Source organism: Affinundibacterium danionis (assembly GCF_042432465.1).
GTDB lineage: Bacteria > Pseudomonadota > Gammaproteobacteria > Burkholderiales > Burkholderiaceae_D > Undibacterium > Undibacterium danionis.
This window is the reverse complement of record NZ_JBHLXJ010000018.1, coordinates 57,672-115,342: the sequence shown is the minus strand read 5'-3', so window position 1 is coordinate 115,342 and position 57,671 is coordinate 57,672. Positions and strand designations below refer to the sequence as shown.

At 46.3% G+C, this 57,671-nt stretch carries 42 protein-coding genes (2 of these 42 cut by a window edge); 23 read left to right on the top strand and 19 right to left on the bottom strand.

Annotated features, from left to right (window positions below):
• The 7 genes from dut to ACFFJH_RS16610 all read right to left on the bottom strand — a co-directional run.
• Positions 1-201: the 5' end (the start) of a dUTP diphosphatase gene (gene dut / locus ACFFJH_RS16640; protein WP_390214067.1), read on the bottom strand. It extends 249 nt beyond the left edge of the window; only the first 201 of its 450 coding nucleotides appear in the window; it begins with the start codon at positions 199-201; its stop codon lies off the left edge, out of view.
• A gap of 53 nt (positions 202-254) precedes the next feature.
• The gene (locus ACFFJH_RS16635) at positions 255-740 is read right to left on the bottom strand and encodes a hypothetical protein (RefSeq protein ID WP_390214066.1); all 486 of its coding nucleotides are present in this window, start codon (positions 738-740) and stop codon (positions 255-257) included.
• On the bottom strand, positions 727-1,944 hold the full coding sequence (gene coaBC / locus ACFFJH_RS16630; protein ID WP_390214065.1) for a bifunctional phosphopantothenoylcysteine decarboxylase/phosphopantothenate--cysteine ligase CoaBC: 1,218 nt from the start codon (positions 1,942-1,944) through the stop codon (positions 727-729). The genes ACFFJH_RS16635 and coaBC overlap by 14 nt, the downstream gene beginning before the upstream one ends.
• A 166-nt stretch (positions 1,945-2,110) precedes the next feature.
• Complete coding sequence (gene lspA / locus ACFFJH_RS16625; protein ID WP_390214064.1) at positions 2,111-2,629, bottom strand: signal peptidase II; 519 nt, start codon at positions 2,627-2,629, stop codon at positions 2,111-2,113.
• 173 nt (positions 2,630-2,802) lie between these two features.
• Entirely contained in the window at positions 2,803-5,691 is a 2,889-nt protein-coding gene (gene ileS / locus ACFFJH_RS16620; RefSeq protein WP_390214063.1) for an isoleucine--tRNA ligase, read from the bottom strand.
• 72 nt (positions 5,692-5,763) lie between these two features.
• A complete protein-coding gene (locus ACFFJH_RS16615; RefSeq protein WP_390214062.1) occupies positions 5,764-6,732 on the bottom strand; it encodes a bifunctional riboflavin kinase/FAD synthetase in 969 nt (322 codons plus the stop codon).
• Between the two features lie 261 nt (positions 6,733-6,993).
• Positions 6,994-9,339 carry an HzsA-related protein gene (locus ACFFJH_RS16610; RefSeq protein ID WP_390214061.1) on the bottom strand — a complete coding sequence of 782 codons (2,346 nt, stop codon included), beginning with the start codon at positions 9,337-9,339 and terminating at the stop codon, positions 6,994-6,996.
• Positions 9,340-9,605: 266 nt separating this feature from the next.
• Between ACFFJH_RS16610 and ACFFJH_RS16605 the strand changes: the two genes are divergently transcribed.
• Positions 9,606-11,252 (top strand): hypothetical protein, encoded by a 1,647-nt coding sequence (locus ACFFJH_RS16605; RefSeq protein ID WP_390214060.1) that lies wholly within the window; start codon positions 9,606-9,608, stop codon positions 11,250-11,252.
• Positions 11,253-11,439: 187 nt separating this feature from the next.
• Positions 11,440-12,882 carry an HD-GYP domain-containing protein gene (locus ACFFJH_RS16600; protein ID WP_390214059.1) on the top strand — a complete coding sequence of 481 codons (1,443 nt, stop codon included), beginning with the start codon at positions 11,440-11,442 and terminating at the stop codon, positions 12,880-12,882.
• Between the two features lie 115 nt (positions 12,883-12,997).
• On the opposite strand, the gene ACFFJH_RS16595 is transcribed toward ACFFJH_RS16600, so the two are convergent.
• Positions 12,998-14,866 carry a vWA domain-containing protein gene (locus ACFFJH_RS16595; protein ID WP_390214058.1) on the bottom strand — a complete coding sequence of 623 codons (1,869 nt, stop codon included), beginning with the start codon at positions 14,864-14,866 and terminating at the stop codon, positions 12,998-13,000.
• Between the two features lie 86 nt (positions 14,867-14,952).
• Positions 14,953-15,651 (bottom strand): energy transducer TonB, encoded by a 699-nt coding sequence (locus tag ACFFJH_RS16590; RefSeq protein ID WP_390214057.1) that lies wholly within the window; start codon positions 15,649-15,651, stop codon positions 14,953-14,955.
• A 351-nt stretch (positions 15,652-16,002) separates the two neighbouring features.
• Between ACFFJH_RS16590 and ACFFJH_RS16585 the strand changes: the two genes are divergently transcribed.
• The gene (locus tag ACFFJH_RS16585) at positions 16,003-16,683 is read left to right on the top strand and encodes a response regulator transcription factor (protein WP_390214056.1); all 681 of its coding nucleotides are present in this window, start codon (positions 16,003-16,005) and stop codon (positions 16,681-16,683) included.
• A gap of 7 nt (positions 16,684-16,690) precedes the next feature.
• Positions 16,691-18,214: a sensor histidine kinase gene (locus ACFFJH_RS16580; RefSeq protein ID WP_390214055.1), complete on the top strand. Its 1,524-nt coding sequence runs from the start codon at positions 16,691-16,693 to the stop codon at positions 18,212-18,214.
• A 51-nt stretch (positions 18,215-18,265) separates the two neighbouring features.
• Here ACFFJH_RS16580 and ACFFJH_RS16575 read toward each other — a convergent pair whose 3' ends face one another.
• Complete coding sequence (locus ACFFJH_RS16575) at positions 18,266-19,003, bottom strand: polysaccharide deacetylase family protein (RefSeq protein WP_390214054.1); 738 nt, start codon at positions 19,001-19,003, stop codon at positions 18,266-18,268.
• Between the two features lie 221 nt (positions 19,004-19,224).
• On the opposite strand from ACFFJH_RS16575, the gene ACFFJH_RS16570 reads away from it, so the two are divergent.
• Positions 19,225-19,614, top strand: a complete 390-nt coding sequence (locus tag ACFFJH_RS16570) for a GFA family protein (RefSeq protein ID WP_390214053.1) — start codon at positions 19,225-19,227, stop codon at positions 19,612-19,614.
• A 39-nt stretch (positions 19,615-19,653) separates the two neighbouring features.
• The gene (locus ACFFJH_RS16565) at positions 19,654-20,091 is read left to right on the top strand and encodes a hypothetical protein (protein ID WP_390214052.1); all 438 of its coding nucleotides are present in this window, start codon (positions 19,654-19,656) and stop codon (positions 20,089-20,091) included.
• Positions 20,092-20,174: 83 nt separating this feature from the next.
• On the opposite strand, the gene ACFFJH_RS16560 is transcribed toward ACFFJH_RS16565, so the two are convergent.
• Positions 20,175-21,083, bottom strand: coding sequence for an aspartyl protease family protein (locus ACFFJH_RS16560; RefSeq protein WP_390214051.1), 909 nt, complete (start codon positions 21,081-21,083; stop codon positions 20,175-20,177).
• Positions 21,084-21,407: 324 nt separating this feature from the next.
• On the opposite strand from ACFFJH_RS16560, the gene ACFFJH_RS16555 reads away from it, so the two are divergent.
• Positions 21,408-22,250 carry a YwqG family protein gene (locus ACFFJH_RS16555; protein WP_390214050.1) on the top strand — a complete coding sequence of 281 codons (843 nt, stop codon included), beginning with the start codon at positions 21,408-21,410 and terminating at the stop codon, positions 22,248-22,250.
• 38 nt (positions 22,251-22,288) lie between these two features.
• Positions 22,289-22,591, top strand: coding sequence for a hypothetical protein (locus ACFFJH_RS16550; RefSeq protein WP_390214049.1), 303 nt, complete (start codon positions 22,289-22,291; stop codon positions 22,589-22,591).
• Between the two features lie 25 nt (positions 22,592-22,616).
• Here the strand turns inward: ACFFJH_RS16550 and ACFFJH_RS16545 are convergent, their stop codons facing one another.
• From ACFFJH_RS16545 to ACFFJH_RS16535, 3 genes are all read right to left on the bottom strand, one after another.
• Positions 22,617-24,200 carry a SpoVR family protein gene (locus tag ACFFJH_RS16545; RefSeq protein ID WP_390214048.1) on the bottom strand — a complete coding sequence of 528 codons (1,584 nt, stop codon included), beginning with the start codon at positions 24,198-24,200 and terminating at the stop codon, positions 22,617-22,619.
• Positions 24,201-24,218: 18 nt separating this feature from the next.
• Positions 24,219-25,487 carry a YeaH/YhbH family protein gene (locus ACFFJH_RS16540; protein ID WP_390214047.1) on the bottom strand — a complete coding sequence of 423 codons (1,269 nt, stop codon included), beginning with the start codon at positions 25,485-25,487 and terminating at the stop codon, positions 24,219-24,221.
• Between the two features lie 232 nt (positions 25,488-25,719).
• Positions 25,720-27,642: a PrkA family serine protein kinase gene (locus tag ACFFJH_RS16535; RefSeq protein ID WP_390214046.1), complete on the bottom strand. Its 1,923-nt coding sequence runs from the start codon at positions 27,640-27,642 to the stop codon at positions 25,720-25,722.
• Between the two features lie 583 nt (positions 27,643-28,225).
• On the opposite strand from ACFFJH_RS16535, the gene ACFFJH_RS16530 reads away from it, so the two are divergent.
• The 15 genes from ACFFJH_RS16530 to ACFFJH_RS16460 all read left to right on the top strand — a co-directional run bounded on the left by ACFFJH_RS16530 (position 28,226) and on the right by ACFFJH_RS16460 (position 50,733).
• A complete protein-coding gene (locus ACFFJH_RS16530; protein ID WP_390214045.1) occupies positions 28,226-30,451 on the top strand; it encodes a carboxy terminal-processing peptidase in 2,226 nt (741 codons plus the stop codon).
• A gap of 230 nt (positions 30,452-30,681) precedes the next feature.
• Positions 30,682-31,347, top strand: a complete 666-nt coding sequence (locus tag ACFFJH_RS16525) for a c-type cytochrome (protein ID WP_390214348.1) — start codon at positions 30,682-30,684, stop codon at positions 31,345-31,347.
• On the top strand, positions 31,344-32,699 hold the full coding sequence (locus ACFFJH_RS16520; RefSeq protein ID WP_390214044.1) for a c-type cytochrome: 1,356 nt from the start codon (positions 31,344-31,346) through the stop codon (positions 32,697-32,699). Before ACFFJH_RS16525 ends, ACFFJH_RS16520 begins: the two co-directional genes overlap by 4 nt.
• Positions 32,700-32,890: 191 nt before the next feature.
• A complete protein-coding gene (locus ACFFJH_RS16515) occupies positions 32,891-35,611 on the top strand; it encodes a M1 family metallopeptidase (RefSeq protein WP_390214043.1) in 2,721 nt (906 codons plus the stop codon).
• 516 nt (positions 35,612-36,127) lie between these two features.
• On the top strand, positions 36,128-37,378 hold the full coding sequence (locus ACFFJH_RS16510; protein WP_390214042.1) for an efflux RND transporter periplasmic adaptor subunit: 1,251 nt from the start codon (positions 36,128-36,130) through the stop codon (positions 37,376-37,378).
• Between the two features lie 33 nt (positions 37,379-37,411).
• On the top strand, positions 37,412-38,074 hold the full coding sequence (locus tag ACFFJH_RS16505) for an ABC transporter ATP-binding protein (RefSeq protein WP_390214041.1): 663 nt from the start codon (positions 37,412-37,414) through the stop codon (positions 38,072-38,074).
• An 8-nt stretch (positions 38,075-38,082) separates the two neighbouring features.
• Positions 38,083-39,333 (top strand): ABC transporter permease, encoded by a 1,251-nt coding sequence (locus ACFFJH_RS16500; protein ID WP_390214040.1) that lies wholly within the window; start codon positions 38,083-38,085, stop codon positions 39,331-39,333.
• The gene (locus tag ACFFJH_RS16495; RefSeq protein WP_390214039.1) at positions 39,333-40,532 is read left to right on the top strand and encodes an ABC transporter permease; all 1,200 of its coding nucleotides are present in this window, start codon (positions 39,333-39,335) and stop codon (positions 40,530-40,532) included. The genes ACFFJH_RS16500 and ACFFJH_RS16495 overlap by 1 nt, the downstream gene beginning before the upstream one ends.
• Positions 40,533-40,559: 27 nt before the next feature.
• Positions 40,560-41,945, top strand: a complete 1,386-nt coding sequence (locus tag ACFFJH_RS16490) for a sigma-54-dependent transcriptional regulator (RefSeq protein ID WP_390214038.1) — start codon at positions 40,560-40,562, stop codon at positions 41,943-41,945.
• A 14-nt stretch (positions 41,946-41,959) separates the two neighbouring features.
• On the top strand, positions 41,960-43,321 hold the full coding sequence (locus ACFFJH_RS16485; RefSeq protein WP_390214037.1) for a sensor histidine kinase: 1,362 nt from the start codon (positions 41,960-41,962) through the stop codon (positions 43,319-43,321).
• Between the two features lie 410 nt (positions 43,322-43,731).
• Positions 43,732-44,286: a hypothetical protein gene (locus ACFFJH_RS16480; RefSeq protein WP_390214036.1), complete on the top strand. Its 555-nt coding sequence runs from the start codon at positions 43,732-43,734 to the stop codon at positions 44,284-44,286.
• Between the two features lie 120 nt (positions 44,287-44,406).
• Entirely contained in the window at positions 44,407-45,846 is a 1,440-nt protein-coding gene (locus tag ACFFJH_RS16475; RefSeq protein WP_390214035.1) for a M20/M25/M40 family metallo-hydrolase, read from the top strand.
• Between the two features lie 207 nt (positions 45,847-46,053).
• Positions 46,054-46,437 (top strand): BlaI/MecI/CopY family transcriptional regulator, encoded by a 384-nt coding sequence (locus ACFFJH_RS16470; protein WP_390214034.1) that lies wholly within the window; start codon positions 46,054-46,056, stop codon positions 46,435-46,437.
• Positions 46,434-48,332 (top strand): M56 family metallopeptidase, encoded by a 1,899-nt coding sequence (locus ACFFJH_RS16465; protein WP_390214033.1) that lies wholly within the window; start codon positions 46,434-46,436, stop codon positions 48,330-48,332. Before ACFFJH_RS16470 ends, ACFFJH_RS16465 begins: the two co-directional genes overlap by 4 nt.
• A 112-nt stretch (positions 48,333-48,444) precedes the next feature.
• Positions 48,445-50,733: a TonB-dependent receptor plug domain-containing protein gene (locus ACFFJH_RS16460; RefSeq protein ID WP_390214032.1), complete on the top strand. Its 2,289-nt coding sequence runs from the start codon at positions 48,445-48,447 to the stop codon at positions 50,731-50,733.
• A gap of 55 nt (positions 50,734-50,788) precedes the next feature.
• On the opposite strand, the gene ACFFJH_RS16455 is transcribed toward ACFFJH_RS16460, so the two are convergent.
• The 5 genes from ACFFJH_RS16455 to ACFFJH_RS16435 form a co-directional block, all read right to left on the bottom strand.
• On the bottom strand, positions 50,789-51,946 hold the full coding sequence (locus ACFFJH_RS16455) for an acetyltransferase domain-containing protein (protein WP_390214031.1): 1,158 nt from the start codon (positions 51,944-51,946) through the stop codon (positions 50,789-50,791).
• 175 nt (positions 51,947-52,121) lie between these two features.
• Positions 52,122-54,284 (bottom strand): TonB-dependent siderophore receptor, encoded by a 2,163-nt coding sequence (locus ACFFJH_RS16450; RefSeq protein WP_390214030.1) that lies wholly within the window; start codon positions 54,282-54,284, stop codon positions 52,122-52,124.
• A 675-nt stretch (positions 54,285-54,959) separates the two neighbouring features.
• Positions 54,960-56,093: an ABC transporter permease gene (locus ACFFJH_RS16445; RefSeq protein WP_390214029.1), complete on the bottom strand. Its 1,134-nt coding sequence runs from the start codon at positions 56,091-56,093 to the stop codon at positions 54,960-54,962.
• A complete protein-coding gene (locus tag ACFFJH_RS16440) occupies positions 56,090-57,043 on the bottom strand; it encodes an ABC transporter ATP-binding protein (RefSeq protein ID WP_390214347.1) in 954 nt (317 codons plus the stop codon). Before ACFFJH_RS16440 ends, ACFFJH_RS16445 begins: the two co-directional genes overlap by 4 nt.
• Positions 57,037-57,671 carry the 3' portion of an HlyD family secretion protein gene (locus ACFFJH_RS16435; RefSeq protein WP_390214028.1) on the bottom strand. It continues 445 nt past the right edge of the window, so 635 of the gene's 1,080 nt are visible here — the last part of the coding sequence; the start codon falls outside the window, past its right edge; the stop codon is at positions 57,037-57,039. Before ACFFJH_RS16435 ends, ACFFJH_RS16440 begins: the two co-directional genes overlap by 7 nt.

Here is a 57,671-nt window from a genome sequence, read left to right as displayed (position 1 = left end):
TGGCAAGATCATGGCGGCGTAATCTGGGTCGCCAATATGGATCGCTAAGCCGGTTGGGATCAAAACAGTTTCGCTAGGTTGAATCGTGATGGCTTCGTCTATGCAGGCACGCAGATCAAGGCCAGCGCTGCCTGGTGTTCCGTAGGCAGGGAGTTGGTCTTTCATGCGTGGGTCTAGGATTTTTAGGTCAATGTTTTTCATGTTTTATCCAGTGGCACTCTTTTAAAACTGCAAAAATTAGTCGGTTTTTTATTTCACCAAAATTTCCAAAAAGGGCGATGTTCTGTAGTATTGCTCAGAGGTCTCAAGTCGTCCAAGTTCTTGACTTCCTTACTTTTTGGTACTTGATTCTCTACAAATGTCGGTGATTTTTTGTTGAGAATCTCGTCAATTTCCGATAAATCGAGATTCTCGTTACTTAGCGTTTCGGTTGTGATAAACACGATGGGATCATCACTTGGGAAACAAAGATCCCCAACGCGGAAAAGCTTTTTGTGGGTTGGAGGCGATTTCGAGTAATGGTCGTATCCACCACCTTTAATCAAGTAGATGAAATCGGTAAGAGCTTCTTTTGAACTGCCGACGACCCTTAGTTCTTCGAAAATACCATTTCCGAGCCCCACGATGATAGAGAAAACAGCGTTATGATTTTCCAGATCCAATGCAATCGGAGTCGGTTCCTCATTTGGTTCGTAGATGGCATGTAATTCGAGCGTTCGAGACATCTTATTCGATTCCATGCGCGCCCCGAAGTTCTCCACTGATGTGGTCGATCAACTGCTTCGCTAAACTCTGCTTATCCGCCTTAGCCAAAGCCTGATGCCCCTTCGCATCAAACAACACCAACTCATTCTCATCTTTACCAAAAGTGTGATGACCAATGTTGCCGACTAAGAGTGGGATGTTTTTCTTGATACGTTTAGCTGCGCCGTATTCGAGCAGATTTTCTGATTCCGCTGCGAAGCCAACGCAGTAGGGCGCTTTGGGTAGTGCGGCGACGCTGGCGAGGATGTCTGGGTTTTGCGCAAACTGTAGTTGTGGCGTATCGCTGTCGCTGGTCTTCTTGATTTTTTGATCGCTGGCATTTGCTACGCGCCAATCGGCTACCGCTGCTACGGCGATAAAAATATCTTGCGTATTGACCTGCGCCATCACCGCGTCGTGCATTTGCTGGGCGGTTTGGACTTGTTGGCGTTGTACGCCATACGGTGCGTCTAAGGCTGTGGGGCCAGAGACGAGTGTGACGTGTGCACCTGCTTCCCAAGCTGCTTGGGCGATGGCATAGCCCATTTTCCCCGAGGATAAATTGGTGATGCCACGTACGGGGTCGATAGGTTCGAAAGTGGGCCCTGCGGTGATCAGTACACGTTTCCCTGCCAGTGTTTTGCTTTGAAACGCCGCTTCGAGTTCGGCCAAAATTTGCGCTGGCTCTAACATGCGACCCATGCCGACTTCGCCGCAGGCTTGTTCACCAGCAGCGGGGCCGAAGACTTGTATGCCGTCTTGTTTGACTCGCGCCACATTGCGTTGCGTCGCTGGGTTGCTCCACATTTCTACGTTCATTGCAGGTGCGATGAATAAAGGAAGGTGGGCAGGGCGGGCGATGCACAGTGTTGAGAGCAAATCATCGCAGGCGCCATGCGCTAGTTTGTAGATGAAATTGGTGCTGCAAGGCGCGATCAAAATCGCATCGGCATCGCGCGTCAGATCAATGTGCGGCATGTTGTTAGCAATGCGTGCATCCCACTGATCGGTATAAACGGTATTGCCCGACAAGGCTTGCATCGTCACTGGCGTGATGAATTGTGTCGCGCTCTGCGTCATGATGACTTGCGCCGTCGCGCCGAGTTTGCCTAGCGAGCGACAAAGGTCGGCGACCTTGTAACAGGCTACGCCACCAGTTAAACCTAGGACGATTTTTTTACCAGCGAGTCTTGATGTCATGATGTGACCTTATATTCAAATCTCTAAAACCTCTCAACACAGAGACACGGAGATACAGAGAAGAGCAAGAGAAAAACTAAGATTTTAAAAATGATAAAACTTGTTTCCTCTGTTTTATTTTTCCTCTGCACCTCTGTGCCTCTGTGTTGAGAGGTTCTAAAACTTATTACTTCTTCACTCTTCGCAGTTCATCCAAAATAAACAAAGCCGCACCTAAACAAATCGCGCTATCAGCCAAGTTAAATGCCGCGAAGTGGTACATCTCTTTGTAATGAAAATCGAGGAAATCGATGACGTGGCCATACATCACTCGGTCGATGACGTTACCAATTGCACCGCCCATGATCAAAGATAAAGCCCAGCAAAACAATTTTTCTGTGGCGTTTTTTCTCAACAAATAAGTAATCACAATCGATGCGATGACACCAATTGCCGTGAACATATAACGCTGCCAGCCGCCCTCGGTTGCTAAGAAACTGAAGGCAGCACCTTTGTTGTAAGCCAAGGTCAAATTGAAGAAGGAAGTAACGGTGTACGTTTCGGCATATTGAAATGAGCGCTCAATTGTGATTTTAGTGATCTGGTCGAGCAGAATGACAATCGCCGAAATGCCAAGCCAAATCGCCCAATTACCACCAGAGGATTTGGGTTTGCTTGAGGAGGTATTGGTTTTTTTAGTCGCCATATTTTTTTGATTTCATTTTTAACTCCCGTCTCTCGCAAGCGGGAGAGGGGGCTTGTTCGTTCGTAGGGCGGGTGCAACCCGCGCCGCTCAGGTGCTCATTGGCTTGGCGGCGCGGGTTGCACCCGCCCTACATTTTTTGTTGTCGCTCCTGCCTACGCAGGAATGACATCGTTTTAAGCAAACTTACGTTTTTCACCCGCACCAAACAAATTGCTATTGCAACGACCGCACAAAGTTGGATGTTCAGCATTCACACCCACATCTGCACGATAGTGCCAGCAGCGTTCGCATTTTTGATACTTGGATGCGTTGACTACTACCGTTTCTTCAGCTTCACTTGCCACTTGTTCGACGCTTGCTGCGGAAGTGATTAAGGCAAATTTCAAATCATCTTCGAGGCTACTCAAAACATTGAATTTATCGCCACTGGCTTTGATCAAGACTTCTGCCTGCAAAGAAGAACCGATCGCGCCAGAAACACGCACTTCTTCTAATTGCTTAGTCACGTCAGCGCGCACGGCACGCAAACTTGCGTATTTCGCTTCCAAGGCTTCGCTATTGGCGATGGCTGGCAGCTCGTAGTAAGTTTGTGTGAAGATAGTTTCGTCGCTGCCTTTGAACGCCTCTGTGCTCGCAAAACTTTGCCATGCTTCTTCCGCTGTGAACGACAAGGTTGGTGCCATTAAACGCAACAAGCTTTGTGTGATGTGCCAGATGGCGGTTTGCGCAGAGCGACGTGCAAACGATGTTGTGCCGCTGGTGTACAAACGATCTTTCAAAATGTCGAGGTAGAAGCCGCCCAAATCTTCAGAGCAGAAGGATTGCAATTTGCTGATCACAGGGTGGAACTCGAAGGCATCGTAGTGCGCCAAGATTTCTTTCTGCAGAGCTGCTGTGTGCGCGATTGCATATTGATCGATCTCGAGCAAATCACTAGTGGCTACAGCGTCTTTGCTGAAGTCGAAGTCTGAGGTGTTCGCCAATAAGAAACGCAAGGTATTACGGATACGACGATAGGCTTCCGTTACGCGCTTCAAGATTTCGTCGGAGATCGAGAGTTCGCCGGAGTAATCGGTTGATGCCACCCACAAACGCAAGATGTCAGCACCTAAAGTATCAAATACTTTTTGTGGCGCGATTACATTGCCTTTGGACTTAGACATTTTTTTGCCTTCGCCATCCACTACGAAACCGTGTGTGAGCAAAGCTTTGTAAGGCGCGTGGCCGTCGAGCATGGATGCTGTCAACAACGAAGAGTGGAACCAGCCACGATGCTGATCGGAGCCTTCGAGGTAGAGATCAGCAGGGTAGGCAGATTGTTCTTTGTGTGAGCCGCGCAAGACCGTGAAATGCGTTGCACCGGAATCGAACCACACGTCTAGCGTGTCGCGATTTTTTTCATACATCGCTGCTTCATCGCCGATCAATTCTTCGACCGTGATGTTTTGCCAGGCTTCGATACCTTCTTTTTCGACACGCTTCGCAATCACTTCTAACAACTCTGGTGTGCGTGGATGGATTTGTCCAGTCTCTTTGTGCAAGAGGAAAGCCATCGGTACGCCCCATTGACGTTGGCGCGACAAAGTCCAATCAGGACGATTCGCGATCATGCCATGCAAACGTGCTTTACCCCAGGATGGGTAGAAGGCAGTTTGATCGATCGCCGCCAAAGCAGTTTCACGCAAACTAGCGCCGCCTGCTTTAGGCGCGTTATCCATGCTGGCAAACCATTGTGATGTCGCACGATAGATAATCGGCGTTTTATGACGCCAGCAGTGCATGTAGCTGTGGTCAAACATTTTGAGTGAGAACAAGGTGCCTGCTTCACGTAGTTTGTCGCAAATAGGCTTGGAGGCTTCCCAGATGGTCATGCCTGCGAAGAACGGTAACCATGATGCATAGCGGCCATCACCCATGACTGGGTTGAGCATGGCGTCGTCTTTCATGCCATGCGCTTTGCAAGACAAAAAGTCTTCGATACCGTATGACGGTGCAGAGTGGACCACGCCCGTACCGGTTTCAGTGCTGACGTAATCGCCCAAGTACACGGGAGACGTGCGATCAAAGCCTTCATGCGTAGATGCTAAAGGATGTTTGAATTGCACCAGTGATAAAGCTTCACCCAAGCAGCTTGCGATGATTTCTGGCTGCAAATTCCAATTTGTGAACGCAGCTTCCACCAAATCTTTCGCCATCAAAATCAAGCAAGGTTCACCATCACGCTCGGTTTTCACCAAGGCGTAAGTGATTTCTGGATGCATGTTCAAGGCTTGGTTGGAAGGGATGGTCCACGGGGTCGTGGTCCAGATCACGCAATAACCTTTGTCGAGTGGCAGTTTGTCTAAGCCGAAAGCTTTGGCTATTTTGGCGTTTTCTTCGCCGCCCACAAATGGGAAGCCAACGTCGATCGATGGATCGCGTTTGTTTTCGTATTCCACTTCAGCTTCCGCTAAGGCAGAGCCGCAATCAAAACACCAGTTCACTGGTTTCAAACCGCGATACACATAGCCTTTGTCAAATAATTGGCCGAGCGCACGGATTTCGTCCGCTTCGTTACCGAAAGCCATCGTCTTGTATGGATTATCCCATTCACCCAATACACCCAAACGGATGAAGTCGGCTTTTTGACGTTCGATTTGTTCTTCTGCATACGCACGTGCCTTGGCTTGCACTTCGGCGACGGGTAAATTCTTGCCGTGCAGTTTTTCAATTTGGATTTCGATCGGCATACCGTGGCAATCCCAGCCCGGCACGTAAGGCGCATCAAAGCCACCCAAGGTGCGCGCTTTGATGATCATGTCTTTCAAGATTTTGTTAACGGCGTGACCGATGTGGATGTCACCATTCGCATACGGAGGACCATCGTGCAAAATGAATTTTGGACGACCTTTGGCTGCTTTGCGTACGCGTTCGTAAATTTTCTTTTCTTGCCAGTTCTTCACCCATTGTGGTTCGCGCTTAGCGAGATCGCCACGCATAGGGAAGGGAGTTTCCGTCATATTGACTGGGTACTTACTTGCCGGCTTACCAGCTTCTTTTTTTGCTTGCTTATCGTTAGACATAGTCGTTTCGCTTCAATTTGAAATCTAAAATCGGTATAAAAATGTTGGATGGGAGAGGACGCTAGGCGTCCTTCAAATTCGGTCTGTAGCGGAGCCGTTGCGTTGCTTGAAATAGCTACGCGCTTGATCGGCATCGCGGTTGATCGCGGCAGTTAAGGTCGCTAAGTCGACATATTTTTCTTCGTCGCGCAGCTTTTGTAAAAACTCGACGTGGATGACCTTGCCATAAGCGTCGACTTGTTGATCGAGAATGTGTGTTTCGAGTAATACCCGACCGCTATCATCCACCGTGGGGCGGACACCCATGCTGGCGACCGCAGGCAAAGGCTGTTCACTCAAACCATGTACTTGCACCACAAAAATGCCCATCACGGCTGGTTTGTGATGGGCGATGCGTAAATTCAAAGTTGGAAATCCTAATGTGCGGCCTAGCTTTTGACCATGCACAACGTGACCAGAAATTTGGTAAGGACGTCCGAGTAAATGTTGTGCTTCATTGAAATTACCTGCCGCCAAGGCAGCTCGTACAGCCGAGGATGAGATGCGTTTACCTTCGCGTTCTACGGTGCTTAAGGTCTGCACTTCAAAACCATAATGTTGTCCGGCTTTTATCAATGTGTTGATGTCGCCAGCCCGTTTGGCACCAAAACGAAAATCATCGCCAACCATCACCAGCTTGACGTGCATGCCTTCGACTAAGACTTTTTGTATAAATTCTTCTGGACTTAGTGCGGCAAAGTGAGCATTGAAATGTTCAACGATGACGCGATCGACGCCCGCCAAATCCAGTGCCGATAAATTATCACGTAAATTGGCGATACGAGTGGGGGCCTTTGATAAGTCGCCCATCATGTGAGCAAAGAAAGCGCGTGGATGTGGTTCAAAACTCATCACCGCTGCTTCGATATTTAGACGCGTGGCGGCTGCGCGCAAGTCGGACAAGAGGGCTTGATGTCCGAGATGTACGCCGTCAAAATTACCAATCGCGAGAGCGCAAGGTGCGCGCGCTGCAGCATTGGGGAGTCCACGGAAAACCTTCATAGGTCAAAAAATCTTATGTAAATTCTTGTGTAAATTGAAAGCCAAGTTGCCTGTCTTGTAGGCGTTTTTGTAAGTGATGACCAGAAAGCCATTAGCTAGACAGTAAATAGGATAACAAAAACCTTTGATTATAAAGGCTTTTCACTCTGAATTTAGCGGTTTTTGCATCGCAATAATTCGCTTATTCATTTGTTGATCTGCACAGACTTACTTTATTGGCGTTGATTTCTTTAAAATGATTGTAGTTGACTGAATTTAAGCCTATTTATCGCGATTTTTCCATGAATTAAGAAATTCTTTGAATGCTAAAGCTTGGTTCATAGGCGCTGGGAAATTTGCTTGATTACGGGTGTTCACGCCATGGCAAGAGGCACAAACCCGAATTTCACCGGCTTTAAAGCTAATCCAGTTACGCTCTCTGACGACGGGATTGCCTTGCGGGTCTGTGGTTTGCCAGCTCAAAGCCCGGCCTGATGGAACCAGTACCGCAGTGGAGCCATCTTGGGCGATTTTGACTGCACCGGTGATAGACGCTCTGTTAGACGCTTTGTTGTCGTTATGTCTTTGATTTAGAGTGTGCAGATTTTCCAAGGGGCGTGCTAGATTGCGACGACCTGGACGGTCAGGGTAGGCGCGTAATTGTTCGGCTTGCACAATTTGAAAATGGCTAATTTGATATAGTTTGCCTTTGGAATTTTTGGCCGATAGCGTTTTGACGCCACCAGGAACTTCCAGATTGAATGGCTGCTGCAAATCAGCGCGATCGCGGCTAGTTTGATCACGCGTAATGATTAAGGCAAGTTGGTTTTTTTGTAGCCAATCACGTAAACTCTGTTCGTCCACTTGAGCTTCTGCGAGTACGGCTTGTTCGGGCGTGTCTAATGGCGCCGACTTATTGGTAGGCGCTTGGCGGGGACGAACTTCAACCGCTTCTAATTCCCATAAATTACCGTCGAAGCTTTGCATTTTTTTGCCATCCCACCACGACACTTTCTTTTTTATGCCTTTGGTCAAATAAGCGCCAGGTTTGTATAAATTATTTGTTGAGTCTAGGCTAAGAAATCGTAGGCGTAAATTATTTAAGCTGGTCTCTGGCTCAGGAGGTAGTTGATTTGAGGTGTGGCTGGATATTAAGCCACCATTCGCCAGTGGTAGGGGATTGCGATAACGACCATCTGCGAGATTGTCGCTTTTGTTGATGGGTGTCACTGCGATGACTTGCATTTGTTCTGGATTCAAACGAGGGTCGCCTTGGACTTTGACGATGCTATCAGTGGCAAAAGAACCCGATTCTCTGGCGTTAATTCCGAAGAACGTGCCTGCCTGTAGTGGATCTTCTTGTAGTTGAAATAGTCCACCTTCACGTCGTAAAGCTAGTCGATTTTGGTGTAAGTTTTGGTCAGTCTTATTGCTCAAATTGGCGTCTTGCAGAAAACTGGGTGTCAAAAAACCATAGCTTAATTCATGCAGGCCGACATGATTTAAGGTTTCTTCGGCGCTACCGTCTTGGTTAATTTGCCAAATCGTGAAAAAGTTGCTGCGGAATGCGCTGACTTCACCATACACACTTTGGCTGCCAACGCGTGATTCAGGAAAGAATTCATCACGGCTATCGAGCTTCCTCGCATTGTTTGATTCATCTGCATAATTAAATGAGCGAAAAGGCAGGGCAACCTGATTGCGCACCGCGTCGCGATCTCGATCTGCTAATTGATCTTGTTGCAGATGATCCCAACGAGTAAAAATGAGGCGACCATAGCTATCGATCAAGGGATTGAATGCGCCGCTCGGTGTGGGGCTTAGTAGTTGCAATTTACCTTGATGCAGTTTCCAAACACCGGTCGTGCTCGCGGTGGCTTCGTATTCGTCTAATTGCGGATAGAGATGCGCTTCACCATTGCGTGGTCGATCTGAAGTAAAAATAATACTGTCGTCGCTAGCGTAGATCGGCGATAAATTGTTATAACGTGTATCTTGTGCTGCGACTTTTTGTATGCGTGCTTTTTGTCCTTTTTCTAACCCACTGATTTCGTAGATTTGCCAGCGTGATTGGTCTACCGCTTCACCCTTGAGAGGTGCGCTCAGTAGTAGGCTAAACAGCGCTTTTTTTCCACTCCAATGTACCGCAGGTTCACGCACCGCAATAGCATTTTTTCCTTGCAGACCATCCATTCCGAGTCCGGCCTCTTTAGTCAAATTTCTGGCGCTACCATCAGGATAATGCAACATTAAATCGCCACCGCGCGGTACTTGATCGGGGCGTGTCATGTGATTGGCAAAGGCAGATAGGCGACCATTTTTGTCGCTAGAAAGCGGCACTTGAGTGACAAATAAAATTGGATAGGCGCGTGTATCTGGTGTAGCTCGCTCGAGTATTTCTGGTGCTAAATTTTGTGCTAAGCCAGAATGAGCAGTCACTTCAGCTTTTGAATTGGGTAGGGTATGTGCCGATTCAGTCTCAGTTGGTGTGCGCTGACAGGCATTGAGCAAACATAGGCACAATATGCTTAGCAGCAAGCGATCACATGGCACACTTTTTAATCTGGTGAATGGTAAATTGGGGACGCTGTGCAATGGAATTTTGAAACAAGCAAGAGTCTTAGGCATAAGAGTAGGGCGCTGACGATTGAGCATACATGTGAGTCTTCAATATGAGCCTTCAATACAAGTCTTGAATATGTACTTTGAATTATCGCAGACCCACGATACTTCGCACTCGAATCTTTATAGGATTGTGGCGCTTTGGGACGAATGCACTTGAATTTTTTGAAAACTTGAGTCAATCTTGATTGTCTTTAAAGACAAACAAAAAAAATAATAAAAATTACCCTAACAAGAACGTAAATTGCAGCATCTCAAATTGAGGAGACAAAATGTCAGAGCTAGATTTAGGAATGAAAAGTAAAAAGAAGCAGCTGCGACCTTATGCTTTAAGTATCGCTTCACTCTTGTTGCTTGGTCTTATTATGGCTGCCTGCGGCGGTGGATCGACTAGTAGTGTGCCGCCAATTAACAACAGTGGAACAGGTACTGGTACTAATCCTGGCTCCGGCACTGGTAATCCTAATGTCGTTGGTCCGCCATGGATGAGTTTTGGTGGTAATGCACAACATGAAGCGCTCTCAGGTGTCGCTACTCAAGCTTTTTCTCGTATTGTGTGGCAGACGCCGGTCGACATGGCCCCGCAATATAATGCACAAGGCTACCTTTTAGTCCATTATGGATCGCCTGTAATCACGGCAAAGAATACGGTTATCTTGCCAGTGAAAACGAGCACAAATCCTACGTACCGAATTGAAGCTCGATCGGCCGATAATGGTGCTTTGATTTGGTCTGAAAATACCGATTATGTGATGCCAGCATTTCGTTGGACTCCGAGTTATAACGCGACATTGAGTGCCAATAATCGCGTCCTCGCTCCAGGCGCTGGCGGCAAGATTTTATATCGAGATGATGCGGATGCCGCGGCGGGAAACTTTAAGTCTTTGGTGTTTTATGGCGATACTATGTACACCGTCAACAAAGCTGCATTAGACAAGGCTGTTACGATTAATACCCCGATTACCAGCGATGCGCAAAATAATATTTACTTTGGTTTTATTGCGACGCCAGGTAATCCTGCTGGATTAAGTAGTGGTATAGCGCGCATTGGTGCTGATGGCAAAGGGACGTGGGTCAGTGTTGCAAGCGCGGCTGGTACTGCGGCTGTTGCAAAAGCCGCGACCAATAGTGCGATTGCAGTTTCGAAAGACCAAAAGACCATTTATGTTGTAGCCAACGACAATATCGCTACCGGGGTGAGACAGACCGGCTATTTGCTAGCGCTCGATAGCACTAGTCTCGCGTTGAAATCCAAGGTTCAATTAATTGATCCAAATGAAAAGGGCCCAGCCAATATTTCCGACGACAGTACCGCATCACCTTTGGTTGCGCCCGATGGTGATGTGTATATCGGCGTTTTAGAACAAACTTATGGGACGCACAATGCGCGTGGTTGGTTATTACACTTCAACGCCGATTTGTCGCAAACTAAAACACCAGGTTCATTTGGTTGGGATATCACGCCATCGTTAGTGCCAGCGAATTTGGTGGCGAGTTACAAAGGAAGTTCGCCTTATTTATTAATGGTGAAATATAACAATTATGAAAGGGCGGGCTCAGGTAATGGTTTGAATGAAATTGCGATTATCGATCCGTTCGCAGAGCAAGTGGATAGAATGTCGCCTGTAAAAACGATGAAGGAAGTTTTAACGCTATTAGGACCAACGCCAGATCCGGCGGTTCCTGGTGGATTCATCGAATGGTGTGTCAATACCGCAGCAGTCGATCCGTTCACGAAATCGGTGATCGTGAATAGTGAAGACGGTATCTTGTATCGCTGGGATTTGACCACGAATAAACTGAGTGAAAAAATACGTTTAACCAGTGGTCTAGGTGAATCTTATACGCCAACGGCAATAGGTGCCGACGGTAAGGTGTACGCAATTAATAATGCGGTGTTATTTGCGATTGGAAAATAGAATATGTAGTTGATAATGCCACTCATCAAAATATTGCAAAACATAAAACCCCAAAACACAATAATTGCCGGGTAGATTGGTTTCTGTCCGGCAAATTTTTTTAATTTGATGTATTCTTGTTTGAGTCTTCATTCCGATCTTCTATAGTGTCAGGATGATCAGAATTAACGCAAGAGGTAATAGTCAAATGTCGATCAATAACGCTACCGAGTTCGGTTCGCAACTTGGTCAAAGGTCAGCTCCGAATGTGACGCCGAATCCGACAAGGATTCCAACACGGAATGCAGAGCAACTCGCCGGTATCAAATTATCCGAACTAATCAGCGCACTGAGTCACGCCTTGGATATTACTGAAGGTCAGCCCGAAGGACATTGCATACGTTGCTGTTGGATAGGTATGCACATAGGTCGCGAGATCAATTTACCCGAAAATCAATTGTGGGATTTGTATTACACCTTGTTGTTAAAAGACCTTGGTTGTAGTAGCAATGCGGCGCGTATTTGCGAACTTTATCTGACTGATGATTTGCAATTTAAACGTGATTTCAAAACCGTCGGTGATAGCTTGCCGCAGGTTTTACATTTTGTTTTGAAACACACAGGTCTTAAGGCGGGTCTCGCTGAGCGTTTTCGTAGCGTACTGACGATCTTGCGCGATGGCAGCGATATCGCGCATGAATTGATCGCCACCCGTTGTCAACGCGGTGCCGAGATTGCCCGATTGTTGCGCTTTTCTGAAGATGTTGCGCTCGGCATTTATAGTCTCGATGAACATTTTAATGGACATGGAAAACCGGAAGGTTTGCGCGGCGAAGCGATTCCTATTTTTGCCCGTATCGCTTTGTTGGCGCAAGTGATTGATGTGTTTCAAATCGCCGATGGTCCAGAGGCCGCCTTGGCTGAAATACGTGAACGATCTGGTGTTTGGTTTGATCCGATTTTGACTGATGCTTTTGAACGTGTCGCAAAAAATCCCGAATTTTGGCATGCACTGAATGCGAAAGATATTGGTAGCAAGGTGTTGACTTTGGAACCTCGCGCGCACGAAGTGCCAGTTGATGATGATTATTTGGATGATATTGCAGCCGCATTTGGGCAGGTAGTTGATTCTAAAAGTCCCTACACCAGCGGTCATAGCGAACGCGTTGCCTTGTACACAGATATGATTGCCGAAGCCTTAGAACTCAGTCCAGAAAGGCGACGTTGGTTAAAACGTGGTGCCTTGTTGCACGATGTAGGCAAACTGGGCGTCAGTAATAGTGTCTTGGATAAAGCTGGAAAACTCGACATTTCGGAGTGGGATGAAGTGAAGTTACATGCGAGCTATACCGAAACCATTTTGTCGCGGATTTCGGTATTTTCTGAATTGGCAAAAGTGGCGGCTTCACATCACGAAAAATTAGATGGCACTGGTTATCCACGCGGATTGAAGGGTGACGAGATTGCTTTAGAAACGCGCATTATCACTACCGCCGATATCTTCGATGCGATTACCGCAGAGCGTCCGTATCGTGGTGCTATTCCCATTCCTAAAACCTTGGAAATGATGGCGGAGAATTTGCATACGGCGATTGATGTCCGTTGCTTTGAGGCTTTGAAAGTGGCAATTGCTAAGTTAGATCATGTTTAGTATCTAGTTTGCGTAAGTCCTGTATAGATAGAAAAATCCAGTGAGCGTTCTTGTAGAGGCTCACTGGATTTTTCTTATTTGTAGCTGCCTAGTTGTATTAGTTCAGACTTTTGTATTATTCGTTAGCCTGACCATCCGAATTTAAATTCTCCCGCGCCCCCTGAGCGTGATGTAAGGCAGAAGACAATTCAACCAATCTCACGAATTCTGCGCGATGACCGAAGCGGTCATTGGCTCGTGCTGAATTGGCCAATGCCAGAATCTCTTTAGGTCCAAAATTCTCTATCAGACTACTACCGCGCAGCCATTGCGCCCAAGCAGCAACCGCAGTCGCGAAACGAAAATCCTGATCTGCGGCGAGGATGTTCGGCGACAGGCTCGCTTGCTGTATCGGTGTTTCTATCAATTGACTTTGTGAACTTCCAGGGGTTTTGTAGCGGAGTTTTAACCACCCGAGTTCTTGCTTGCTGTTGCCCTGAATCGCTTTGTCGGCTTGATAGCGCAAAGGATCAACATTGCCCTTGCTTCCTTGTGACACGATTTCATACAGTGCGGTCACCGTATGACCAGAGCCGATATCGCCGGCATCTACTTTGTCGTCATTGAATTGTTCACGAGCCAGCGCACGTAATTCATAGCCTATCAAACGATATTCTTTAACGAGGGCAGGATTGAATTCCAATTGTAGTTTTAAATCTTGGGCGATGGTCGCTAAGCTTGAGGTGTATTCATTGACTAGCACTTTATGCGCTTCTTGCAGACTGTCTAAATAGTGATAACTGCCATCGCCATTGTCAGCCAGTTTTTTCATCAATGCTTCGTTGTAATTGCTATCGCCTACGCCTAAGGTGCTTAAACTAATACCTGCTTTACGTTCGCGTTCAACCAGAGACTTTAAATCTCTATCGTTGGTGATACCAATATTCAAATCGCCATCGGTCGCCAACAAGACGCGATTAATACTGTCTTTGCTATCTTTAATTTTCGCTGCATGCGCTTGTGCGTAAGCGAGTTTGATACCGGCTTCGCCATTGGTGCCACCTCCCGCCGACAATTGATCAATCGCCAAATTGATTTTGTCTTTCTGATTCCCCGGTGTCGGCGTCAGTACGACTTGTGTGCCGTTCGCATAAGTGACCAAGCTGACACGATCTTGCGCTCTTAATTGTGCCGTTAAAAGTTTTAAAGCACTTTTGACTAAAGGCAAGCGATCTGGCGGTGACATAGAGCCAGACACATCGACTAAGAACACCAAATTCGCGGCTGGTAGACTTTCTTTAGCGATGTCTTTGCCTTTAATAGCAATGCGCAGCAATTGGCGTTTTGCATTCCAAGGCGAAACCGTCAATTGCGTGTTGACGCTGAATGGATGAGCGTCATTCTTATTTGGCAGCGCATAGTCGTAAGAAAAATAATTGACTAACTCTTCCGCTCTTACCGCGTCGGGATGAGGTAATTGACCTTGCTGTATAAAACGTCGTACGTTGGCATAACTACCCGTGTCCACATCCGCACTAAATGTAGAGACGGGATCTTCGGTAACACGCTTCCAACTGTTTTCTTGATAGCTTTGATATTTGGCTGTGTCTTGTGCGCTAGTTTGCACGCTGATCTTAGGCGCTTCACGTAGCGCTGGGGCGTAGCTCTCCGTTTTGCTTGATGTCACCATCAGCTCTGATGGTGGAATATAAACAGCTGGCGGAGCCGCCGGTGATGGCGACGGAGTCATGATCTGCATGGTTCTATATTCGGGCGCTTGTTGTCTCCCTGCCGATTTGCGTAATTCCTGTTGAGGAATTGGGGGCATTTCGTCTACTGTTTGCATCACTAGATTAGCTCTGTGATTCGCGTCTGCTTTCGCTTTAGCATCGTTATTCGATTCAAGTTGGTTAGAGGCGCTGCAGGCCGCCAAAATACTAGATATACCGAGTATTAAAAGGGTATTACGTTGAATTAATCGTGGATGATTTTTGATGTTTTTCATGTTAGCTCCTTTTGGATTGAGAGGCTGATGTGACCGATGGGGCTGATAAGGTTGATATGGCGATATTTAATAGCGCAAGATAAAACTCAATTAAGCGTCCAAACGTATTGCAACTTGGCCCAAGATTTTTCTGGTACTCCGTCGATAGAGCCAGGTTTGAATTTGCATAAACTCAGGCCTTGAATAGCTGCTTTGTCGAGTGCGCGTGAGCCGCTGGATTTTTCTACTTTGCTTTCTAATACGCGCCCATCAAGACCAATCAACATTGCCAGATTCACTGTGCCTTCCTCAGCATTGCGTATTGAGCTGGCGGGGTACTCTGGTTTCTCGCAGGCTGTCGAATCTACCTGCGCGGCGATATGCACAGGTGCACGCGCGGTGGCAACTTCGGCTTTAGCCGAACCGCCAGTCGTTACTTTCGTGGGTTCGAAATCCCTATGCTCAAGCTTGTCATCTTGCTTGACCGTAATGGTCGGCGTGTCATTTTTTGCAATCTCAATGATAGGCGGCTGAATCACAGGAATCGTCGGAATGGTTTTAGGTGGTTCTTTCAGCTTCAGCGGTTCTTCAATTTTTAAGGGAGGGGTTACCTTGACATAGTCGATGATGGTCGGCTGGCGTATGTCAATGACATTGCTCGCTTGCAGACCAAAAACCAGTGCAACTGCATGTAAGGCACCCGCAATCAACAAAGACGACATTTTTTTTCTTGGTGTTTGTTCAAAGCGTGATTGTCCAAACTGTGCATACTCAAGTTGCGCTTGAGCAAAGTTGTAAGTAGCCATGATGAACTCCTGATTTTGTGAATTGTAAAAAATAGTTTTTACCGCCATTGCTAGTTTTACGACGTGCTTTGGAATCTTTGTTGCTCATCGTTGGAAATATAATATGCTAGTTAATAGCAAAAATAAAGGATATTTTTAGAATTTTCTTTGCTTTTAATTGGTCAATAAAACGCTATTTGTAGCTTATTGCTTTCAAATCAAAGACTTAACACTAGGAAAATAATGGAAAAATTTTGCTAGTAACTAGCAAAAAAATTCGAAAAAACTCAAATAAATTACTATTTACTAGTAAAATGACTTCCATAAATGCGCATGCTGAGGTATGCCAGTAAATAGAATCAGGAGAAAAATATGTCAAATCAGGTATCGGTCAGCAATCTTTACAAAAGCTCAGATAAAACGATTCGGGTTCTGTTGGCGGATGATCATCCCATCGTGATGACGGGGTTTGCCATGTCATTGGCGGCAGAAGGCATGGATGTCGTGGGGCAGGCAAAAACACCGCAAGAAGCCGTTGAGCAATATGTCGCCATGCAACCCGATGTGGTCGTGCTGGATATTCGCTTTGGTGCAGAAATGACAGGCTTAGATGCCGCTAAACATATATTGGAAAAGCAGCCAGAAGCGCAAATTGTATTTTTGAGCCAGTTCGATCAAGATGCCTTGATTAAAGAGACGTATCGTTTGGGTGCGAAGGCCTTTGTGACCAAAGACTGTGATCCCGCCGATTTGGCCGTTGCAGTACAAAGAGCGAGTCAGGGCGAGCTGTATTTCATGCCGCAGATCGCCGAACGTCTCGCCAATCTCTCGGTGCGGGGCGATGCTTCACCACAAACCTTATTGGATGAACGTAGTTTGGAAATTTTCAAATTGATGGCAGAAGGTTTAACCAATGTAGAGATCGCCGAAAAGCTCGATCTCTCACAAAAAACCATCAGCAATATCAGCCAAGCCGTGAAAGAAAAACTCGGCATACACCGACCCGCGCTCATTACCAAACTCGCGATGAAACATGGCTTGATCGAGCCGTAGTCCGACCATGACTAGCGATAAAAAATCAGGCGTCCTGACCAGCATTTTGCAATGGCGTAGCTGGAGTATACGGACACGCTTGACCGTAATTGCTGTTTTCCCCGTGGTGTATTTATTTTTCTCGCTAGTTTCTTATTCGTATTACGCTCGTGTCACCGAAGTCGAAGAGGAATTAAATAGCCGCGCAAAAACCATTACCACCGCCTTGGCAGACGGCATTGAATACAACATCACCGCCGGTAATTTGCAGGGCATCAAGCACATGATTTACAGCGTGATCCAATCGGATCGCGGCATCTACAGAATTGATATTTTTGACGCCAATAAAAAAGAACTCAGTCATGTAGAAAATGCCGGTAAAGCAAAGCCAGAAAGTAGTTATGTAGAACTACCGATTCGACGCCATATGGTGTGGGTCAATTTACATACCGAGACCGCCGATGAGTTGGCAAAACTGGATAATTCAAAAGAAAAAAGTCAAGTCTTAGGTTATGTGCGGGTAACGATGACTAAGTCTTATTTACTCAGCAAACAACGCTATCGCTTCGCCATCGAAATGTTGATGTCGGTATTAGCGCTCTCAGTCAGTTCCTGGTTGGCGTGGTATTTGTCGAATAGTTTGACCAAACCTATGCACGGTGCGATTGAAGCCTTGCGTGATATCAGTGCTGGTCGCACCGAAACCCAAATTGAAATTTCAGATGGCGGCGAGATAGGCGAATTGCAAAACTCGATCAACGAGATGGCGCATAACCTGCATCAATCTCAAACACATTTAGAAAACACGGTGGCCGAGCGCACCAAAGAATTAATCGCCTCACGCAATGAAGCGCTTAAAGCGGATGCAGAAAAACGCCGCCTAATTCATAAAGTGAATGCCATCGTGGAAAACGAACGCCAAAGCATCGCGATAGAAATTCACGATGAGCTCAATGCCTCATTGATTGCAGTACGTCTGGAATCAGAGCGTATCGCTAAAATCGCAGCTAAAGCAGCAAGCGATGAGCGATACGTGCCGGTATTTCAGGAGATACAAGACAGGGCAAAAGCGGTGGTTAAGCTGGCACTGGATTTATATGCCAACGGTAGAAATTTGGTTCGTCGATTGCGCCCCGAAGTTTTAGATATGTTGGGTCTAGAAGGCGCGATTGAAGAGATGCTGCGTCTATACAATGCCGCACATGAAGATTGTCATTTTACGTTTTCTTCAGAGGGTGATTTCACCCAACTCGATCCTGACCTTGCTATCTCAGCCTACCGCATCGTGCAAGAAGCCTGTTCCAATGTGCTCAAACACGCACAGGCAAAACAAGTAGAAATCACGCTACAAATGAGCGCCGATCAATCCGTATTGAAAATTATGGTGAGCGACGACGGTCAGGGATTTGATACTAGACAAGTAGCCGATGGCGTAGGTCTCAGCGGCATGCGTGAACGGGTACTGGCCTGGGGCGGTGAATTTGATTTGACCAGTCAGGTCGGCGCGGGGACGAATATTGTGATTGAATTGCCAGTGACGCTGTTGGCTTAAAAAATCGTAGGGTGCGCCACGCGCATCACTTTGGCCAATTTGCATAAATTCTCAAGCAGCTTTTTCCCACTGTAAATGCACCACTTTATAACCCTTTTCTTTTAGCAGCCTGAGCAAAGCAGGTAGGGCTTTTGCCGTGATGGCATTGGCGTCATGCATGAGAATGATGCCACCGCCAGATTTTTCCAAACTCTGCGACAAACGCTTGAGCAAAATCTCGGTCGTATCGTCAGGTAACCAATCGTCTATCGTGGCATCAATGGAAGCGACGGTCATATTATTGGCTTTGAGTGCATCAAGCAGAACTGGAGTCTCTTCCAAATAAGGAAAACGATAGGTGGGTGCGGATTCGTTAAATGTGTCACGATAGATTTTCTGTGCTTTCTTGAGATCCGCCAATTGATCTGCTGGGCTGAGTGTTACTAGACGTTGATGGCTAAAACTATGCAGCCCTGTGGTATGTCCTGCATTTTTTACTTGTCTGGCTAGCGCAGGGTGTTTTTGCAGTTGCTGGCCTATCATAAAAAAACTCGCCTTGCTGCATGCTTCTGCCAGTGCCTTTAACACTAATGGCGTATTCTCTGGTGAAGGTCCATCATCAAAAGTCAGCACCACTTCATTTTTATTTAGGGGCAGAGCCTGATGCTGTTTGGTACCGTACCACGCCGCTTCCCGTTTTAGCGTGATGCTGCGCGCCGTACCTAAACTATTCTTATCGCAGTTTGCAGCCTGCGCAGTTTGCCAGCTTGATAGTAAAAGGCAGAGTATCAACGAGAGTGGTATCTTCATAAGTTCAGGTATTTTATTAATCTTAGATAAAGCTGATGTGTGCCAACAATTGATAGGAATAGCTTTCTGAGGTTGGGGCCGCTGAAAAAAGTAATCCATCATAGGTTGTCATGATGCCGCGATCAAGAATTTTATATTTATCTGCCGCTAATTGATTAAAATGACGAACGTGCAAATGTCATGCTTTTACAAGCTGCTGAAAGTGATTGAAAGAGAACACTATGATAAAAGGATCTTGCCTCTGTGGCGCAGTACATTGGACTTTTGCTGGCGAGCCAGATGGCGCCACGGCTTGCAATTGCACGGCTTGTCGTCGTTACGGTGTTCTGTGGATATACGACTATGAGAATGAAGGTATCAGCGCCAGTGGAGAAACACGCGCCTATGTACGAGGTAAAGCGCTCGCGTTTCATTTTTGTCCGCATTGCGGATGTACGGTATTTTGGCGTAGCTTGCAATTGGACGAACAAGGGCGACGTCGCATGGCCGTCAATGTACGATTGGCAGAGCCAGATGCCGTCGCGCAAATTCCGATTGATCATTTTGATGGGCTCGATACCTTCGATGATTTGCCGCGCGATGGAAAATGTGTGGCTGATTACTGGTTTTGATGAACACAAATACCTATTCCCCTTTAGCACGCAAATGACATGAAAAATTTTCCAAAATATTGGATTTATCTTGCCGGCGTCATCGCCTTGATAGGCGTTGCTATCCACATTGCAGCGATCTTTGGTGGCCCCGAGTGGTACGCGTATTTCGGCGCACCACCGCAGATTGTGCAATCAGCACGCGAAGGCACATGGCTAGCACCCGTCAGCACGATGATCATCACTATATTAATGGCGATCTGTGCAGCGTATGCATTTTCTGCATTGGGCGTGATACAACGCTTACCGCTATTACGCACCGGACTCGCTGGCATGGCGACGGTCTGCTTGATACGGTTCCTGATACTCTGGCCTTTGATGCTCAATCACCCTGAGTTACGTAATACCTTCGAGATCGTGGCTGCCATTGTGTGGGGAATGGCTGGTGTTGGTTTTGTGTTTGGGTTTCGGATGGTGCATAGCCAAAAACGAGCCTAGTCTTAACAAACTAAATGAGATTAGTTAAGCGTAATTGCAACCTCATCAGGAATTCAGGATTAAGTCAAATTTGCGACTCGATACTAACGAGTTTCGTCACAAGTCACCCCAATTTGCTCATCGAGTCGTTTGTTGATAGTGATGCTACAAGAACGCAAAATATCGATGCCTATTAGCGCTTTTTCATCCGCTTTGTCACTGTGTCGTATCGTTTTTAGTAGTACGACGTCGGGCAAAGTGAATTTAGTGCCGCCAAACTCTAGCTTGGTTGGGGTAGTGTTCTTCTGCCCCTTGCTACACCCAGTAACTCCGCGCACAGCACAGTCTTCTTCTATTAGCTGACGATCTAAGTACGCTGCCTCAAATTTGCTGCTGCCGGCACCCGTGTCTATCATGCCCCAGACAGTGTCTTTACCTTCTACTGCGATTGGTGCGAATAGTTTGTTTTTCTTGAACCAATAGGCGATGCTGGTTTTACCCAAAGGAAAAGGATTGTTTGCTGGGTTGACTGTCCAGTGTTTTTGACTGAAGTCTAGCTTGATAGGATTGTCAAAGACCAGTTGAGGAGAAATCATGCCTGCCACACCTAGCTTTGCAAGTTCAGTGTTGTCGGGAATTATCACAACTGTCTTTAGATCTATAGCATGCCCAGCAAGGCTAGCCTGTAAGACAGGTTGCATCTTGATGGGAACAGGCTTGCCTGCATGGTCTTTACCGGTAGCGACGACTGGCAATTGGGATGAGTCTAGGCCGAGTAGCTTGGCGGTGCTCTCGGTAATAACCTGATTACTAGAACCAGTATCGACCATCATCTTGATTTTCTTGTCAGCGACTAGCAATTCCACCGTAAAAAATGAAGCACGTTCATCCCAGTTGAGCGGAATGTTTAAAGTCTTGTTTAGCGGCTCCGTTGCTGCCGCGGGTAAGTTTATCAACGTAGTGAACAGGGCAGAATAAATAGATAAATTAAAACAGGCTTGAAGGAGCTTCATGACGTGATCTTCTAAAAATAGAGTGCCTACTTTGATTCAAGAGATTCAGAATGGTTCAATAGGATAAGACTATTAACGCGACAGCGATGGCTAACACCGGCAACTTTCATCAAAGTGTGAGTAGAATGCGCCCATTCATTGAAGTACACTCTCTCATCGGGAATAAATTTTCATGCAGACATGATCAGTTAAATGTAGTCGTATCGACGGCGGTACTACGAGCAATCAATTAAGCTAATTCGGTGACAGTATCTACAAGGCTATAAAATTAATCGTATTTGGGATGCATCAAAAATTAAAGTTGAATCTCTTGGAAAGTAAACAATGAATTTTTTTGACAAATTGTTTCAACGAAAGCCTGTAGTGGATTTGGACGAGCTTAATCGAAATTTGGCTCCCAAATTAGAAAAAATAAGGCGTCCTGCTGTAAGCCTGTGTAAAACAGTGGAGAAAAGAAATTCGAAATTTGGTGGGCAACCAACTGCAAACAGTAGTGTATTTGAATGGCCTAGAGATAATGGAAAACCGTTAGCGTTTCTTGGACAATTAGACTTGGCTGAAATTGCTAAAGTGTATCAATATGATTGGCTCGGAGATCGAGGTTCGCTCTTGTTCTTTTATGATATCGTCGAAATGCCATGGGGCTTCGATCCAAAAGATAAGGGAAAATGGCGCGTTATATTTCAAGCCGAGCCAAATAATACAATTAGTTATCCTGAGGATCTAACTACTGAGAGTCGATTAAACGAAATTTATGTTTCGCCAAAATTGGTACAAATACTTCCAAATTTTGATGATCCTGCTGTAGAGGCACTTTGCCTTTCTGACGATGAGGTCGATGCATATATTGATTGGGATGATGGTGTTAGCAGCTCACATCATCAAGTTGGAGGTTATCCGAAACCTGTTCAAGGTAATCATATGGAATTGGAATCTCAATTGGCGTCAAACGGAATCTACCTTGGTGGCGTAGAGGGGTATGAAAGTGACGCAGCAAAAAAACTTGAATCAGGTGCTAGAGATTGGAAATTGTTGTTTCAGTTTGATTCTGATGACGATTTGGGCGTCATGTGGGGAGATTGCGGAAGGATTTATTTTTGGGTGCAAGAACAAAAGGCAAAGCAAAATGATTTTGAGAGTTGTTGGCTTGTACTGCAATGTGGTTGACTCGACGAGCTACTTATTCCGCTGAGACGATACGGATTATGAATATTCGCAAAAGGATTTTAATGCAAATTGCTTATTTAATTCATCGTGGCGAAGAGTTTGAGTTTGTTGATGGCAAACGTCGATATGAAGGAGTCTGCCTTTGGTCGTGGCAGGAAATACAAAATGAACTTCCCAAGCGAATTAGTCCTATTTATATTTACGCAGAATCGATTCGACGCGTGGGTATTTGGCGATTTATTCCTCTAAGTAAAGCTCGAAAACTTAGCATTGCATATCAATCTAAAATTTTGTTAAATAGTCCTGACTCAAATCTCACTTTTGAAGTGGTTGAGTTTTAGTCATAGTAAAAGCTTTGGCTATGCTTCACCCCCGCCGCCCCTTACGCTTCTCCAACTTACACTCCTGCGTAGCAATAATCTGATTATTGCTATCCACGGTTTCTAGATACACATCAAATCCCCACAGCCGCGCGACGTGTTTTAATACTTCTGAAGTTTGATTGTTTAAGGGGCGACGTAAGTATTGATTGTGGCGTAGGGTGAGGGCGCGGTCGCCTTTTAGGTCGACTGACCAGACTTGGATATTCGGTTCGCGATTGCCGAGATTGTATTGTCCCGCTAATTGTTGGCGTATGCTGTGGTAGCCGGCTTCGTCGTGGATGGCGGAGACGCTGAGGGTTTTTTTGCTGTCGTCGTCTAAGATGGCGAAGAAGTGAAAATCGCGTATCAGTTTAGGCGACAGATATTGCGCGATGAAGCTTTCGTCTTTGAAATTGCGCATGGCGAAGTGCAGGGTATTTAACCAGTCACTGCCAGCGATATCGGGGAACCAGCGTCGATCTTCTTCGGTCGGATGTTCGCAGATGCGGCGGATGTCGCTCATCATGGCGAAGCCCAGCGCGTACGGGTTGATGCCATTGTAGTATTTGCTGCTGACCGGTGCTTGGTAGATGACATTGGTGTGGCTCTGCAAAAATTCCATCATGAAGCCATCGCCGACGATGCCTTCCTCAAATAGCTGGTACAAAATCGTGTAATGCCAAAAGGTCGCCCAGCCTTCGTTCATGACTTGCGTTTGTCTTTGCGGATAAAAGTATTGCGAAATCTTGCGGATGATGCGGATGATGCGGATGATCTCTCTTTCCCACGGTTGTAGCAAGGGCGAATATTTTTCGATGAAATAGAGTAGATTTTCTTGTGGCTCTTCGGGGTAGCGACGAACTTCTTCTTCGCTCACCACATTTTCGCGACGCGGGACGGTGCGCCAGAGATCATTGACTTGTGATTGTAAATAGCGCTCGCGTTCTTCTTGTCTTTCTTTTTCTTCGGCGAGGGAAATTTTGGCAGGTCGTTTGTAGCGATCTACGCCGTAGTTTTGTAGCGCGTGACAAGAGTCAATTAAGAGTTCGACCGCTTCTATTCCATAGCGTTGTTCGCAATCGCTGATGTATTGTTTGGCGAAGACCATGTAATCAATAATCGCATCGGCATCGGTCCAAGTGCGGAATAGGTAATTGCCTTTGAAGAAGGAGTTGTGTCCATAGGCAGCGTGCGCGATCACCAGCGTTTGCATGGTCAGGCTGTTTTCTTCCATCAAATACGCGATGCAGGGATTTGAGTTGATGACGATCTCATACGCCAGCCCCATGTGACCGCGCTTATAGCTTTTTTCGGTCGATAAAAAATGTTTACCGAATGACCAATGGTTGTACGAGACGGGCATACCGACCGAGGCGTAGGCGTCCATCATTTGTTCGGCGGTGATGATTTCTAGCTGATTTGGGTAGGTATCTAATTCAAAATGTTTGGCAACGCGCGCAACTTCTTCGTGGGCTTGTTCGATTAGTTCAAACGTCCATTCGGATTGATCTGGCAAGCGTCGTGGGTTGCGCGGTTTGCTTGTCGCATCCTCAATTTTTTTATCTTGATCGGCGTTGTGGCTATTCATGAAAATGTCCTCTCAGCCTCATTTTTTTTGTTTTTTAAAGAGTTCTCTAAACACAGGATAGATGTCAGCAGGCTCCTCGATTTTTTGCATAGCGAAGTGGGACTTTTGTTCTTTGACTTGTGTATACTCTTGCCACAGATTTTGTGGCTCGCCGTCGGTGATCTCGACGTAGGCGTAGTACTGCACCATGGGCATGATGGTGTTGAGCAGGATTTGTTTGCAGATGACGGAATCATTGTCCCAGTTGTCACCATCCGATGCTTGTGCGACGTAGGCATTCCAATCGCTGGAGGCGTAGCGGGTTTGTATAACCTCGGTCAACAGGCGCAGCGCAGAGGAGACGATGGTGCCGCCTGATTCGCGTGAGTGAAAGAATTCATGCTCATCGACTTCGAGCGCAGAAGTGTGATGGCGGATGAAGACGACTTCAATTTTTTCGTAAGCGCGTTGCAGGAAAAGATAGAGCAAAATGAAGAAGCGTTTGGCGATATCTTTTTTCTTTTCATCCATAGAGCCAGAAACATCGAGTAGACAAAACATCACGGCCTGCGTGCTGGGTTTAGGAACTTTGATGCGATTGCTGTAGCGCAGGTCAAAAGGATCGATAAAGGGAATGGCGAGCAAACGCGTGCGCAGATGATGAATCTCTTGGCGCAGTGCGAGAATTCTGGGGTCTTGGTTGTCGCTGGTTTCGGCGAGTAATTTTGCTAGTTCTTCTTCGGCTTTTTTCAAGCGTTTACTCGATTTGCCGCCTACCGCGATACGCCTACCCAAGGCACCACGTAATGAACGCAAAACGTGTAAAGACGATGCCGTGCCGGTAGTGCTATAACCTGCGCGTTGATTTTTAAAATCGGTGATGGCGGTAAGCTGGGTTTTGACCAGATTCGGTAACTCTAAATCTTCAAAAAAATAATTGAGGAATTCTTCGCGGCTGATTTGGAATACAAAATCATCTTCGCTGATTTCTTCGCTATTGCCTGCTTGCCCCTGGCCTTTACCTGCGCCACCTTTGGGGCGTTCGATCTGATCACCCGTTTGGTATTGATCGTTGCCGGGATTAACGCTTTCCCACACGCCGCCTTGCGCGTGTCCAAAATTAGGTTCATTCACATCTTTGACGGGGATCGCGATTTTCTCGCCGCTATCCATGTCGGTGATGGAACGGCCTTTGGTAGCGCGCGTGACGGCGTCTTTGATCTGGCCTTTGTAGCGACGCAAAAAACGCTCGCGGTTTGGGGCCGATTTGTTTTTACCTTGAACTCGTCTGTCGATTAGATGTACCAATTTGTGCTCCCGAACAAGTTCTGTTTTTGCTGCTTTGGCGTTGCCTTTGCTCCCTTCTCCCGCAAGCGGGAGAAGGGTTGGGGATGAGGGGGATTCAGATATCCGTTTGCTCATTGCTTGCAAACCTCAGTCGCTGAAATTGTTATCATTGATAATAATTTCAGTCTTGCCTAACCTCCCTCACCCCAACCCCTCTCCCGCTTGCGGGAGAGGGGCTTTAACACCTTGATCCCTACGACGACTTCCTCACTCTCAAATACCATTCACACAGCAATCTAACCTGTTTCGCGGTGTAGCCTTTTGCCACCATGCGGTTGACGAATTCTTGGTGTTTGTTGGCGTCGTCGCTGCTGGCTTTGGCATTGAATGAAATGACTGGTAATAACTCTTCCGTATTCGAGAACATTTTTTTCTCAATGACGGTACGCAGTTTTTCATAGCTGGTCCAGGTTGGATTTTTGCCGCCGTTTTGTGCTCTTGCGCGTAGGACGAAATTGACGATCTCATTGCGGAAGTCTTTGGGATTTGAGATGCCCGCAGGTTTTTCAATTTTTTCCAATTCACTATTCAAGGCTTCGCGGTCAAAGCTTTCGCCAGTGTCGGGGTCACGGAATTCTTGGTCTTGTATCCAGAAATCGGCGAAGATGACATAGCGATCAAAAATATTCTGTCCGTATTCAGAATAGCTTTCTAGATACGCGGTTTGGATTTCTTTGCCGATGAACTCAGCGTAGCGTGCGGCTAAATATTCTTTGATGTACGACAGATATTTTTGTTCTAGTTCAGGGGCAAATTGCTCGCGTTCGATCTGTTGTTCTAACACATAGAGTAGGTGCACAGGATTGGCGGCGACTTCGGTGTTATCAAAGTTAAAGACTTTGGACAAAATTTTGAAAGCGAAGCGGGTGGAGATGCCGCTCATGCCTTCATCCACACCCGCATAGTCAACATATTCTTGGCGTGATTTGGCTTTAGGATCGGTGTCTTTCAGATTCTCACCGTCGTACACCAACATTTTGCTAAAGATGCTGGAGTTTTCTGGCTCAACTAGTCGCGACAAGATCGCGAACTGCGCCATCATTTTAAAAGTGCCCGGTGCGCACGGTGCTTTCGCCAGAGAAGAGCCTTGTATCAGCTTTTCATAAATCTTAATTTCGTCCGAGACGCGTAAGCAGTAAGGCACTTTGACGATATAAATACGATCTAAGAAGGCTTCATTGTTCTTATTGTTCTTGAAGGTTTTCCATTCAGATTCATTTGAGTGCGCGAGGATAATGCCTTCAAATGGTATCGCGCCAAAACCTTCCGTGCCTTTGAAATTACCCTCTTGCGTTGCGGTCAGTAAGGGATGCAACACTTTGATTGGCGCTTTAAACATTTCGACAAATTCCATCAAACCTTGATTCGCCAAGCAGAGACCACCAGAGTAGCTGTACGCATCGGGATCATCTTGTGCATAGTCTTCGAGTTTGCGGATATCGACCTTGCCGACCAAGGAAGAAATATCTTGATTGTTTTCATCACCTGGTTCTGTTTTGGAAACGGCGATTTGTTTTAATACCGAAGGATAACGACGTACGACGCGGAACTGATTGATGTCGCCGCCAAATTCATGCAGGCGTTTGACCGCCCAAGGGCTAGGAATAGTTCTCAGATAACGGCGGGGGATGCCAAAGTCTTCTTCTAAAATGGCGCCGTCTTCCTCTTCATTAAATAAGCCGAGTGGCGATTCGTTCACCGGTGAACCTTTGATGCAATAAAAGGGAATTTTTTCCATCAAATATTTGAGGCGCTCTGCAATCGATGATTTGCCGCCGCCGACCGGGCCGAGCAAATACAAGACTTGCTTACGCTCTTCCAAACCTTGTGCCGCATGGCGGAAATAGGCAACGACTTGTTCTATCACTTCTTCCATTCCATAAAACTCGCGGAATGCGGGATAAATTTTGATGACTTTGTTTGAGAAAATACGTGAACGGCGTGCATCGTTACGCGTGTCTACAATTTCGGGTTCACCGATGGCGGCAAGCATACGCTCTGGGGCGCTGGCGTAGGCGAGGGGATTCTTTTTGCAGAGATCGAGAAACTCTTGCAGTGAATATTCCTCTTCGCGGGTTTTTTCATAGCGGGCCGCATAATTGTCAAAAATATTCATGTTGATCTCCTTTAAACTTGCGCATTTCAAGATGAACCAGCGTAATTCCGACAGGGTGAAATCAAGAGGCTAAATTTAGTGTAGGCGAAAAATAAAAATCTGCAGGCAAAATTTTGTGACATCTAAGCGCAAAATAAGAACGGAAAATGACCTCATATTTCATGCTTGCTTATGCCAACTTAGTCCTCACTTAGATGGAACTTAGGATACTTAAACGAGTCTGACCTACAAATCGTTACAAAAAATTGCCAAAAATCTAGTCAAAACGATGGAAGAATAATGGGGGTGTGCTGTGCATTCATCTAACAAGTGATATGCTGCGAGTGCAAATGTCGTAGCTGAGCTTTGATAGGGAGATTTTATTAAAGTCGACTTATGCCGACTCAGCTAGCGAAACGTGATGGTGATGTTGGACTATGAATTCTCATCACAGTAATCGTAAAATGTGAATAAAGATATTCGTATTTTGCCAATGGAAATTATTGATTTGTATTGAATTTTATAGACACAATCTATGCAAGTGGTGTAGCCGGTGCAAGATGTGTAATCGTGTGTGATAAATACGAATCATTGGAGAATGAAGATGAAAAAAACTTTTATCGGGATGATGGTCGCTATAGCGCTCTCCACCCATTTTGCACTGGCAGATTCTAGTTCTGCCCTAGACAATAAGACCGTCAGTGCCGCCAATCAGGCAGCCGCCCCCCTCAGTTTTCAACCTCAAGCACAACAAATTCAAGCCGCCAATATGGCCGCAGAATTCTTGACCCGTTTTCATTACAAAGCGACACCGCTGGATGATGCGATGTCTGAAAAGATTTTTGATCGCTATTTAAAGTCTTTGGATGCGGATAAGATTTTTTTCCTGCAATCAGATGTGGATCAATTCAATGATGCACGTAATAAGCTCGATGATGCGATTTTGTCGCAAGATTTGAGTACGCCTTTTGCGATGTTTAATCTCTACCATCAGCGTTTTAAAGAGCGTCTGACTTATGCTCGTGAATTATTAAACAGCGATTTTGATTTTTCCCAAAAAGAAGCGTATCGCTACCAACGTGAAAAAGAACCTTGGCCACAAAACATCGACCAGATGCGTGACCTGTGGCGTCAGCGTGTTAAGAATGATTGGTTACGTCTAAAACTGGCAGGTAAAGAGCCAGCGGCGATTAAGGCCACTTTAGATAAGCGCTACGAATCGACTTTGACGCGCATGAACAAATTAAAGAGCGAAGATGTGTTCCAGCTCTTTATGAATGCGTATGCCATGTCAGTCGAGCCGCATACCAATTATCTCGGCCCTAAGGCAGCAGAGGATTTCGATATCCAAATGCGTTTATCGATGACGGGCATAGGTGCAACTTTACAAGACCGTGATGAGATGGCGACCATCCGTGAGATGGTGCCTGGCAGTCCAGCCGCTTTATCCGGTAAATTGAAAGTCGGTGATCGTATTGTCGGTGTCGGCCAAGGAGCTGATAGCACACCAGTCGATGTGATGGGCTGGCGTCTCGATGACGTGGTAAAACTGATTCGCGGCCCGAAAGACACGACCGTATTGCTGGACGTGTTGCCAGCTGATGCCGGTCCTGATGGCGCGCACAAAACCGTTTTATTAGTGCGGAATAAAATTACACTAGAACAGCAAGCCGCTAAAAAAACGATACAAGAGGTGAAAACCGCTGAAGGTACGCGTCGTATTGGCGTGATCGCTTTGCCGACTTTCTATCAAGATTTTGATGCCCGTCGTCGTGGCGATAAAGATTTTAAGAGCGCTACCCGCGATGTAGCAAAACTGTTGGCAGAATTGAAGAAAGAAAAAGTCGATAGCGTGCTCATCGATTTGCGTGATAACGGCGGTGGCTCTTTGAATGAAGCGGTGGAGTTGACCAGCTTGTTCATAGGTAAAGGCCCAGTCGTACAGCAACGTAATTCTCGCGGCGAAGTGCATGTCGAGAGCGATAGCGCTGGTGTACTTGCTTGGAATGGCCCTATGGGCGTGTTGATCAATCGTGGCTCGGCGTCAGCTTCAGAGATTTTTGCGGCGGCGATTCAAGATTATGGTCGTGGCTTGATCATCGGTGAAACCAGCTTTGGTAAAGGTACCGTGCAAACGGTGATCAGTCTGGATCAAATGGCGCGTAGTGCGAAACCGCAATACGGTGATTTGAAGATGACGATTGCCCAGTTTTTCCGTGTGAACGGTGGTACTACGCAACTGCGTGGCGTAACACCCGATATCGCTTATCCTAGTTTTGTGGATGCCGATAGTTATGGCGAATCGAGCTACGACAATGCCTTGCCTTGGGTGCAGATTAAACCGGCAAATTATCATACCGTCGGTAATTTGAAAGATGTGCAAGCCATGCTGCAAATGCGTCATGAAATGCGTATTGCTAAAGACAAAGAATTCCAATTCATCAATGAAGATATTGCGGAATTTAAAAAGCAAAAAGAGAAAAAAGACATTTCTTTGAATGAAGAAGAGCGTCGTATTGAACGTGATACACGTGAAAAGAAAATTAAAGAACGTGAAGCCATTCGCGCTACTTTAGATTCCAAAGGCAAACCTGCCGAGAAAAAAGATGCGGTAGCAAAAGTCTCGACGCAAGACGATGGCTTGCAAGGCAATGAACGTAGTTTGGCTTCAGAATTGGCTGCGGAAAAAGCGAATAAAGAAGCAAAAGATGTATTCCTGATCGAAGCGGCGAATATTTTGAGTGATGAAATTGAGTTGCTGAAATCGAATAAGCGTTTGGCGGATAAAACGACAGTGAAAAATAACACTAAGCAAAAAGAGGCTAATTAGTTTTAGTTTGAATTAATTTGTTGTTGTCGTCCGTATTAAGGTGACTCAAAGTAACTCAAAGCAATTTTGATTGGTAATTGGTAGTAAAAAAAGAAGACGCTTGATTGATGCGCCGAACAGCCTTAAAGGCTAAATAAGTGACAGCAATCAAGCGTTTTCATTTATGTGAGTTGATCGTCTCAATGAAGAAAATTATTTGTATTGCCGCTTTGCTCGCGAGCAGTGTCAGCATGCTAGCCTCGATGAATGCCGCCGCCCAAGTTGTGCCCGATACTTTGGCGCAGCGTGTCAAAGCCTGCGTGGCATGTCATGGTCAAGAAGGGCGAGCGACCACCGACGGTTTTTATCCGCGCATTGCGGGCAAGCCTGAAGGCTATTTGTACAATCAACTGCGCAACTTTCGGGATGGTAAGCGTACTTATCCGATGATGACTTATATGGTGGCGCATTTGACTGATAGTTATTTACAGGAAATCGCTAGTTACTTTTCTTCACTCAATCCTCCCTATGCCGCACCACAAGCTAGCATTGCTGACGCGTCCATGTTGGAGCGTGGGCGAGTTTTGGTGAAGCTGGGCGATGTCGGCAAAAAAATTCCCGCTTGCGTAGCCTGTCATTCTGAAAAGATGACAGGGGTTGCGCCCTTTATTCCTGGACTACTAGGCTTGCCGCGTGATTATTTGGTGGCGCAACTTGGCGCTTGGAAAACGGGCAGTCGTCATGCTCACGCGCCAGACTGTATGCAAAGCGTTGCAAAACAATTGAGTGCAGATGACATTGCCGCCGTATCTGCTTGGCTAGCATCGCAAACTATGCCTGCTGATACCAAAGCCGTGCGTCAGTCTGACATTGCCGGATTCAAATTACCTATCGCCTGTGGGAGTGTCCTGCCATGATCTCACGCGTGTGGAAAATAGTATTGACTCTGCTGTTATTACTGCTTTTGTCCCTATTGGCTTTGGGCTGGTATGGATATGCATTAGGCGATAGCTACGCTAGCGCTGCCTTGACTGTGTCCAGTCAAGATTCAAAAACACAAAATGGCACTAAGTCAGCACCGACAACGGTGTTGGAACGAGGCGCCTATCTGGTGCGCATTGGTGACTGTATGGCTTGTCATACCGCGCGTGGTGGCGCGGCTTTTGCAGGTGGTCGTGTCATGCAATCCGAATTTGGACAGTTTGTGACGCCGAATATCACTTCCGATAAAAAGACGGGCATAGGTGACTGGAGCGCAGAAGATTTTTGGAATGCGCTGCATAACGGTAAAGCCAAAGATGGACGTTTGTTGTATCCCTCTTTTCCATTTGTGAATTACACCCATGTCTCGCGTGAAGATGCGGATGCCATGTACGCGTATCTACAATCGCAGCCCGCGGTAGTGCAAGAAAATGCGGCGCATAGCTTGGCTTTTCCGTATAACCAAAGAGCCGCGCTGTCTCTGTGGCGTGCCCTGTATTTCAAACCTGGCGCTTTAGATTATCAATCACAGCAAAGTGCGGATTGGAATCGTGGCGCATATTTGGTGCGCGGATTGGCACATTGTAGTGCTTGTCACAGTACGCGCAATAGTTTGGGAGCGAATCAGGGAAGTGCTGATTTTTCCGGCGGTGAGATGGCGCAGATTCATTGGTATGCGCCTTCGTTACAGTCAGCGAATGAATTGAATTTGCCCAATTGGAGCGAAGCAGAACTGACACAGCTGCTGGTGCGCGGTAATAATTTGAAATCCAGTGTGGCAGGCCCTATGGCTGAAGTGGTTCAGCAGAGTTTGCAACATCTGAGCGATACCGATGCGCGATCGATTGCGACGTATTTGCGCGCGCTGCCACAGCAACAACAAAGTGCCCCTGATCTATTAGATCGTGCGATTGCTAGACCAACTGTCAGTAAAGAGCAGATGTTGCAAATCATGGAGCGCGGCGAGAAAATTTATAAAGCACAATGTCTCGATTGTCACGGCAAAGGCGGCGAGGGTGTGCCGGGCGTTTATCCTGCTTTAAAGGGCAACGCCACGCTTCAGATCGCCTCAGTTAGTAACCCTATTCGTTTGATACTTTCAGGTGGGTTTGTACCCGCAACCAAACTAAACCCCAGACCTTATAGCATGCCACCGTTCGCGCCAGTGTTAGACGATGGCGAGGTCGCGACTGTCCTGACTTATATCCGCAACGCCTGGGGCAATAAAGGGGAAGTCGTGAGTCCAAGTGAGGTAAATCCTTATCGCACCGCCGCTTTAGATCAGTGATCCATGGATCATTTGATGTTGTAATTTAGGGATGTCATTAAATAAAATTCTTAAATGTGGAACTTTATTAATCGACAAGGTTCGAAGAGACCTTGTGAGCTTTCATAAACACAATGAATGGATGTTATAAGTGCATGCAAATAAGTAGATTTAAATAAGTATAAGTAAAATAAACATTAATGAGGAAAAGTATGAAACGTAATTTGATTTCGCTAGCAGTGTTGACACTCTTTGCAGGTACGAGCTTGCCAGTTTTTGCTGGGATGACTGAGTTCGCTGAAAAAAATAGTGCGGCGACACCGGGCAAAATGGCTGCAAAATCTGCCAAACCTGCTCCAGCGATTGATTTTAATAAAGTCACTTCGCAATTGCCTCGCGGTGTTCGCCCTTTGCACTACGATATTTCCGTAACACCTAATGCCAGCGATGCCAAGTTCACAGGCAAGGCGAGTATCAAAATTGAAGTCAGTCAGGTGAGCTCTACAATTACCTTGCATGCGCTGGATATGAGTTTTAAGAACGTCAGCCTGAAAGATAGTAAAGGTCATCCGGTTGGCACGGAAGCCAAGGTAACGATAGACGAAAAAAATCAAACTGCCACTTTTAGTTTTGGCAAAGACATTGCCAAGGGCAGCTATACCTTGAGCATGGATTATGATGGTTTGATCGGCACCCAAGCGACGGGTTTATTCTCGCTCGACTATGATGTAGAAGCAGGTAAGAAACGTGCTTTGTTCACTCAATTTGAAAACTCCGATGCGCGTCGTTTTATGCCTTCATGGGATGAGCCTGTTTTCAAAGCCACCTTCAATCTGGATGTCACTATCCCTAGCGAACATTTAGCCGTCAGTAATATGCCTGTCCAGGATAAAAAAGACTTGGGTAATGGCAAAACTTGGGTCAAGTTTGCCACTTCACCCAAGATGTCCACTTATCTTTTATTTTTAAGTGTAGGCGATTTTGAGCGCACGACAGTGCAAGCCGAAGGTGTGGAAATCGGCGTAGTGGCTAAGCGTGGCAGTGTCGAGCAAGCGCGTTATGCTTTGGAAGAATCAGCCAAAGTTTTGAAAGAATTTAACGATTATTTTGGTGTGCGTTATCCTCTGCCTAAACTCGACAATGTAGCTGCACCAGGACAAAGCCAATTCTTCAGTGCAATGGAAAATTGGGGCGCGATTTTTACGTTTGAATATTCCCTTTTGCTTGATCCAAAATTCTCCACTCAAGGCGACAAGGAACGTGTCTTCGTCACCGCTGCCCACGAAACTGCGCACCAATGGTTTGGTGATTTGGTCACGATGGCATGGTGGGATGACCTGTGGTTGAACGAAGGTTTTGCATCGTGGATGGAAAATCGCGCGATGTCCAAGTTGCATCCAGAATGGTTGCCAGAATTTAATGCGATTGGCGTGCGTGAAGCGGCGATGTCGCCGGATTCTATGAAGAGCTCACATCCTATCGTGCAACGTATAGAAACGGTAGAGCAAGCCAGTCAGGCTTTCGATACGATCACTTACCAAAAAGGTGAAGCCGTTATTCGTATGTTAGAAAATTATGTCGGTTCCGACGCTTGGCGTGACGGCGTTCGTGCCTACATGAAAAAGCATGCTTACAGCAATACGGTGACCAATGACTTTTTTGATTCTATAGAAAAAGCCGCCAAAAAACCGATCAAATCTATCGCCAAAGATTTTACCCAACAACCCGGCGTACCTTTGATCCGCGTGGAAGATATTAGCTGCAAAGACGGTAAAACGCTGATTAATTTAAAACAAGGTGAGTTCTCTCGTGATGAGCCAAATCGTGCGGCACGTGCATGGCAAGTGCCAGTTGTCGCGCAAATTGCAGGTACCAGAGTTGTGGGCAGAACGCTGGTGACTGGCGGCAAAGGGACATTAACGTTGCCAGCCTGTGGCACAGTGGTGGTCAATGCGGGACAAAATGGTTACTACCGTACTTTGTATGGCGATAAAGTTTTCCCACAATTGGCGAGTCAATTTTCTCAGATCTCTGCGATTGATCAAGTCGGTATTTTGTCTGACAGCTATGCGATGGCGATTGCCGGTCAACAGACCGTTGCAGATTTTTTGAATCTGGCGAAGAGCACACCTGACGATGCAACACCGCACGTGTGGAGTACGATTGCCAGCCGCATTTCTGGATTTATTGCTTTCGTTAAAGACGATGCTGAACGTAAAGCAAAATTCCAAGCCATTGCACGCGCTAAGTTGAAACCGTACATGGATCGTCTGGGCTGGGACGCCAAACCGGGTGAAGCGGAATACTTAGCCAACTTCCGTTCTGAGATTATTGGCGTGATGAGCGGTTTAGAAGACGCAGCAACTTTGGCTGAAGCGCAGCGCCGTTTTAAATTAATAGACAGTGATCCAAAAGCCGTACCACCTGCGTTGCGTCGTTTGATCTTGTCGATAGTCGCGCGCAATGCGGATGAGGCAACATGGAATGATCTGCGTCAACGCGCGCAAAAAGAAAAATCAGCCATGATCAAGGATAGTCTCTATGGTTTATTGGCGATTGCAAAAGACAAGAAACTAGCACAGCGAGCCTTGGATTTAGCCTTGACCGATGAGCCTGGTTTAACCACCAGCGCTAGTATGATACGTAGCGTCGCTGGCGAAAATCCAGAGATGGCGTTTGACTTTGCGCTTGCGAACTTAGAAGCGGTGAATAAGCGTGTCGATGCGACTTCACGTAGTCGTTTCTTCCCTGGCTTAATCGCGTCTTCAAGCGATCTCAAATTGGTCGATAAACTCAATGCATTTGCAGAAAAGAATATTGATGCCAGTGCTCGCGGCGAAGTTGACCGTGTCGCAGGCAGCATAAAAAATCGCATCCGCATCGCCAACGAAAGAGCACCTGCTGTTAAAGCTTGGTTAGATGGTCAGCCCTAAGTAAGTTTAGAATGTAAAATTGTAGGGCGGGTGAAACCCGCGCCGCTCAGGTGCTCGATGTGCTGGCGGCGCGAGTTTCACCCACCCTACGAAAATGATGTCTTAAAACTTGCAGTAGTAATTCAATTAAAATCAACACCCCTCAACGCTGAGGCGCAGAGACGCAGAGACGCAGAGGAGCGTAGTGACGGCTACAGATGGGCCTTTGCTTCCTGTCTTTTCGTTTTTTTGGCGTCGAGTGGTTTGTTTTTCAACTTAGTGACAGTGCATTTCGTTCACGCTAGCTGAATCCCACTCATCCTTGACCCTTCTACTACGGAAGTCTCGATTGACATTCACGTGCGTTTTCGCACATGCATGTTCGATCTAGCACGAACTAACTTCAATCATTCGTCCTCCGATTTTCCAAGTCTTTGATTTTAAAAGATTTCCACCAATTCCTGAATTGGCACACTGTTTGCTGTATTCCTTGCAGGTAGTTTTTGCAACCTAGGTAAATCATAGCGAAATAGGAAAATGGACCATAACATTAGTCAAGATATTTTGCGTGCTCGTCAGCGTAAGCGTTGGATTATAGGCTTCATCGTCCTCATATCTATTTGTGGACTGGCGTGGGCGCTCAATCGTGTGGTGAGCCAGTCGGTGTCTTTGAGTGAGCTACGTGTATCAGAAGTGCGAGTAGGGCACATCGATAATACGATCAATGCCTCTGGCATTGTGGTGCCGGTGCGCGAGGAACAAATCTCCAGCCCAAATCAAACGCGGGTGATAAAAGTCATTGCCAAAGCCGGGCAAATCGTCAAGGAGGGTGAGCTGCTGATGGTCTTAGATGACAAGACCATACGCGTGGCGATTGATAATTTGCGTGAGCAAATTTCTCAGCAGAGTTTGCGAGTGCAAAGTCTTAGTTTGGAATTGGATGCGCAATTAAAGAAAATTGCCAGCGAAATTGAGTTGTTAGAACTCGATCTACAGAGTAATCGTGTCAAGTTGACGCGCTTTCAAAAGTTGGGCGCAACGGGCATCACTTCTCAAGTCGATGTACAGGCCGCCGAACTCACGGTGAAGCGTAACGAAGTGCAGTTACGCCAGCACAAAGAATCCTTATTTGACCTACGCAAAAGCACTAATAGCAATATCGAAAGTGCTAAATTGCAGCGCTCCATCTTTCAAAAACAAATGGAGCTACAACAAAGCCTATTGGCACAAACACAGGTCACAGCGCCCTTTGATGGACTGCTGACATGGGCGATGACGGATGAAGGTGCGAGTGTGAATACGGGACAATTGATCGCTAAGGTGTCCGAGTTGAATAATTTTCGGGTGGAGGCGAGCGTATCAGATTTTTATGCGCGTTATCTGAGTCCAGGACAAGCTGTGCGGGTCGAATACAGCGGACAGACCTTAAAAGGGCAGGTGCAAATGGTATTGCCCGAGATACAAAATGGCACGATAAAACTCTTGGTTAGTTTGGAGCAAGCCAATCATCCCGCATTGCGCCATAAATTACGCGTTGAAACGAATATCATTACCGATCAAAAAGACCAAACCATGATGGTCGATATTGGTCCAGCAATCAATGGCAAAGGACGACAAGAGGTATTCGTGATCGAGAATGGTAAAGCGGTCAAGCGTAGTGTCGAATTTGGCTTGAATGATGGCAAACATGCGGAAGTTGTAGCAAGTTCGGCGATACGAGTTGGTGACAAAATTATCGTATCCGATGTCAGCAAGTTCAAGCATCTCGATAGCTTTCGACTCAACTAAATCTAGGCTGTAATACTGCAAAAAGGAGAAAACATGATTCAATTTGAAAATGTCAGCAAGACCTATCAGACCGACAAAGTGGAGACGATTGCTCTACGTGATATAAATCTCCTCATCAATAAAGCTGAATTCGTTTCCATTATGGGACCGAGCGGTTGTGGTAAGAGCACTTTGCTCAACCTCTTGGGCCTGCTTGATCGTCCGGGTGAAGGGAAGGTCAAAATCGCTGGCGAGGAATTGCATCAATGGGGTGATAAAGCCTTGGCAAAAATGCGCAATAAGACCTTTGGCTTTATTTTTCAGAGCTTCCATTTGATCAATGATTTGCGCGTGATCGATAATGTTGAACTGCCGCTTTTGTACCGTAAGACCAATGCAAAGCAAAGGCGTGAACTAGCGGAACAAGCGCTAGCCAGCGTGGGCCTCAGTGCTCGCATGGATCATTATCCAAATCAACTCTCAGGTGGTCAACAACAACGCGTTGCCATTGCTCGTGCCATGGTCGGCCAACCTGAAATCTTACTCGCCGATGAGCCGACCGGTAACCTCGATAGCCACATGGGATCTGAGGTGATGGATATCCTACTCAAACTGAATCAGCAAGGGACCACCGTGGTGATGGTGACGCATGATGAACGCCATGCCAAACAAAGTGGTCGCATCATTCGCGTGTTCGATGGCCAATTGGTTACTTAGGAATCGCGATGTTGAAAAACTATTTAATGATGGCTTTGAGTGTGTACCGAAAACGCAAAGTGTTCACGTTTATTAACTTGATGTGTATCGTCTTGACTTTGGTGGTGTTGTTGGTTGTGACTGCTATCATGGAACACAGCTTTGCCCCGTCAGGCGTCGATGTGAATCGTGATCGTATTGTTCAGGTTGATCGATTTATTAAGTCTAGCGAAATGAAGTCCGGCAGTAGTATGGTGATGATGAGTGGTTTGGGTTACAAACTGATTGATCAATATCTTAAGCCGATTAAGTCAGCTGAAAAGGTAAGTGCTGTTACACGTTCATTTCCTGTGGCGGTGTATCAAGACGAACGTGTTGAAAAATTGACGATGGTGTTTACCGATGCTGTGTTTTGGGAAATCTATCGATATCAGTTAAAGGAAGGAAATTTCTTTAGTCGAGGCGATGTTGATCAAGGGCGTTTCCACATTATCTTGAACACCATGATTGCGCAGAGATTATTTGGTGATCAAGCTGCTGTAGGAAAGAAATTAAATGTACGCGGTCATCAATATGAGGTCACCGCAGTGGTGGATGATGGTCGCGGCAGTGGCGGAGAAGCAAAGATGTGGGCACCGCTGACAACGATGCCAAGCGGAATTTACTCGGAAAGCTTGATAGGTGATTTTTACGCGGTATTGATGGCAAAAACCACTGCAGATGTTTCCGTTTTAAAGAAAGAAATTTCAGAGATCGGCAAAACCATTAAGGACACCGATCCGGCGAAGTGGCCGACAACCATGCTGATTGCAAATACCCAATTTGATAGTTTTGCGCGTGGTTTTTCTAATAATATCCGGCAGGAAGACTCGGGGGCAGAACGGGTGTTTGGGTCGATACTTGTAATGATGTTTATGTTCATGCTGCTACCCGCACTGAATCTGGTGAATTTGAATTTGGGACGGATGATGGAGCGTAGCGCGGAGATTGGTGTTCGTAAGGCTTTTGGCGCTTCACGACTTGAGCTGTTGAGCCAGTTTTTGGTTGAAAACATCGTGCTGTCCTTGATCGGATGTTTGATCTCGTTTGCATTCACCCAGGGATTTTTAGTGTGGTTGAATCATATTGGATTGATGCCTGACCTAAAGCTTGGCATTAATTTTCCGGTATTCGGATACGGCGTTTTGGTCACGATCGTCTTTGGTATTGTTTCTGGTGTGATTCCAGCATGGCGCATGGCAAGACTCGATCCCGTATTTGCATTGAAAGGAAATGCGTAATGTTTAATCATTTGTGGAAAATTTTATGGAAGCGCAAACTTAAAAATGCCATGATTAGCGCAGAGATCTTATTGATATTTGTGGTGATATTTGGCGTCGTCGTTGGCTTTACTTATAACTATCGGCTGTATAACCGCCCTTTGGGCTTCGATATCGATCATCGCTGGCGTGTGAGTTTGGAGGCTAATTCAAAGATTCTCGATACGCCACAACCACAGTTAGTCGATCAATTTCGACGTGCAATTGCAGCCTTGCCTGAGGTGACTTCCGTGAGTTTCATTGAAATTGAGCCGTATAGTAATTCCGGTTTTGGCGGTGACTTTCGACGCATTGATCAAGATCAGAAAATTGAGACCTATTCACTGTCGGCCGATGATATGGCGGCAAAGACTTTAGCAATATCTCAGATTGCTGGACGTTGGTTTTCTGCGCAAGACGAAGCAAGCGGCGAAATTCCCATCGTCATCAACCGTAAATTGGCACAGAATCTGTTTAAACAGGAAGATCCTTTAGGAAAGATGATTGCTAACACAGATCTCGCTGACAAAGAAAATGCGACATATCGGGTTGTAGGCGTGATAGAAAATTATCGGTACTTTGGCGAGTTTATGAGTCAAGAGAACATCGCGATTTTCCGTCATTCAGCATTCAAGAGTGCACCGCTCAGTAACATCGTGATTCAATTGCAGCCCGGAACGCCGCGTAATTTTGAAATTAAACTTTATCAACAATTGCGGCTAGTGCGCAATGATATTGAGTACACGATTACTCCATTGATCGAAGAGCGTGACCAAATGCTGCGACAAAAGGCGATGTTCTTTGTCCCGCCAGTGTTAATCGCCGTCTTCTTACTCATCATGGTGTGCTTCGGCCTGTTCGGTGTGCTCTGGCAAAACGTCAACAGCCGCATCCCCGAACTCGGCTTGCGTCGCGCAATCGGCGCGAGTAGTGCGCAAATTTACGGTCAGATTGTGACGGAACAGCTGTTGTTGAGCAGTTTCGCTATGGCGGTCGGAATGCTGTTTCTGATACAGTTACCATTTACTGGCATATTTGCCAAGTTTATGGACTGGAATAGTTTTTTTCTGTCGACAGGACTTGCGATGGCGATTATTTACTTGGTATCGATTGTTTGCGCCTTGTACCCCGCTTGGATGGCAAGCCGTATGAACCCGACCGATGCCTTGCATTACGAATAGCATTTTTTATTGAAAGAGGCGAAGTAATTGTCTTCACACACCATACTCATTGTTGATGACGACGAGTCAGTTCAAGTTTCGTTGGCATTGCTGTTGAAGCAGCATGGTTATGCCACCAAAACTTGTGATGAGCCTGCCAAAGCCTTGGCTTTGTTAGAGCAACAGGCAATTAGCTTGGTTTTGCTCGACATGAATTTTTCGCTGGAGACCAGTGGTGAAGAGGGCTTGGCCTTGATGGCGGAAATTCATCGCCGATATCCTCAAATGCCGGCGCTTTTGATGACCGCTTGGGGATCGATCTCACTGGCGGTTAAAGGCGTCAAAGCAGGTGCAGCAGATTTCTTTACCAAGCCTTGGGATAACGCGAATCTCATGCAACTGATACAAACGACCTTGTCGCTCAGTGCAGATGTGCCAATAAGATGTTTAAGCCGGCAGCAACTCGATAGTGACTATGATTTCGCTGAGATCGTCGGCGAGCATCCTGAATTATTGAAAGTCTTGGCGACCATTGCTCGTGTTGCAAAAACCAGCGCCTCAATTTTGATTTTGGGCGAGAGTGGCACTGGCAAAGAATTGGTGGCCGATGCAATACACCGCAATAGCTCCAGACAACATAAAGAAGCGGTCAAAGTCAATATGGGTGCGATCACCTCGTCTTTGTTTGAGAGTGAGATGTTTGGGCATGTGCGTGGTGCCTTCACCGATGCCAAAACAGATCGCAAAGGCCATTTTGCGACTGCGCATATGGGAACTCTATTTCTCGATGAAGTCGGTGAATTACATCGTGCCGATCAAGTGAAATTGTTACGGGTGTTGCAGAGCCAGACTTATCAAGTGCTGGGATCGAGTAAAACTGAAAAAGTCGATGTGCGGATTATTTCTGCGACCAATCGCGAGTTGGCCGAGCAAGTGGCGAGCGGCGATTTTCGGGAAGATTTATTCTATCGCTTGAATCTCATTACCTTGCGTTTGCCGCCCTTGCGTGAGCGTCGTAGTGATATTCCTCTGTTGGCACGTAGACTAAGCGAAAAATTATGTGCCAGCTATGGCATGTCGCCTGTGCAGCTTTCCGCTACGGCTTTGGATTGGCTTAGTCAACAACACTGGCCTGGCAATATTCGCCAATTAAAACAGAGCTTGGAAAGAACTCTGCTATTAGTCGGCAAGCCTGTTTTAGAAAAAGCAGATTTCATGTCGGTAGAAGAAAGTAGCCTTACCCAAGAGTGTCGTGAGACATCGATGTTTTCTGGGCTGACGCTCGATCAAGTGGAAAAATTGATGATAGAAAAAGCGATGCAAGAGCACGACGGAAAATTGTCGCGTGTAGCGAGCACTTTAGGCCTAAGCCGCTTCGCTCTATATCGACGTTTGGAAAAATACGCGATCGCGACCACCGAATCAGAAGCCTAGTCTGAGGCCAAAAAATGAGTTTGCAACGACGATTATTTGTCTATCTGATGCTACTGCATGTGATGTTTTTTGGCGTCGCACTGATTTTTTTTCACGAGCGGCCGCTGCTTGTTGTAGCGATTGAATTGGCATTGTTGGGCAGCTATGGGATCGGACATATCGCACTACGCCGGGCATTATTGCCACTTGAATTCTCTCGTCAGTTTCAGGATTTATTGCAAGATGAAAATTACGCTGCGCGCATGAAAGTGAGTACTAATCGCGATGCCAATGAACTGGTCATCTTGTTCAATCGCATGCTCGATGCCTTATACCAAGAACGGTTACGGCTGGGTGAACAACGAGGGTTTTTGGATCAATTGCTAGAAGCGACACCCAGCGCCGTGATTGTGTTCGATTTTGATGCCAATATCAGTCTTTGCAATGCTTATGCTCACGAGGTATTTGGCGCAGCATTGCAGATGGGAAAACCACTTTCTCAAATTGCAGACACAGGTTTGCATCGTGATTTTTTACATGAATTGATGGCGCTATCAGTTGGCGAGAGCAAAGTCCTTAGCGATGAAAATGGGCGGCGTTTCCGTTGTCAACGTAGTCAATTTGTTGATCGTGGATTTAGCCGTGATTTTTTAATGATCGATGAGATTACGGACGAGTTAGCAAGTTCAGAAAAAGAGACTTACGAAAAAGTGGTGAGAGTTTTGGCGCACGAGGTAAATAATACGGTGGCGGCGACCGGCTCGGTGATGGACTCATTATTATTCTATCGTGCCCAATTGACGCAAGAAGATGCTCAGGATTTCTCCACTGCCATCGTTGCAGTGCAAAAGCGCAATACCAATTTGGCGCAGTTCATCGAACGCTTTACGCAGGTGGTGAAGATGCCGGAACCGTATCTTGAATGCTGCGATTTGAGCGAGATGCTTGAGTCTGCTTCGGTCTTATATCGCCAGCATTGTACAGAGCACGCTATCCAATTTGGTTGGGGACAACGAGAACCTGTTCCTGCACTTGCTTTAGATCGCCATTTGTTCGAACAGGCTTTGATGAATATCGTGAAAAATGCGATAGAAGCCGTTGAGACAGCCCAGGCGAAGAAGGTGAGCGCTCCGCATTTTGTGCGCATAGATTTAGGCCAAGATCCAACAACTGGATTGGTGAAATTGTCGATTATTGACTCCGGTAAAGGCTTGCAGAAAATCGCCACCTCGCAGCTGTTTACGCCTTTTTTTACGACGAAAAAAGGAGGGCAAGGTATCGGTCTGATGTTTGTACGTGAAGTCTTAAACCGCCATGGTTTTTCACATCGATTGGCAGAGAATGCCGAAGGACAGACACAATTCGATATCTTACTGCGTATTCAAAGCGTAGGCTAAATGGGAGCGGTAACGATAGGAGCACGACATTGGTCAAACTTGACTTTCGATTTTCAGCCTTAATTGCAGGTAAATCGCATGCATCGATGCAAATTACACTCAATTACAAATCGCAGGTTTGTCTATGCAGAGTGATTGATTCATCATGTCTAGGTGCGGTAACGTCAACGAAAATCGCCATTTCTATCTAAACTGATCTTTGAATTTCGAAAACATACCTGTTCTAAATTCACACCGTTTTTTACGGCTTTCATCTGCCGATTTCGGCCTTGGTCGGAATTCGCAAGCGTCTCTTCCTTCTCCGGCTTATTCTCCTTCTCAACTGATCGACAGCTTAAATCGCTTTGCTGATCGATTGGCGTTGCGTAGATTCACTATTTTTTTAATTCAGAATTTTTAGGAGAGTTGTCATGAGTTTTATTCGAATTGGTTTCCCAAGTTTACAGCAATTTTGCGTCAATGCCTTAGTTGCCGTAAGTTTGTTAGTCGGCGGTGTGGCGCATGCCGAAGGTGGCCCTGCAACGGCGCAGGATGGTGAGCGGGTGATCAAGCTTGCCGCAGCCGCGGATAAAGATCCTTTAGCAGTAATGAGCTCTGCAGAAGGGCGTTGGTTTCAGAAGTGGGCAGACGATGTGTCCGACTATCAATTTGGTCCAGATAAGGGAGTGTTTTGGTTCCATAACGGTGTGGCTAAAGGCGATTTAATGCGCGTATTGCGCTTTCATCATACGGTGACGACGGCAGCTTTTCAGTGGCAGAAAAAAATCAAAGATCCGAGACTGAATCCAGCCGACGACGACGCGAAAACTTTGGCTGGAGTAGAGGGCTTGTTACGTGCCTATGAGGTTTTGGTGGCGAAAAATCCTGAAAATCGTGTGGCCAAAATTGATGATTTGATTGCGATTCGTAACAAAGGCGGATTGGCTGATTTTGTAAAGGCTATGCCGCCTATGCCTAGCCGTTAATTCTATTCTAAAAAATTTGTAGGACGGGTGAAACCCGCGCTGCTCAGGCGTTCGACGGGCTGGCTGTGAGGGATTCAACTTTCCTACCATTTTTAGTATCTACCATCACGCGAGAACCAAATGAGAGCTTCTTTTTCACATCAATTCAGACTTGCCATCCTTGCTTTGAGCGTTAGTGCTCTACCGTGTAACTTCACCTATGCGCAAAGCCAAGTTGCGAACCTCACACAAAATGCTAGCGCTAGTGTTTCAGAAAACTTGCACGCTGAAATTGTAAAAAATAATCAGTTAATGTTGAATCTTGAAGAAATGTGCGACGGCATAGGGCCGCGTTTGACGGGGTCTTCGCAATTACGTCAAGCGCAACAATGGGCGATGGAAAAACTCAAAGCATATGGTGCTGTGAATGTGCATGAGGAGTCCTACGAGTTAGGCAAAGCATGGACACGTGGAGCGACCAAGGTGCGATTGTTAAATGCGAATGGCATGGTGTTAGACGTTCAACAGCAGGCTTGGAGCGAAAGTAGTCCACGCAAAATGTCCGCCGAAGTGGTCGTGATGAATGCGAAGACTTTAGATGAATTCAAGCAAATAGCACCGCGTTTACAGGGGAAAATTGTGTTGGCTTTATCAACGCCAAAAGCGACAGCAGCACAAGAAAAAAACCTCAAACAGTATTCGGATGAATTGAATCAAGTGATACAAGCAGCGAATTTTGCAGCGATACTTTTTGTCTCTGGCCGTGAGGGAAATCTGCAAGACATGCATGGCAGTCCAACAGCTCGCTATAAAAAGAATGCAGCGATTATCACCAAAGAACATGCAAATTTATTGCAGCGCTTAATTGCGCGTGGCATTACACCCAAACTAGAGTTTGAATTCGGTGGACACTTGAGTAAAGAATCAGTGAAAGCGTATAACGTGGTTGCTGATTTTCCGGGTACCGAATTGGCCGATGAAATAGTGGTGCTCGGTGCGCATCAAGATTCATGGGATTTAGGGACGGGTGCCACCGATAATGGTGTCGGTACCGTCGTAACGATGGAAGTATTACGTGCTATGCATGCTTTGCAACTCAAACCCAAACGAACTTTGCGCGTGGTCTTATTTTCGGGGGAGGAGCAAGGACTGTTGGGGAGCAAAGCCTATTTGAAAGCACACGCCGCAGATCAAGCAAAAATACAGGCGATGCTGACACAAGATGCAGGTGGTGGGCGTATTACCGGTTTTTTAGATATGAAAGTGGATGAGTGGTTTACTGCCTTAAACGACGCGAAAGAACAAGCCCAAGAATTGAGCAATCTTGATATCGTGTATGCAGCCGGTGGTGGCTCTGATCATCAAGCTTTTTTTGAACAAGGCATTCCCGCATTCGCACCTATTCAAGACCCACTCGATTATCGTTCGCATACTTGGCATAGTCAGGTCGATACGGTCGATCACGTCAATAAAGATAATTTAATTCAAAATGCGCAGGTCATGGCCGTGATGACTTGGGCGATGTTGAATGGAAAAAAATTGCCCCATCAGGCACCTCAGGCAGCTCAGGTAGTGCGGTAGTTGAGTTTTTCTACTTTTAGTCATTTGGTGAGTTGTTTGATTTAGCCACAAATTTTTGAGGAGAATTGAACATAAGTATCTTCAAGAAGGTAATTGCATTTATTAAAATTTTTGTAGAAAAAAATTTCTAGACAAAAGTTTCTACAGCATTTATAGTGCCTCCACTATCGAACTGTATCGACCCCTAATGCTAGAAATACTGAATCCATGACGAAAATTTCTATTCCTAAACCGACCGCATCTGAGTTGAATCTGCTAAAGCTGCTGTGGCAGCACGGCCCAATGAATTCCAAGCAAATGCATGAATGCATACAGCGTGAACGTCCCGACCTTGCTTATGCGACGGTGTTGCGTCATCTGCAAATCATGCATAGCAAAGGCATATTGACACGAGATGAAAGCCAGCGTCCGCATTTATATGCACCTTCACAGGCACAGGATTCTCTGCAAACCAATCTACTCAAGGACATGATACAAAAAGTCTTTGCTGGCTCCGGTAAGGCCTTGGTGTTAGCTGCGTTGCGTGGTCATGTGACTGAAGCCGAACGTGAAGAAATCGAGCAAATTTTGCAGGATGAAAAGAAATCATGATGACTGCTCACCCATCCACTTACTCAACCACCCACGCATTCAGCCACTCACTCAATTACTCACTTGCGGATTTACTAGGTTGGCCGCTATTGAATTTTGTTTGGCAAGGTGCCTTGATCGCTAGTGTTTGCGCCATCTTGCTGGCTGTTAGTCGTAATGCGCGACCACAATGGCGTTATCTGTTGGCCTGTAGTTCGATGTTGTTATGCTTGCTGTGGCCAGCCTTGGGAGTGTTCAAGCAATGGCAGGAGCCACAGGCGATCAGTTTGCAGAGCGCGATTCAAATCGCGAATCAGTTGGGCGCATCCTTGAACCCTATCTGGGTTGAGCAAAGCCTATGGGCTGAGCGGATCGAGGCTTGGCTACCACTCATCGTCAGCATTTGGAGTGTGGGTGTACTCTTGATGTTGCTGCGTTTAGCACTGGGTCTGCTGTGGGTGTATCGATTGGGGCAACACGGTGACGATATGGGCGTGCTGGTGCAACAATGGCAGACCCGCACTAATCAAATGGCTTACCAGTTAGCGATTCGTCGCACCGTGCATTTGAAATTTCAAAAAGACCTGTTAAGTCCTGTAACTTACGGCTGTGTGAGGCCTGTCATCGTGATGCCAGTGTCATTGTTGACGGGGATGTCGCCAGATATGATAGAGGCACTGCTGGCGCATGAATTAGCGCATATTAAACGCTGGGATTTTGCAGTCAATTTTTTACAAAATGTAGTCTTGTCACTGCTGTTTTATCATCCAGCGGTATGGTGGATCTCGAAACGTATAGAAGCGGAAAGAGAACTGATTGCCGACGATATGGCAGCATCCATGCTAGGTCAGAGTAAGCCTTTGGCCCGTGCTTTACAGGCGCTGGATAAATTACAAACGGCCAGTTTTACGCAGACTGCCATGGCGGCTAATGGTGGTGATTTACTGTCACGTATCAAACGTTTAGTGCGCCCCGATGCCCAGCCTTGGCATTGGAAAATGGCAGCGCCAGTGCTCGGTGTCGTCCTAGCTTTATTTTGGGTGTTGCAAGCCCAAGTGAATGCTGCGTCTGATGGATATTCACCATCCGCCTTACCATCTGCTATACCATCTACCACCCAAGCCAAGCAAACGACACAGCAAGCGAACCAACAAGCGATACAACTCAATGCCTACGTCAAAACGAGTTCAGAACACGTGCTAGTGATGGATGAGCAAAGCGGTAAAGTTCTGATCGAAAAAAATGCCGATAGCATGGTACCGATTGCCTCCTTAAGCAAACTGATGACGGCCATGCTCATACTTGACGCTAACTTGGATATGAATCAGGTCATCACGCTGGATAAGGAAGATATCGCTGGTTGGCAAACTACCCAGGTAAAGCTGGCAGCTGGTATGCGTTTGCCGCGACAAACGCTGTTAGAACTGAGTTTGATCCCATCGAGCAATACGGCTGCGCACGCTCTGGCACGAAGCTATCCCGGTGGTAAGGCGGCGTTTAGCGCTGCCTTACAAGAAAAAATTGCGAGCCTAGGTTTGTCAGCAACCCATTTGGAAGAAGCCACAGGCGTCTCACCCAATAACCGATCTAGCGCGCGCGATGTGGCGCAGCTAGTCAAACGTGCCGCGAGTTATCCGCAATTGCGTCAATTGACTAGCCGCAGTGACGGTCAGTATCGTTATGACGGAAAAGTGTACGACTATCAAAGTACCAATCCCTTGATAGCTAATAAAAACTGGGACATCAGTTTATCAAAAACGGGTTACTCCAAAATTGCGGGACGTTGTATTAGTATGCGCACCACCATTGCGGGCAGGCCGATTATCGTCGTTTTACTCAATGCAAAAAATAGCGATGTGCGTACGGATGATGTGATGCACATACGAAGCGCCTTGGAACGCGCCACATCGGGCTAAGGCTGCTCCTCTTACTCTCGTACTTTCAACCGTACTCTCACTGATGTGATCACCTTGTGCCTAGCTAGGCGCAAGGAGGGCGCACGTCTATTAACTTTGAATGAAAGAAAATATGATGCTTAATCAGCAGACCTCAACTCGTCTTCAACATTTATCTAGTCAACCAAGCTTGGTGCAGATACCCCAGCACAAGGACATGAAGAAGGCAATCATTGGCCTGAGTCTATTGAGTTTATGTTCTTATACTCACACCTACACTTACGCGCAAACGCAAGAGCGTCCCGTCAAGGAGAGCACAGCACCAGCGCCAGTCCGTGTCGAGATAAGCGCGAAGACGCAACCGAATCGCGACAGGCAGGACGATATAGGCATGCGCGTAGTCTATGGAAGTGAGGACATTCAAAAATATGGTGATACCAATATTAGTGAGGTCTTAAAGCGATTGCCTGGTATTAGTCTGAGTGAGAGTAAAGGCAAAGGAGTAGAGATTCGTATGCGCGGACTGGGGAATGGCTATACTCAGATATTATTGAATGGTCAGGCCACGCCAGTGGGCTTTTCTATTGATAGTATCGCGCCTGATTTGATCGATAGCATAGAAGTGATGCGAGTCGCTGGCGCGGATATGAGTGCACAAAGTATCGCTGGTACGATTAACATTGTGCTTAAGAAAAAAAGCACTCAACAACCCACTGAGATCAAAACCTCGCTGAGTCAGGAACGTGGCGCATTGTCTGGAAATCTAAGTTGGAGCATGGCAGATCAATTGCCAAGTCAAGTAGCGAATGTTTCGTTCGTGTTAGCTGGTACATTAGAAAGTAGCCGCAATGAAATTTACCAGCAACAAAATGAAGCTTATGCTACCCGATCCCAAGGGCAAGAAAGTTGGCAAGTCCAAACCGACAGAGTCTTGCAACAGAGTCAGCAAAATCGTCGTGATGTGGCTAGTTTCTCGCCACGTTTAAATTGGAAACTCGATTCGCAAAATAGCCTCAATTGGCAAGCTAGCCTCAATCTCAGTCGCCTTGGACAGCGTAAATTCGAAAACGAAAATTCCATCCTAGGTGCGAGCACCGAATTTCCTAATAATAGTAGCGTCTGGAATGCGCATGTCTTTAGCTCGCGTCAGGATGTAGGCTGGGAGCGTCGTTTAGCGGACAGTGCAAAGTTAACTATGAATCTCGCTTGGAATAGTTTTGACCGATCAGGACGATTTCAATTCTGGGGTAAAGATAGCGACCAGGCATTACGTGTCCATCGTTATGTGGCCGGTGATGCTGATGAAACTGAAACCCGTTTTCATGGAAAATATTTAGCACCGTACTCCACATCGCATGTCTTGAGTGCAGGTTGGGAGATGAGTCACGCATTACGTCATGAAAATCGCGAAGAACAAGAGCGCGCTTTTCCTTCCGGTATTTCGGATCATACCGCACATGATTATCAGGCCAATGTGCGTAAGCTGGCGGCTTATGTGCAGGATGAATGGACAATCAATACCGCATGGTCAAGTTATCTCGGTTTGCGAATGGAAAATATTCGTAGTGGCAGCAAAGAGCAGGGTGCTTTCGATGTGCGAAACAGTTCCAGTCTGGTGAGTCCAATATTGCAAAGTGTCTTGAGACTTGATCCTCATAGACAATGGCGTATGGCCTTGAATCGTAGCTTTAAACTTCCCGCTGTCGCCAGCTTGGTGCCACGTTTGCTAAGGATAGATAACAACAATACGCCACTTAATCCTGATATGCAGGGCAATCCTGATCTGCGTCCTGAGCGCTCATGGGGCGTGGAGCTGGCCTATGAACATTATTTGAGTGATAGTAGTGTGATCAGTGCCAGCGCTTATTGGCGTCGTGTCGATGATGTCATCACCGAGCACTTATCCTTGAATGGGAATAGTTGGTTATCTAGTTTTATCAATCATGGACAGGCCAAACTGATGGGCTTGGAAATTGAAACGAAACTCAATTTAAAACAACTGTCAGCCAATCTGCCCGCGCTAGAACTACATGCCAATCTTAATCGTAATTGGTCTAAGTTAGCGCAAGTACCTGGACCGGATAATCGTTTGGCGCAACAGACAGGCTTACTCATCAGTATCGGTGGTGACTATCAATTGAATTCTGATGTACGCGTAGGTGCAGATTATAGTTTTCAGGCGGCTGATAACTTGCGAGAATCTGTGTATCTAAGTAGCCATGGTCAACCAAAACGACTACTAGATTGCTATGTAGCGTGGCAAATATCGCCGCAGCATCAGTTACGTTTCTCAGGTAGCAATCTGCTCCATCAAAATAGAGTAGAAACCGGCAACTACACCAACACGACCTCGCGCTGGAGTGAGCTGAGTCAACAACAGTCAGCCACTACTTGGCGCTTGGTGTGGGGTACGAAGTGGTGAGCTTGATCGCTTTGTTTTGTTCTTTGGTGTGTTGGCAATTTAGGTTTAGACGGTTTTATAAATACCGAACCCACGCCTGCTTACTATGACGTTTGTAGAGCGCAAATTGTCGACACGGATAATAAAGCAATGGTACAAGTAGCGCAGCACCAAGCCAGACTTGCCATACTTGTTCAACGCCGAATCGTGTTCCATGATTTGCGCCAAAAATTTTCACCAAGACGCTTTGTAAAATTAAGAGCAAGTTCAAATGCAAAATGTAATAAAACATCGGTGCTGCGCCTATCTCAGCACAGAATTGAAGTAGGCGATTATTGTTTTTTTCTATCCACGCTAGACTGAGCAAACCAACTCCTATAGTGAGCAAACTAAATAAGAATGAAGGCGGATATTTTTGAAAATTCAAATATGACATTACTGTCGTAATCAAGTCTTGGTAATTGTGCCAATCTTGGTTTTCTCCGTAGATATTGAAGCTACGCAGAAGTAGAAGCAAGGCTAATGCAGAACATCCTATCGCGATTAAATAGCGTTGCCTTTGGCAACCTTCGATGCCTCGTTGATACAGCGGTCCGCAACAATAGCCGAGCAAGATGATGCCTATCCAAGGTAGCAGCGGATAACTGATCTTGATCATATTAAATGGCTCAAGTAAAAAGCCGCGTTGAAACAAAATCGTCCATATAGTATAGGCAGGATGATCCTGACTTAGCTTGATATCACTAATGCTATTGTGTCCAGCGACGATCAATAGTCCTAAGCTAAATAACACGGGCAATGGTAACTTATGCAGTAAACCTAAGCTTATCATTGCTAAGCCAATGACCCAAATGACTTGCAGATACCAGGTGTGCGGAGGGAAGTAGCCCGACCACGCAAAGTTGATGACCGTGAATTCTAGCAAGATCAGAAACGCACCGCGTTTTATTAAAAAACCAGTGGCATCGCGTTGCCCACCATGTAGATGTGCAGGGTGGGCGTACAACCAGGCAGATAGTCCCGCCAAAAAAACAAATATCGGCGCGCAAAAATGCGCACTTAAACGAGTAAAAAAAAGTGCAGGGTCGGTTTGATCGACTAGCATGGGATCGGCAACTTGTTTGTGCAGATAAATGGTTTCTCGCACATGATCAACGAGCATCAGCAGCATGATAAATCCGCGTAAACTATCAATGGCGCTAATTCTGTTGCGCAGAGTGGTGTTGGTAGTCATATTAGTGCTTAGAACTATAGTATGTTTGAGCGTCAATCAAATTGGCAGACGCGGGATAAAAAACGGCGTTTCGACAACGATCACTTTTATGTTCACCTTAATGATCACCTTAGTGATCACGTTAGGGATAAATCGCAGTCGAATCGCATCGTTTTCATTCAATGATCAAACCAAATTAAAATGACACTCGCAAATTGAGGTGCATTTGTCGTTCGCTTCCAGGCTGTACCCATAGCTGGCTGTAGGCACTTGCATAGTATTGACGGTTAAATAAATTGTTAACCTGGAAGTTCAGTTGCATCTGTGGATTGATACGGTAGTCAGCCAACAGCTTGACGGTCGTATACCCTGGCAGCATAAATTGACTACTAACCGCAACGTCGCCATACCGCTCGCCTATGTACTGTATGCCTAATCCTAATCCACTTGCATGTCCAGCTATCTGTAGGTTTTGCTTCAACACCACATTGGCGCTGTGGCGTGGGACGTTAGGAAAACGGCTTCCCGTTAAGATTAAATTATCACCGCGACTAACCTTTGCATCGGTGTAAGCATAAGCAGCTGCGACGCGCAGATTTTTGTTAATCTCGCCTTCGAGGTCGAGTTCCAATCCCTTGCTGTTGAGTTCTCCTGCAGTGACTGAGAAATCAGTGTTGATAGGATTGGTCGTCAGGACATTTTTCTTATCGATATTAAAAACCGCAATAGTGCTGGTGAGATTTTTTTGCGCGTTTTCCCACTTCATACCTAGCTCGTAAGAATGACTCTGCTCAGCTCGGAAGGCGGTATTATCTATGCTCACGCCACTGTTGGGACGAAAGCCTTTCGCTGCTGACAAGTAGAAAGCAAGACTCGGGCTTGATTGGTAGACCACACCGACTCGTGGACTATTCGATTGCAAAGATTGCTGATTCAAGGTGGCGGTGCGGCGATTTTCTATCGCTTGTTGGTAGCGATCTATCCGCATGCCAAGCAAAGTTTTCCATTGTGCATTCCAATCAATCTGATCTTGAAAGTAGAGAGCATTTGCCTCTTGATTTTCTTTGGTATTAATGGAGAGCGCTAATGGATCTGCTTGTTTCCCATACACAGGTCGGAAAATGTTGATGCTGTATGGATTGCTATTTGATGGGTTGCGTCGTAGTTGCACACGTTCATCAGCAAATTGTACATGCTCGATACCGAATAGGCTTTGGTGTTGAATACCAGCGATAGTGTGTTTTCCAGCTAACTCAATTCTTGCGCTGCGATCCGATGCGGAAAAGTCACGATAGCGTCGTTGACGCCGCAAATTTTCATTATCTGCTTGTAGTCCGCTGGCTTCTGTTGAATAGCCTTGAATTTCACTGTCGCGATAAGACAATCCCGATTGTAAAACCCAATTTGAGTTTAAATCATGCTGGAAAAATACTTGGTGTCCAAGTGATTTAACTTGCATGCGACCATCGCCTGGTTCACCTAGAAAGCGTGAATTGGGTATCGCGCCGAGTTGTCCTTTAATCGCGACCACACCGCGATCAAACGGTGATTTTTGTTTGCTTGCTTCAATTTCATAAGACAGTGTCGTATGGTCATTGATGCGCCATAGCATAGACGGCGCGATAAAGAGTTTGTCACTATTGAGATAATCGCGCGAGCTGTCACTTGATTCGCGCGCGAGATTGAGTCGATAGGCGAACTGTTCATTTAGGGGGCCGGTCAAATCGAGAGCGATACGTTTTTCTTGAAAACTACCCAGCTGAAAATCCATTTGAAAAGTACTATCAAAGCGTGGTTTTTTCGTCAGAATATTGATCGTGCCACCCGGTTCGCCACGACCATATAAAGCTGAGGCAGGTCCTTTTAATACTTCAATGGCATAGGTGTTGGCATTATCCCGCACACCGTTATAACCGCGACTAGAGTTGACGCCATTCACCATATAGTCAGAGCCAAAATTGGGATCGCCAGTAAAGCCGCGCATCGCATAGCTATCCCATAAACCACCGAGATTACTTTGACGTTGTATGCCACTACTGAGATCGAGTGCATCACGCAAGGTGTTGGCACCTGTATCGCGTAAAAGTTCTGCGCTAAGCACACGAGCACTTATGGGTAGGTCAATGAGTAAGCTATCCGTCTTGGTGGCACCAGCGACTGATAATTGTCGATATTGCGTTTGTCCCTGTATCTTGACTTGTTGCGGTTTGATGTCGTTGTCGGCCTCTGAAGACGCTGTATCCGATTGGGCCTTGGGCTGAATTTTAGATTGAATATCGTTAGTTGCTTGTGCCATTGCCAATGCTGGGTACAGGCTGATCAGGAGTAAAGCAAATGCGTTATTGGTGGAAGATTTCATGTTGCGTGAGGTCTGAATAAATTGTGTTTGTGATTTTGGTCGTCTGGTAAATGTCAAAGTGAGCAATAGAAGGGCTGATTCGGTTGCAGCCTGTGCTCGTACAATTCACATGTAATTGCTAGCCAGATTTTTGTTTAACAGTAAGCTCTTGAGATGTAATGTTAATAAATTGCTTAGGATGGTAGCCACTAAGATATTTCCTAAGTGAAATAAAGTGCAAATGCTCTGCGCAAGTTTTCCAGAATAATCATCAATTTCAATTGAGTAATTTGAAATAAAAGTCATGAATTTAGGTTAATTTTGAAATAATGTATCTAGAATCACGATATAGATTCTCAGTGGAAATAGATCGGTTTTTAAAATGCAACTTTGTTGCAAATACGGATTCTATGTTGAATTGTTTTTAAATGCAACATTGTTGCAAATAAAAATTCGAATAATTTGGAATATTCTTAGAACTGAGCAAAGTCAGACATGGACATTTTTATGAATATGAATCTGAGGTTTGACGGAGTTGCTGCGGGTGTCGTACGACAATCATAGCCTAAGCGTTGACTTGAATAATCTGCGTTGATTGATTCAGCACATTCCAGATATTTCTATCTTGTTGGGCTTTGTGATGCTTAGCGTAAACTTGAGTCTTGGCTCCTTAAGCTGAAATTTCAAACCAAAGCCTTAATCCAAAGTTTGACGATAACGTTTAAGCGCAATAAATCCCGCAAAAAATAAAAACGCTAACATCGGCCATAACTCTTGGGTCAGTTGTGCGATGGAATTGCCTTTCAATAAAATCCCGCGCACGATGCGTAAGAAATGGGTGAGTGGTAAGACTTCACCGATGTTTTGCGCCCACACTGGCATAGCGCGAAAAGGGAACATGAAGCCCGATAAAAGGATAGACGGCAAGAAGAAAAAGAAAGTCATCTGCATCGCCTGTAACTGATTTTTGGCGATGGTGGAAAAGGTAAAACCGACCGCGAGATTGGCCATGATGAAGATACCGATTAAGGCTAGCAGCAGCGGTAAACTACCCACCATAGGCACGTCAAATATCACAAAGGCGGCGCTGATGATGACGGTCAATTGGATGTAGCCGATTAAGACATAGGGCAGAATTTTGCCTATCATTACTTCGGCTGGGCGCACGGGCGTTGCGAGTAAATTTTCCATAGTGCCACGTTCACGTTCGCGCGTCATGGCTAGTGAGGTGAGCATGACCATCGTCATGGTGAGTATCGTGCCTATCAAACCGGGTACGATGTTGTAACGCGATAAGCCTTCTGGGTTATAGCGTTTGTGGATGCGCACTTCATAAGCAGGAGTGGTGTTTTGTAAGTAGCGTAATGGACCAACTAAATCGTGTCGCAAGGCCAGTGGTACGATCGCGTTGATAGCCGAGATCGCATTGCCAGCGGCGGATGGATCGGTCGCATCGGCAGAGAGTAAGATGCTGGGCTTTTCACCACGAATTAATTTTTGACTAAAGTCAGGCGGGATCACGAGCATGAATTGGACTTTGCCGTTTTCCACTAAGGCATCGGCATCGCGTTCACTAAAGCCTACATGGTCAATCCGAAAGTAGCCAGTATTTTGTAAGGCGGCCGAAAAACTTCGCGCCAGAGGGCCATGGTCCAGATTGACTAGAGCAGTGGGTAGGCCTTTCGGGTCGGTGTTGATGGCATAGCCAAACATGATTAGCTGCATGATGGGAATGCCAACGGCCATAGCGAATGTTAAGCGGTCACGCATCATTTGCTGAAACTCTTTGATGAAGACGGCTAACATGCGTGCTAGAGAAAAACGATTCATCGCATCACCTGCGACCGAGCATTATCTTTTGCGAAGTTGTCTGGCGCGGCGCTGATCATGCTGATAAAGACATCTTCTAAATTGGCACTACTAGGCGTGATTTGTAATTGTTCATGGCGGATTTGGTCGAGTGCCGCTAGCACTAATTGTTCATCCAATCCAGCGACATGAACCGAGTTGCCAAAAGCGGCGACGCTGAGTATACCCGGCGCTGATTTTAACGGTGCTAATAGACTGCCCAGATTAGGACCTTGCACGGTCCATACTTTCAATGCAGAGTCAGCAATGATTTGAGCTTCGGTACCACGCGCTAAAATTTTGCCGTACGCGATATAGACTAATTCATGGCAACGTTCAGCTTCATCCATGTAATGGGTCGAAACTAAAACCGTGATCCCTTGCGCGGCGAGGTCATGAATCTGATCCCAGAATTCACGACGGGCACGTGGATCAACGCCCGCAGTCGGCTCATCCAGTAAGAGCAAGCGCGGTTGATGAATTAAGCAAGCAGCAAGTGCTAATCTTTGTTTCCAACCGCCCGATAGCGAGCCTGCCAATTGCGATTGACGAGCGCTTAATCCCAAGCGTTCTAAGCATGCATCGACGGCTTCTTTACGCTGAGGTAGTTCAAATAAGCGCGCAACAAAGTCGAGATTTTGGCGTATGGAGAGATCTTCATACAAGCCAAACTTTTGCGTCATATAGCCAACTTGACGTTTAATTTTTGCGGCGTCTTTAAAAATATCTAAACCGAGGCAGGTGCCATTCCCAGCATCGGGTGTTAGCAAACCACACAGCATGCGTATGGTTGTCGTTTTACCGCTGCCATTGGGGCCGAGGAAGCCGCAAATACTACCTTGTGCGACTTGTATAGCGACTTGATCAACGACCTTGCGACCATCGTAGGATTTACTCAGTCCAGTGACATCAATCGCTAAGGAGCTCACGATTTTTTCTCCGTACTAGCTTGGACAGGCTGCACAGCTTGAGCAGCTTGAACAGGCTGGATACGCAGAACATCAATTGGCTGTCCCGGATGCAAATTGGCGGATGAGGGATCAGGTTTAGCCTCGACCATGAACACTAATTTAGCACGTTGTGAGTTGGAATAAATGACTGGTGGTGTGTATTCGGCCTGCGTCGAAATGCGTGTGATAGTGGCTTTGATTCCCGTGCCACATTGATCGCACACGATCTGTAACGCTTGTCCAGTTTTGAGTGTTGCAATGTCGCCTTCTGGTACGAAGAAACGTAATTTGACATTGCTGGGTGGGAGTAAAGATAGGATAGGTTGGCCTGCCGCAACGACCTCGCCCGCACGGAAAAAGACTTCGGCGATTTGTCCTGCGACGGGGGCATTTTGAGATTTTTGAGCGCTACGCCAGTTGGCTTGTCGTAGTGCTTGTTGGGCTGCGTTCGCATTGGCAAGAGCTGCTTTACGTTCATCTATGCGGGAGGGTAATTGGGCGACCGCTACTGCCGCGTTGAGTTCTTTGACACGGGCTTGAGTGAGTTTGACATTCGTCAGCGCATCGTCAAGTTTGGCTTTTGAGATAAAGCCTTGAGTCAGCAATTGCT

What these genes read in the sequence shown, in the direction of transcription:
- ACFFJH_RS16635 (WP_390214066.1), bottom strand. Translation starts at nt 740, where the DNA reads ATGGAATCGAATAAGATGTCTCGAACGCTCGAATTACATGCCATCTAC.
- coaBC (WP_390214065.1), bottom strand. Translation starts at nt 1,944, where the DNA reads ATGACATCAAGACTCGCTGGTAAAAAAATCGTCCTAGGTTTAACTGGT.
- lspA (WP_390214064.1), bottom strand. Translation starts at nt 2,629, where the DNA reads ATGGCGACTAAAAAAACCAATACCTCCTCAAGCAAACCCAAATCCTCT.
- ileS (WP_390214063.1), bottom strand. Translation starts at nt 5,691, where the DNA reads ATGTCTAACGATAAGCAAGCAAAAAAAGAAGCTGGTAAGCCGGCAAGT.
- ACFFJH_RS16615 (WP_390214062.1), bottom strand. Translation starts at nt 6,732, where the DNA reads ATGAAGGTTTTCCGTGGACTCCCCAATGCTGCAGCGCGCGCACCTTGC.
- ACFFJH_RS16610 (WP_390214061.1), bottom strand. Translation starts at nt 9,339, where the DNA reads ATGCCTAAGACTCTTGCTTGTTTCAAAATTCCATTGCACAGCGTCCCC.
- ACFFJH_RS16605 (WP_390214060.1), top strand. Translation starts at nt 9,606, where the DNA reads ATGTCAGAGCTAGATTTAGGAATGAAAAGTAAAAAGAAGCAGCTGCGA.
- ACFFJH_RS16600 (WP_390214059.1), top strand. Translation starts at nt 11,440, where the DNA reads ATGTCGATCAATAACGCTACCGAGTTCGGTTCGCAACTTGGTCAAAGG.
- ACFFJH_RS16595 (WP_390214058.1), bottom strand. Translation starts at nt 14,866, where the DNA reads ATGAAAAACATCAAAAATCATCCACGATTAATTCAACGTAATACCCTT.
- ACFFJH_RS16590 (WP_390214057.1), bottom strand. Translation starts at nt 15,651, where the DNA reads ATGGCTACTTACAACTTTGCTCAAGCGCAACTTGAGTATGCACAGTTT.
- ACFFJH_RS16585 (WP_390214056.1), top strand. Translation starts at nt 16,003, where the DNA reads ATGTCAAATCAGGTATCGGTCAGCAATCTTTACAAAAGCTCAGATAAA.
- ACFFJH_RS16580 (WP_390214055.1), top strand. Translation starts at nt 16,691, where the DNA reads ATGACTAGCGATAAAAAATCAGGCGTCCTGACCAGCATTTTGCAATGG.
- ACFFJH_RS16575 (WP_390214054.1), bottom strand. Translation starts at nt 19,003, where the DNA reads ATGAAGATACCACTCTCGTTGATACTCTGCCTTTTACTATCAAGCTGG.
- ACFFJH_RS16570 (WP_390214053.1), top strand. Translation starts at nt 19,225, where the DNA reads ATGATAAAAGGATCTTGCCTCTGTGGCGCAGTACATTGGACTTTTGCT.
- ACFFJH_RS16565 (WP_390214052.1), top strand. Translation starts at nt 19,654, where the DNA reads ATGAAAAATTTTCCAAAATATTGGATTTATCTTGCCGGCGTCATCGCC.
- ACFFJH_RS16560 (WP_390214051.1), bottom strand. Translation starts at nt 21,083, where the DNA reads ATGAAGCTCCTTCAAGCCTGTTTTAATTTATCTATTTATTCTGCCCTG.
- ACFFJH_RS16555 (WP_390214050.1), top strand. Translation starts at nt 21,408, where the DNA reads ATGAATTTTTTTGACAAATTGTTTCAACGAAAGCCTGTAGTGGATTTG.
- ACFFJH_RS16550 (WP_390214049.1), top strand. Translation starts at nt 22,289, where the DNA reads ATGAATATTCGCAAAAGGATTTTAATGCAAATTGCTTATTTAATTCAT.
- ACFFJH_RS16545 (WP_390214048.1), bottom strand. Translation starts at nt 24,200, where the DNA reads ATGAATAGCCACAACGCCGATCAAGATAAAAAAATTGAGGATGCGACA.
- ACFFJH_RS16535 (WP_390214046.1), bottom strand. Translation starts at nt 27,642, where the DNA reads ATGAATATTTTTGACAATTATGCGGCCCGCTATGAAAAAACCCGCGAA.
- ACFFJH_RS16530 (WP_390214045.1), top strand. Translation starts at nt 28,226, where the DNA reads ATGAAAAAAACTTTTATCGGGATGATGGTCGCTATAGCGCTCTCCACC.
- ACFFJH_RS16525 (WP_390214348.1), top strand. Translation starts at nt 30,682, where the DNA reads ATGCTAGCCTCGATGAATGCCGCCGCCCAAGTTGTGCCCGATACTTTG.
- ACFFJH_RS16520 (WP_390214044.1), top strand. Translation starts at nt 31,344, where the DNA reads ATGATCTCACGCGTGTGGAAAATAGTATTGACTCTGCTGTTATTACTG.
- ACFFJH_RS16515 (WP_390214043.1), top strand. Translation starts at nt 32,891, where the DNA reads ATGAAACGTAATTTGATTTCGCTAGCAGTGTTGACACTCTTTGCAGGT.
- ACFFJH_RS16510 (WP_390214042.1), top strand. Translation starts at nt 36,128, where the DNA reads ATGGACCATAACATTAGTCAAGATATTTTGCGTGCTCGTCAGCGTAAG.
- ACFFJH_RS16505 (WP_390214041.1), top strand. Translation starts at nt 37,412, where the DNA reads ATGATTCAATTTGAAAATGTCAGCAAGACCTATCAGACCGACAAAGTG.
- ACFFJH_RS16500 (WP_390214040.1), top strand. Translation starts at nt 38,083, where the DNA reads ATGTTGAAAAACTATTTAATGATGGCTTTGAGTGTGTACCGAAAACGC.
- ACFFJH_RS16495 (WP_390214039.1), top strand. Translation starts at nt 39,333, where the DNA reads ATGTTTAATCATTTGTGGAAAATTTTATGGAAGCGCAAACTTAAAAAT.
- ACFFJH_RS16485 (WP_390214037.1), top strand. Translation starts at nt 41,960, where the DNA reads ATGAGTTTGCAACGACGATTATTTGTCTATCTGATGCTACTGCATGTG.
- ACFFJH_RS16480 (WP_390214036.1), top strand. Translation starts at nt 43,732, where the DNA reads ATGAGTTTTATTCGAATTGGTTTCCCAAGTTTACAGCAATTTTGCGTC.
- ACFFJH_RS16475 (WP_390214035.1), top strand. Translation starts at nt 44,407, where the DNA reads ATGAGAGCTTCTTTTTCACATCAATTCAGACTTGCCATCCTTGCTTTG.
- ACFFJH_RS16470 (WP_390214034.1), top strand. Translation starts at nt 46,054, where the DNA reads ATGACGAAAATTTCTATTCCTAAACCGACCGCATCTGAGTTGAATCTG.
- ACFFJH_RS16465 (WP_390214033.1), top strand. Translation starts at nt 46,434, where the DNA reads ATGATGACTGCTCACCCATCCACTTACTCAACCACCCACGCATTCAGC.
- ACFFJH_RS16460 (WP_390214032.1), top strand. Translation starts at nt 48,445, where the DNA reads ATGATGCTTAATCAGCAGACCTCAACTCGTCTTCAACATTTATCTAGT.
- ACFFJH_RS16455 (WP_390214031.1), bottom strand. Translation starts at nt 51,946, where the DNA reads ATGACTACCAACACCACTCTGCGCAACAGAATTAGCGCCATTGATAGT.
- ACFFJH_RS16450 (WP_390214030.1), bottom strand. Translation starts at nt 54,284, where the DNA reads ATGAAATCTTCCACCAATAACGCATTTGCTTTACTCCTGATCAGCCTG.
- ACFFJH_RS16445 (WP_390214029.1), bottom strand. Translation starts at nt 56,093, where the DNA reads ATGAATCGTTTTTCTCTAGCACGCATGTTAGCCGTCTTCATCAAAGAG.